This window comes from Chitinophaga oryziterrae (assembly GCF_009758125.1).
Lineage (GTDB): Bacteria > Bacteroidota > Bacteroidia > Chitinophagales > Chitinophagaceae > Chitinophaga > Chitinophaga oryziterrae.
The window spans coordinates 634,387-692,057 of the sequence record NZ_WRXO01000003.1; the positions used below are offsets into that span (position 1 = coordinate 634,387).

Annotated in this window: 51 protein-coding genes (2 of these 51 only partly in view); 30 read left to right on the top strand and 21 right to left on the bottom strand. The window is 43.1% G+C overall.

Going from position 1 to position 57,671, the window contains the following annotated elements; all coding sequences use genetic code 11:
* Together GO495_RS14385 and msrB are read left to right on the top strand one after the other, a co-directional pair.
* On the top strand, positions 1-8,207 hold the 3' portion of the coding sequence (locus GO495_RS14385) for a glycoside hydrolase family 94 protein (protein ID WP_157300393.1). The gene continues 385 nt to the left of window position 1, outside the view; only the last 8,207 of its 8,592 coding nucleotides appear in the window; the start codon falls outside the window, past its left edge; it ends in the stop codon at positions 8,205-8,207.
* A gap of 52 nt (positions 8,208-8,259) precedes the next feature.
* Positions 8,260-8,784: a peptide-methionine (R)-S-oxide reductase MsrB gene (gene msrB, locus GO495_RS14390; protein ID WP_157300394.1), complete on the top strand. Its 525-nt coding sequence runs from the start codon at positions 8,260-8,262 to the stop codon at positions 8,782-8,784.
* Positions 8,785-8,821: 37 nt separating this feature from the next.
* Here the strand turns inward: msrB and GO495_RS14395 are convergent, their stop codons facing one another.
* Positions 8,822-9,859 (bottom strand): alpha/beta hydrolase, encoded by a 1,038-nt coding sequence (locus GO495_RS14395; protein ID WP_240915223.1) that lies wholly within the window; start codon positions 9,857-9,859, stop codon positions 8,822-8,824.
* 103 nt (positions 9,860-9,962) lie between these two features.
* On the opposite strand from GO495_RS14395, the gene GO495_RS14400 reads away from it, so the two are divergent.
* The 5 genes from GO495_RS14400 to GO495_RS14420 all read left to right on the top strand — a co-directional run bounded on the left by GO495_RS14400 (position 9,963) and on the right by GO495_RS14420 (position 22,105).
* Positions 9,963-13,874: a hybrid sensor histidine kinase/response regulator transcription factor gene (locus GO495_RS14400; protein ID WP_157300395.1), complete on the top strand. Its 3,912-nt coding sequence runs from the start codon at positions 9,963-9,965 to the stop codon at positions 13,872-13,874.
* A 132-nt stretch (positions 13,875-14,006) separates the two neighbouring features.
* Positions 14,007-17,108 (top strand): SusC/RagA family TonB-linked outer membrane protein, encoded by a 3,102-nt coding sequence (locus GO495_RS14405; protein WP_157300396.1) that lies wholly within the window; start codon positions 14,007-14,009, stop codon positions 17,106-17,108.
* Between the two features lie 19 nt (positions 17,109-17,127).
* Positions 17,128-18,807: a RagB/SusD family nutrient uptake outer membrane protein gene (locus GO495_RS14410; protein ID WP_157300397.1), complete on the top strand. Its 1,680-nt coding sequence runs from the start codon at positions 17,128-17,130 to the stop codon at positions 18,805-18,807.
* Between the two features lie 24 nt (positions 18,808-18,831).
* On the top strand, positions 18,832-20,259 hold the full coding sequence (locus tag GO495_RS14415; protein WP_157300398.1) for a glycoside hydrolase family 30 protein: 1,428 nt from the start codon (positions 18,832-18,834) through the stop codon (positions 20,257-20,259).
* Between the two features lie 10 nt (positions 20,260-20,269).
* On the top strand, positions 20,270-22,105 hold the full coding sequence (locus GO495_RS14420; RefSeq protein WP_157300399.1) for a glycoside hydrolase family 35 protein: 1,836 nt from the start codon (positions 20,270-20,272) through the stop codon (positions 22,103-22,105).
* A gap of 88 nt (positions 22,106-22,193) precedes the next feature.
* On the opposite strand, the gene GO495_RS14425 is transcribed toward GO495_RS14420, so the two are convergent.
* Positions 22,194-23,189, bottom strand: coding sequence for a S1C family serine protease (locus GO495_RS14425; RefSeq protein ID WP_157300400.1), 996 nt, complete (start codon positions 23,187-23,189; stop codon positions 22,194-22,196).
* A gap of 349 nt (positions 23,190-23,538) precedes the next feature.
* On the opposite strand from GO495_RS14425, the gene GO495_RS14430 reads away from it, so the two are divergent.
* From GO495_RS14430 to GO495_RS14465, 8 genes are all read left to right on the top strand, one after another.
* The gene (locus GO495_RS14430; protein WP_157300401.1) at positions 23,539-23,916 is read left to right on the top strand and encodes a hypothetical protein; all 378 of its coding nucleotides are present in this window, start codon (positions 23,539-23,541) and stop codon (positions 23,914-23,916) included.
* A gap of 41 nt (positions 23,917-23,957) precedes the next feature.
* Positions 23,958-24,401 carry a thioredoxin family protein gene (locus tag GO495_RS14435; protein ID WP_240915224.1) on the top strand — a complete coding sequence of 148 codons (444 nt, stop codon included), beginning with the start codon at positions 23,958-23,960 and terminating at the stop codon, positions 24,399-24,401.
* A complete protein-coding gene (locus GO495_RS14440; RefSeq protein WP_240915225.1) occupies positions 24,367-25,326 on the top strand; it encodes an FAD:protein FMN transferase in 960 nt (319 codons plus the stop codon). The genes GO495_RS14435 and GO495_RS14440 overlap by 35 nt, the downstream gene beginning before the upstream one ends.
* The gene (locus GO495_RS14445; RefSeq protein ID WP_157300402.1) at positions 25,323-25,532 is read left to right on the top strand and encodes a DUF4266 domain-containing protein; all 210 of its coding nucleotides are present in this window, start codon (positions 25,323-25,325) and stop codon (positions 25,530-25,532) included. The genes GO495_RS14440 and GO495_RS14445 overlap by 4 nt, the downstream gene beginning before the upstream one ends.
* A gap of 18 nt (positions 25,533-25,550) precedes the next feature.
* Complete coding sequence (locus GO495_RS14450; RefSeq protein WP_157300403.1) at positions 25,551-26,738, top strand: DUF3570 domain-containing protein; 1,188 nt, start codon at positions 25,551-25,553, stop codon at positions 26,736-26,738.
* Between the two features lie 307 nt (positions 26,739-27,045).
* Positions 27,046-27,591, top strand: coding sequence for an RNA polymerase sigma factor (locus tag GO495_RS14455; RefSeq protein ID WP_157300404.1), 546 nt, complete (start codon positions 27,046-27,048; stop codon positions 27,589-27,591).
* Positions 27,592-27,679: 88 nt separating this feature from the next.
* The gene (locus GO495_RS14460; protein WP_170302682.1) at positions 27,680-28,771 is read left to right on the top strand and encodes a FecR family protein; all 1,092 of its coding nucleotides are present in this window, start codon (positions 27,680-27,682) and stop codon (positions 28,769-28,771) included.
* A gap of 182 nt (positions 28,772-28,953) precedes the next feature.
* Positions 28,954-29,931 carry a helix-turn-helix transcriptional regulator gene (locus GO495_RS14465; RefSeq protein ID WP_157300406.1) on the top strand — a complete coding sequence of 326 codons (978 nt, stop codon included), beginning with the start codon at positions 28,954-28,956 and terminating at the stop codon, positions 29,929-29,931.
* A gap of 78 nt (positions 29,932-30,009) precedes the next feature.
* Here the strand turns inward: GO495_RS14465 and GO495_RS14470 are convergent, their stop codons facing one another.
* Entirely contained in the window at positions 30,010-30,585 is a 576-nt protein-coding gene (locus tag GO495_RS14470; protein WP_157300407.1) for an FMN-dependent NADH-azoreductase, read from the bottom strand.
* Between the two features lie 79 nt (positions 30,586-30,664).
* On the opposite strand from GO495_RS14470, the gene GO495_RS14475 reads away from it, so the two are divergent.
* Entirely contained in the window at positions 30,665-31,054 is a 390-nt protein-coding gene (locus GO495_RS14475) for a winged helix-turn-helix transcriptional regulator (RefSeq protein WP_157300408.1), read from the top strand.
* Here GO495_RS14475 and GO495_RS14480 read toward each other — a convergent pair.
* Both GO495_RS14480 and GO495_RS14485 read right to left on the bottom strand, forming a co-directional pair.
* Positions 31,032-31,406, bottom strand: a complete 375-nt coding sequence (locus GO495_RS14480; RefSeq protein WP_157300409.1) for a hypothetical protein — start codon at positions 31,404-31,406, stop codon at positions 31,032-31,034. The genes GO495_RS14475 and GO495_RS14480 overlap by 23 nt on opposite strands.
* 47 nt (positions 31,407-31,453) lie before the next feature.
* Entirely contained in the window at positions 31,454-31,831 is a 378-nt protein-coding gene (locus tag GO495_RS14485) for a hypothetical protein (RefSeq protein ID WP_157300410.1), read from the bottom strand.
* 251 nt (positions 31,832-32,082) lie between these two features.
* Here GO495_RS14485 and GO495_RS14490 point away from each other — a divergent pair, with 251 nt between their 5' ends.
* The 4 genes from GO495_RS14490 to GO495_RS14505 are packed head-to-tail and all read left to right on the top strand — an operon-like array spanning position 32,083 to position 35,190.
* Positions 32,083-32,892, top strand: coding sequence for an MlaE family ABC transporter permease (locus GO495_RS14490; protein ID WP_157300411.1), 810 nt, complete (start codon positions 32,083-32,085; stop codon positions 32,890-32,892).
* Positions 32,892-33,650, top strand: a complete 759-nt coding sequence (locus tag GO495_RS14495) for an ABC transporter ATP-binding protein (protein ID WP_157300412.1) — start codon at positions 32,892-32,894, stop codon at positions 33,648-33,650. The genes GO495_RS14490 and GO495_RS14495 overlap by 1 nt, the downstream gene beginning before the upstream one ends.
* The gene (locus tag GO495_RS14500; RefSeq protein ID WP_157300413.1) at positions 33,647-34,651 is read left to right on the top strand and encodes an MlaD family protein; all 1,005 of its coding nucleotides are present in this window, start codon (positions 33,647-33,649) and stop codon (positions 34,649-34,651) included. Before GO495_RS14495 ends, GO495_RS14500 begins: the two co-directional genes overlap by 4 nt.
* A 32-nt stretch (positions 34,652-34,683) precedes the next feature.
* Positions 34,684-35,190, top strand: coding sequence for a hypothetical protein (locus GO495_RS14505; RefSeq protein ID WP_157300414.1), 507 nt, complete (start codon positions 34,684-34,686; stop codon positions 35,188-35,190).
* Positions 35,191-35,455: 265 nt separating this feature from the next.
* On the opposite strand, the gene pstB is transcribed toward GO495_RS14505, so the two are convergent.
* The 4 genes from pstB to GO495_RS14525 are packed head-to-tail and all read right to left on the bottom strand — an operon-like array spanning position 35,456 to position 38,807.
* Positions 35,456-36,217: a phosphate ABC transporter ATP-binding protein PstB gene (gene pstB, locus GO495_RS14510; RefSeq protein WP_157300415.1), complete on the bottom strand. Its 762-nt coding sequence runs from the start codon at positions 36,215-36,217 to the stop codon at positions 35,456-35,458.
* Positions 36,210-37,055, bottom strand: a complete 846-nt coding sequence (pstA, locus tag GO495_RS14515; protein ID WP_157300416.1) for a phosphate ABC transporter permease PstA — start codon at positions 37,053-37,055, stop codon at positions 36,210-36,212. The genes pstB and pstA overlap by 8 nt, the downstream gene beginning before the upstream one ends.
* The gene (gene pstC / locus GO495_RS14520; protein ID WP_157300417.1) at positions 37,052-37,942 is read right to left on the bottom strand and encodes a phosphate ABC transporter permease subunit PstC; all 891 of its coding nucleotides are present in this window, start codon (positions 37,940-37,942) and stop codon (positions 37,052-37,054) included. The genes pstA and pstC overlap by 4 nt, the downstream gene beginning before the upstream one ends.
* A gap of 4 nt (positions 37,943-37,946) precedes the next feature.
* A complete protein-coding gene (locus tag GO495_RS14525) occupies positions 37,947-38,807 on the bottom strand; it encodes a PstS family phosphate ABC transporter substrate-binding protein (protein WP_338075420.1) in 861 nt (286 codons plus the stop codon).
* A 249-nt stretch (positions 38,808-39,056) separates the two neighbouring features.
* On the opposite strand from GO495_RS14525, the gene GO495_RS14530 reads away from it, so the two are divergent.
* From GO495_RS14530 to GO495_RS14545, 4 genes are read left to right on the top strand one after another with little or no spacing between them, the layout of a single operon-like run.
* Positions 39,057-39,857: a helix-turn-helix domain-containing protein gene (locus GO495_RS14530; protein WP_157300419.1), complete on the top strand. Its 801-nt coding sequence runs from the start codon at positions 39,057-39,059 to the stop codon at positions 39,855-39,857.
* 54 nt (positions 39,858-39,911) lie between these two features.
* The gene (locus GO495_RS14535; protein WP_157300420.1) at positions 39,912-40,424 is read left to right on the top strand and encodes a hypothetical protein; all 513 of its coding nucleotides are present in this window, start codon (positions 39,912-39,914) and stop codon (positions 40,422-40,424) included.
* Between the two features lie 30 nt (positions 40,425-40,454).
* Complete coding sequence (locus tag GO495_RS14540) at positions 40,455-41,036, top strand: PhnA domain-containing protein (protein ID WP_157300421.1); 582 nt, start codon at positions 40,455-40,457, stop codon at positions 41,034-41,036.
* Between the two features lie 53 nt (positions 41,037-41,089).
* Complete coding sequence (locus tag GO495_RS14545; RefSeq protein WP_157300422.1) at positions 41,090-41,623, top strand: hypothetical protein; 534 nt, start codon at positions 41,090-41,092, stop codon at positions 41,621-41,623.
* Positions 41,624-41,728: 105 nt separating this feature from the next.
* Here the strand turns inward: GO495_RS14545 and GO495_RS14550 are convergent, their stop codons facing one another.
* Complete coding sequence (locus tag GO495_RS14550) at positions 41,729-42,367, bottom strand: MarR family winged helix-turn-helix transcriptional regulator (protein WP_157300423.1); 639 nt, start codon at positions 42,365-42,367, stop codon at positions 41,729-41,731.
* A 123-nt stretch (positions 42,368-42,490) separates the two neighbouring features.
* Between GO495_RS14550 and GO495_RS14555 the strand changes: the two genes are divergently transcribed.
* Both GO495_RS14555 and GO495_RS14560 read left to right on the top strand, forming a co-directional pair.
* A complete protein-coding gene (locus GO495_RS14555) occupies positions 42,491-42,928 on the top strand; it encodes a DUF2214 family protein (RefSeq protein WP_157300424.1) in 438 nt (145 codons plus the stop codon).
* A 2-nt stretch (positions 42,929-42,930) separates the two neighbouring features.
* Positions 42,931-43,305 carry a DoxX family protein gene (locus GO495_RS14560; protein ID WP_157300425.1) on the top strand — a complete coding sequence of 125 codons (375 nt, stop codon included), beginning with the start codon at positions 42,931-42,933 and terminating at the stop codon, positions 43,303-43,305.
* 8 nt (positions 43,306-43,313) lie between these two features.
* Here GO495_RS14560 and GO495_RS14565 read toward each other — a convergent pair whose 3' ends face one another.
* The 4 genes from GO495_RS14565 to GO495_RS14580 form a co-directional block, all read right to left on the bottom strand.
* Positions 43,314-44,099: an RMD1 family protein gene (locus GO495_RS14565; protein ID WP_157300426.1), complete on the bottom strand. Its 786-nt coding sequence runs from the start codon at positions 44,097-44,099 to the stop codon at positions 43,314-43,316.
* Between the two features lie 230 nt (positions 44,100-44,329).
* Positions 44,330-44,602, bottom strand: a complete 273-nt coding sequence (locus GO495_RS14570; RefSeq protein WP_157300427.1) for a DUF4242 domain-containing protein — start codon at positions 44,600-44,602, stop codon at positions 44,330-44,332.
* Positions 44,603-44,649: 47 nt separating this feature from the next.
* On the bottom strand, positions 44,650-45,681 hold the full coding sequence (locus tag GO495_RS14575; protein WP_157300428.1) for a hypothetical protein: 1,032 nt from the start codon (positions 45,679-45,681) through the stop codon (positions 44,650-44,652).
* 112 nt (positions 45,682-45,793) lie between these two features.
* Positions 45,794-46,624: an oxidoreductase gene (locus tag GO495_RS14580; protein ID WP_157300429.1), complete on the bottom strand. Its 831-nt coding sequence runs from the start codon at positions 46,622-46,624 to the stop codon at positions 45,794-45,796.
* A 239-nt stretch (positions 46,625-46,863) separates the two neighbouring features.
* On the opposite strand from GO495_RS14580, the gene GO495_RS14585 reads away from it, so the two are divergent.
* Positions 46,864-47,856, top strand: coding sequence for a hypothetical protein (locus tag GO495_RS14585; protein ID WP_157300430.1), 993 nt, complete (start codon positions 46,864-46,866; stop codon positions 47,854-47,856).
* A gap of 46 nt (positions 47,857-47,902) precedes the next feature.
* Here GO495_RS14585 and GO495_RS14590 read toward each other — a convergent pair whose 3' ends face one another.
* Together GO495_RS14590 and GO495_RS14595 are read right to left on the bottom strand one after the other, a co-directional pair.
* Positions 47,903-49,009, bottom strand: coding sequence for a hypothetical protein (locus GO495_RS14590; RefSeq protein ID WP_157300431.1), 1,107 nt, complete (start codon positions 49,007-49,009; stop codon positions 47,903-47,905).
* 57 nt (positions 49,010-49,066) lie between these two features.
* Positions 49,067-51,127 (bottom strand): S9 family peptidase, encoded by a 2,061-nt coding sequence (locus GO495_RS14595; RefSeq protein ID WP_157300432.1) that lies wholly within the window; start codon positions 51,125-51,127, stop codon positions 49,067-49,069.
* Between the two features lie 75 nt (positions 51,128-51,202).
* Between GO495_RS14595 and GO495_RS14600 the strand changes: the two genes are divergently transcribed.
* Positions 51,203-52,342, top strand: a complete 1,140-nt coding sequence (locus GO495_RS14600; RefSeq protein WP_240915227.1) for an FAD-dependent oxidoreductase — start codon at positions 51,203-51,205, stop codon at positions 52,340-52,342.
* Here GO495_RS14600 and GO495_RS14605 read toward each other — a convergent pair.
* Together GO495_RS14605 and GO495_RS14610 are read right to left on the bottom strand one after the other, a co-directional pair.
* Entirely contained in the window at positions 52,339-53,301 is a 963-nt protein-coding gene (locus GO495_RS14605; RefSeq protein ID WP_157300434.1) for a hypothetical protein, read from the bottom strand. The two genes, GO495_RS14600 and GO495_RS14605, sit on opposite strands and share 4 nt — an antisense overlap.
* A gap of 90 nt (positions 53,302-53,391) precedes the next feature.
* Complete coding sequence (locus GO495_RS14610) at positions 53,392-54,819, bottom strand: AAA family ATPase (protein WP_157300435.1); 1,428 nt, start codon at positions 54,817-54,819, stop codon at positions 53,392-53,394.
* 153 nt (positions 54,820-54,972) lie between these two features.
* On the opposite strand from GO495_RS14610, the gene GO495_RS14615 reads away from it, so the two are divergent.
* The gene (locus GO495_RS14615) at positions 54,973-55,449 is read left to right on the top strand and encodes a DinB family protein (RefSeq protein ID WP_157300436.1); all 477 of its coding nucleotides are present in this window, start codon (positions 54,973-54,975) and stop codon (positions 55,447-55,449) included.
* Here the strand turns inward: GO495_RS14615 and GO495_RS14620 are convergent.
* Positions 55,441-56,100: a GNAT family N-acetyltransferase gene (locus GO495_RS14620; RefSeq protein ID WP_157300437.1), complete on the bottom strand. Its 660-nt coding sequence runs from the start codon at positions 56,098-56,100 to the stop codon at positions 55,441-55,443. The genes GO495_RS14615 and GO495_RS14620 overlap by 9 nt on opposite strands.
* A complete protein-coding gene (locus tag GO495_RS14625; protein WP_157300438.1) occupies positions 56,097-56,468 on the bottom strand; it encodes a winged helix-turn-helix transcriptional regulator in 372 nt (123 codons plus the stop codon). The genes GO495_RS14620 and GO495_RS14625 overlap by 4 nt, the downstream gene beginning before the upstream one ends.
* Positions 56,469-56,546: 78 nt before the next feature.
* Here GO495_RS14625 and GO495_RS14630 point away from each other — a divergent pair, with 78 nt between their 5' ends.
* A complete protein-coding gene (locus GO495_RS14630) occupies positions 56,547-57,404 on the top strand; it encodes an NmrA family NAD(P)-binding protein (RefSeq protein WP_157300439.1) in 858 nt (285 codons plus the stop codon).
* A 112-nt stretch (positions 57,405-57,516) separates the two neighbouring features.
* Here GO495_RS14630 and GO495_RS14635 read toward each other — a convergent pair whose 3' ends face one another.
* Positions 57,517-57,671: the 3' portion of an ABC transporter permease gene (locus tag GO495_RS14635; protein WP_157300440.1), read on the bottom strand. 838 nt of this gene lie beyond the right edge of the window; the window shows 155 of its 993 coding nt (coding positions 839-993); the start codon falls outside the window, past its right edge; its stop codon occupies positions 57,517-57,519.

The following is a 57,671-nucleotide window of genomic DNA, read 5'->3' on the forward strand; positions in this document are numbered from 1 at the left end:
ACCTCGCAGATGGTGTTTCTGCGGGTATGCCCCGCGTGTATGATATCGTGCTGGAAATTATAGCACACAGCGATGGGAGAGTGGACGCAAAAAGCCTCAGCGGATTCATCTTTTCTTACCAGACTTATACCATACTTGAACTTGGTGAACTATGGGCGATTCCTATCATGCTTCGCCTTGCGGTCATTGAAAATTTGAGAAGAGTATCCGAGAAGATCGCCCTGGACATGATAGACAGGAACCTCGCTGATTACTGGGCGGATAGAATGATGACCACCGTCACTGACGAACCCGGTAACCTCATTCTGACTATCGCCGATATGGTGAGGGCAAAGCCTGTGTTGACAGGCCCTTTTGTAGCTGCGTTTACCCGCAACTTACAGGGGAAAGGTCCGGCACTGGCACTGCCCCTTAACTGGATGGAACAACAGTTGGCCGGTATGGGGATCAACAGCAATGACATGGTTCGGCAGGAGAACCAGAAACAGGCTGCTGACCAGGTATCCGTGAGTAACAGCATAGGTACGTTACGCTTCCTTGGCGCTACCGACTGGCGGGAGTTCGTAGAAGATCTTAGCAGTGTGGAGCATATTCTTCGTAAGGATGCGACGTATCCGCTGATGGATTTTGCTACGAGGGACAGATACCGGCACGTAGTAGAAGCGATTTCCAAAGCATCTCCGCTGTCGGAAACAGAAGTGGCGCGGAAAGTCCTGGCGCTTGCTATGGAAAAACTACTAACGGACGTTCCTCACACGGATACATCAGCAGGACAAACAGAAGTACCTGCCTCAGCAAAATCAGAAAGACAAAATCACGTTGGATATTATTTAATTGATAAAGGATTAAAAATAACAGAGCAGGCAGCAGGCATGCGTCATAGCTTAAAACAGAACATTTTCCGGTTCACCCGGCAGATGCCTGTGTTCCTTTATCTGTTTTCCATAGCCGCTATTACATTTATACTTGCCGGTGGTATGTGGTGGCTGGCCTATCAGCATGGTACCAGCAATCCCTGGATATTATCCCTGTTAGGGATCATTGCAACGTTCAGCGCTTCGCAACTGGCCGTGTCCCTGGTGAACTGGTTCTGCACGATTTGGGTAAGACCGACCCTGCTGCCAAGAATGGACTTCTCCAAAGGCATTCCGGAAACATGCAGGTCGCTGGTCATCATTCCTACCATGTTATCTGGCAAAGGGGATATTGATGATCTGGTAGAGGCCCTGGAAATACGTTTTCTGGCTAACAGGGAGGCCAATCTGCACTTTGGCCTGCTTACCGATTTCATGGACGCCTATGATGCTGTAATGCCCGGAGACGAGGCGTTACTGGAACATGTCAGCAGCAGGATCAACGCACTGAATCAGAAATATAAGCAACCCGATATCTTCTTTCTCTTTCACCGTCCCAGGATCTGGAATAAGTGCGAACGTAAATGGATGGGCTATGAAAGGAAAAGAGGAAAACTATCTGCACTGAATGCATTCCTGCGCGGAAAAGGACAAGATGCCTTTTCTTTAATCATAGGAGATACTACGTTACTCCACCAGGTAAAGTATGTTATCACCCTGGATTCCGATACACAGTTACCACGTGAAGCCGCCTGGAAGTTCATCGCTACCATGGCACATCCGCTGAATCGGGCTATTTATGATAAGCGGGAGAAGCGTGTTACGGAAGGATATGGTATATTACAGCCCCGTGTAGACTCCGGTATTCCCAAACACGCTACCTCACTGTATCTGCGTATGCAGGGCAATGTATCCGGTATCGATCCTTATACCAAAGTATCTTCCGATGTATACCAGGATATTTTCCATGAAGGCTCTTTCATAGGTAAAGGGATTTATGATGTAGATATCTTCGAACAGGCACTCCGCAACGTATTCCCGGAAAACCGCATCCTGAGCCATGACTTGCTGGAAGGCTGCTATACACGCTCAGGCCTACTCAGCGACGTATTGTTATACGAGGAAAACCCGGCACAATACGCAGCAGATGTAAAACGTCATCACCGCTGGATAAGAGGCGACTGGCAAATAGGTGCGTGGATGATGCCTTTCGTTACCAATGCGAAAAGACGACTGGTTAAAAACAAACTCTCCGGTTTATCGCGCTGGAAGATCTTTGATAATCTTCGCCGTAGCCTGATACCCGTCTCTTTATTGTTGTTATTGCTAACAGGATGGACAGTACTGCCTTTCCCCTGGTTCTGGATATCAGTGGTAACCTTTATTATCTTATTGCCGGTAATAATAGCTGCGGGATGGCAACTGATCCATAAACCACTTGATCTGGCCCTTAAAGCACATTTACTGGAAGTAGCCATCTCCGTTAGAGATGTACTGCTCCGTTTTCTATTTGGCCTTGCTGTACTGCCTTACGAGGCTTTGAAAAATATGGATGCTATCATCCGCACCAACTGGCGGATGATCATCTCTCACAGGAAACTGCTGCAATGGACGCCTTCTGCTACTGCCACCAGAAGTACGCGCTATGATGTATGGTCTGTGTACCGGTCCATGTGGATAACACCATTCCTGTCATTAGGCTGCGGAAGTTTATTCCTGTGTATCAATCATGAAGCATTTTTTGTAGCATACCCTATACTGACGTTATGGTTATTCGCTCCTGCATTTGCCTGGAGATTAAGCAAAGCAGAGGCGGAAGAAACGAACGGACTGAATGAAGTGCAAACTTTATTCCTGCATAGAACGGCGCGTAAAACATGGGCTTTCTTTGAAGATTTCGTGAATGAGGACGAGAACTGGCTGCCGCCGGATAATTTCCAGGAACGGCCTGTACCGGTAATCGCACACCGCACTTCCCCTACCAACATGGGAATGGCTTTACTGGCTAATCTGACTGCTTATGACTTTGGATATATAGGCGGAGAAGAACTCACCACAAGGACGGCCAATGCCCTGGAAACAATGGGTAAACTGGAACGTTACCGTGGGCATTTTTATAACTGGTACGATACATTATCCCTGTTGCCGATGTATCCGAGATATGTATCTACAGTAGATAGCGGTAACCTTGCAGGACATTTGTTTACATTAAGACAAGGTCTGCTGGCCCTGCCGGAACAGCCGGTGCTTAATGCCAACACCTGGGAGGGATTGATAACCACCTGTTTAATTATCCGCGATATACATCACAGCGAAATAATTAAAAATATCCTTACTTTATTACTGGCAGGAAATGCAGATCTGGACCAATTATTAAGGCTCACGGACGCATTGGCCAGACAACATGAAAAAAGCGGAGGGGAAATTAATAAATGGATCTTTAAATTATCTTCCCGGATAAAGAAGATAAAAGAGGAATTGCACCAGTTATTACCTTCACCCGTTCCTGAAAAGTATGCAAGGTTTGTAATGACATCCTTACAGGATATCAAAGATTTTAATCCGATCACCTACCTGCAGCAGGAAAATACAGCAGAAGAAATTGTATGGTTAACGGCCATGCAAAACGCCAATAACATCGCTACGGAAAGAATAACATTGTTAGAGACTTTAGCAGAGCAATGCGAACAGCTCTGTGATGTGGAATATGAATTCCTGTTCAATAAATCTACCAGTTTATTAAGAATAGGTTATAACGTAGAAGAGCAGAGGAAAGATGATAGTTATTACGATCTGCTGGCCTCCGAAGCAAGATTAGGGATCTTTGTAGCGATCGCGCAGGGCAAACTGCCCCAGGAAAGCTGGTTCGCATTAGGCCGGTTGTTAACCAACTCCGGTGGCGATCCAATATTACTCTCCTGGAGCGGCTCCATGTTCGAATACCTGATGCCACAACTGGTAATGCCTACCTACGACAACACCCTGCTCTACCAGACAAATAAGGCTACCGTAAAACGGCAGATAGAATATGCCGGTCAGCGTGGTATTCCCTGGGGGATCTCAGAATCAGGATACAACATGGTAGACGCCGCTATGAATTACCAGTACCGTGCATTCGGTGTTCCGGGACTTGGTCTGAAACGTGGGCTGGAAGAAGACCTGGTTATTGCGCCTTATGCTACTATGCTGGCGCTGATGGTGCTACCTGCCAGGGCCTGCACCAACCTGCAATTATTATCTGATGAAAAATTTGAAGGAGATTATGGCTTTTACGAAGCCGTAGATTATACCAGCAGTCGCTTACCAAGGGGTAAAACAAACAGTATCGTTTACTCTTTTATGATACATCACCAGGGCATGGGACTTTTATCACTGGCATATGTGCTGCTGAACAAACCCATGCAGCAGCGTTTTGCCGCAGAACTCAGGTTCCAGGCTACACTGTTGTTACTGCAGGAACGTATCCCGAGAGCGACACTCTTCTACTCACATACTGCTGATATTATAGAAACGCATACCGCTATCCTGGATATCCCTGTACGGAAAAGCACTGCCAATACTGTACTGCCGGAAATACAGTTGTTAAGCAATGGCCGCTACCAGGTGATGATCTCCAATTCCGGAGGAGGGTACAGTCGCTGGAAAGATATGGCTGTTACCCGCTGGCGGGAAGATGCGACCAAAGACGATCGTGGGGCTTTCTGTTATATAAAGGACGTACAAAGCGGGCGGTTCTGGTCAAATACCTATCAGCCTACCTTACATCCGCCTAAAGGGTACGAAGCAGTATTCTCTCAGGGCCATGTGGAATTCCGCCGGCAGGATTTTAATATTGATACCCGCACAGAGATAGTGATCTCTCCGGAAGATGATGTGGAAATGAGACGCATCAGGATCACTAACAGGGGCCTTGCCGTGAAGGTATTGGAGATCACCAGTTATGCAGAAGTAGTGATGGCCGGTCAGGCTTCCGATGAGGCGCATCCTGCCTTCAGCAACCTTTTTGTACAAACAGAGATCATCCCGGAAAATAAAGCTATTTTCTGTACCCGCCGTCCCCGGTCTGAAGGAGAAATACCACCCTGGATGTTCCATCTGATGAGCGTGCATGGCGTCACCACGGAAACGGTTTCTTATGAAACAGACCGTTTACAGTTTATAGGCAGAGGCAGAACGTTGGTACATCCACAGTCTATGGACAATGAACTACTCTCCGGTAACCAGGGGGCTGTGCTCGATCCGATCATGTCTATCCGTTACCGTATTGTCTTAAGGCCTAATCAAACGGCTACTATAGATCTTATTTACGGTATCAGCGAAACAAGAGAGGCCTGTGAAGGACTCATGCACAAATACAAGGACCAATACCTGAAGAAACGTGCATTTGATCTCTCCTGGACGCATAGCCAGGTATTACTAAGACAAATAAACGCAACAGAAGCAGATGCACAGCTATATGACCGGCTTGCTTCTGCTATTATCTACAGTAATCCGGACCTGCGTGCAGACCCTGCCGTTATACTCAATAACTTCCGCGGACAATCAGGTTTATGGAGCCATTCTGTTTCCGGCGATCTGCCTATCGTATTGTTACATATTTACGAGCAGGAAAGTATAGAACTGGTCAGACAAATGGTACAGGCGCATGCTTACTGGCGACTGAAAGGACTGGAAGTAGATCTCATCATATGGAATGAAGACCATGGTACTTACCGGCAGTTATTGCAGGACCTGATACAGGGACTGGTAGCTGCGGAAACAGGTGGTAATCCCGTGTATAATAAACCAGGGACCATCTTTGTAAAATCTACAGATCAATTATCTACGGAGGACAGGATACTGTTTGAAAGTGTGGCCCGCGTGATCATCTATGATGATAGAGGCACTTTATCAGAACAGGTGAACAGGCATTACGGGGAGAAAATACTGCCACCGCTGCTTGAGACTAAACCGGTAGTAGCAAAGGACCTGCTGCCTTCCTCTATTTTAACTTTACCAAACGATCTTTTATTCTTTAACGGTACGGGTGGATTCACTCCGGATGGTAAAGAATACAAAATCATTACAGATCAAAAACAAACCACACCGGCGCCCTGGGTAAACGTCATCGCCAATCCCAACTTCGGTACTGTTATCTCCGAAAGTGGTTCTGCCTATACATGGGCAGTGAATGCACATGAATACCGTATTACTCCCTGGAGTAATGATCCGGTAAGTGATGTAGGGGGAGAAGCCTTTTACCTGCGTGATGAGGATACAGGCGCTTTCTGGTCGCCCGCACCTTTCCCTACCAGGTGGAACACGCCTTACATTATTACACACGGCTTTGGCTATACTACTTTTGAACACCAGGAACAGGGTATCTCCTCAGAGATGACTGTGTTTGTAGATAAAGCGTTACCGGTAAAGTTCATCGTAATAAAAGTAAAGAACAACTCGGGCAGGGAGCGTAAATTTTCTGCTACCGGCTTCATGGAAATGATACTGGGAGATGTACGTGCAAAAACGAACATGCACATTACTTCGGAACTGGATGAAGAAACAGGCGCTTTATTAATGAGGAATAAGTATAACACCGCTTTTGCAGAACGTGTTACTTTCTTCAAAATAAACGATGCTAACCAACTGAGTTTCTCCGCCGACCGTTCCGCCTTCATAGGCAGGAACAGGAACCTGTTAGATCCGCAGGCATTACATCGTAAAAAGCTGTCGGGCCGTAGTGGGGCAGGTATGGACCCATGCGCTGCATTACAGACGAAATTCGACCTGCTGGATGGTGAAGAAAAGGACATTGTCTTCCAGCTGGGCTGCGAAGAAAATGTGCATGCAGCAAAAACACTGATAAAAAGATTTACGGACAAGGACATCGTGATGGCTGCTTTGCATGAAGTAAAGGCATACTGGAAAGATGTGATAGAGACCGTGCAGGTAAACACGCCTGATGTTTCGCTGAATATACTGGCCAATGGCTGGCTTACTTATCAGACGATGGCCTGCCGTGTGTTTGCACGCAGCGGATTTTATCAGTCGGGCGGTGCCTTCGGCTTCCGCGATCAGTTACAGGACGTACTGGCTTTATTACCTGCCCGTCCGGAGCTGGCGAAACAGCAGATACTATTAAGTGCGTCCCGTCAGTTTGTGGAAGGGGATGTGCAGCATTGGTGGCATCCGCCTGAAGGTCGTGGTGTGCGTACACACTGCTCTGATGACCTGTTATGGTTACCTTTCGTGGTATCAGGATACCTGTCTGCTACCGGTGACAAGGATATCCTGGATATCTCCGTAGGTTTCCTGGAATGCCGTGTGCTGCATCCTGAAGAGGATTCATTATACGACCTGCCCATCAGTGGCAACCATAGCGCTTCATTGTATGAACACTGTGTGCGTACCATTAAGCATAGCCTGCATTACGGAGTGCATGGGTTACCGCTGATCGGTTCGGGCGACTGGAACGATGGTATGGACCAGGTAGGCCACAAAGGCAAGGGAGAGAGCGTATGGCTGGCATTTTTCCTGTACAATGTATTGCAGCGTTTTATAATAGTGGCAGAGAATTATGGAGACATGGGGTTTGCCGCTTCCTGTAAAAGAGAAGCGGAGAAATTGCAATTGAATATAGAAATTTCCGGATGGGATGGTGAATGGTACCTGCGTGCATTTTTTGATGATGGTTCTCCATTAGGATCCAAGGTGAATAGTGAATGCAGTATAGATGCCATTGCACAAAGCTGGTCTGTATTATCAGGGGCAGGTGATCCTAAACGGACAGGCATCGCGATGGCTTCTTTAAATAAACACCTGGTAAGAAGAGATCTGAAGCTGATACAGTTGCTGGACCCACCGTTCAATAACAATGGACCTAATCCCGGTTATATCAAAGGGTATGTACCGGGTGTAAGGGAAAATGGCGGACAGTATTCCCATGCGGCCATCTGGACGCTGATGGCCTTTGCTGCCTTGGGCGACCGTGAAAAGGTATGGGAACTGTTTGATATGATCCGTCCTTCCAGCCATTCCAATACGCAGATCTACAAAGTAGAACCTTATGTGATGGCAGCGGATATTTACGCCAATGAATCGCATAAAGGTCGTGGTGGCTGGACATGGTACACCGGTTCTTCCGGATGGATGTACCAGTTCATCTTAGGCTCTTTGTTAGGCATGGAATTAAAGGGCGATCATCTGCACTTCAAACCTTGTTTCCCGCTGGAATGGCCATCTGTATCTATTACGTACAAGTATGGAACTTCCACGTATAAAATCACCGTATTTCAAAAGGAAGGCGGAAAAGATATTGTAGCATTGACAGATGACGGACAGGAGCATGTTGTTGAGGTCTATGTACCGGTATAGGACTTTTTATTTTTGCATCTTTTCTTTAATATTGATCGTATATATTAGTAAGATGAAAAGACTGATTTGTTATATGATATTGCTGATGCCTGTGCTGGCCGTTCAGGCACAGCAGATCAAGTCGGCAAAGGGACATGAGAACAATCCGTATTATTCCAACACGGATACTACGCCTTTAAAAGTAACAGATGCGGAATGGAAGAAGATCCTTTCCCCTGAGTTATATGCTACAGCAAGAGAACAGGCAACAGAAAGGCCATTTACCGGTCAGTACTGGGATTCAGAGGCCAGGGGAACGTATTACTGTGCGGTATGCGGGAATTTGTTATTCAGATCAGATGCTAAGTTCTCCAGCACTTGTGGATGGCCCAGCTTTTTCGAACCTTCCAGGGAGAACAGTGTTATCTACCGTTCAGATACCTCTTATGGTATGGACCGTACGGAAGTACTGTGTGCGAGGTGTAATTCTCATCTGGGGCATATATTTGATGATGGTCCGCCACCCACCCATAAGCGGTTTTGCATGAACTCAATTTCTCTTGATTTTCAACCGGATAGACCAAAGGGAAAGAAATAGGATAAGTCGCCCGTTTAAAGGGCGACTTATCCTATTTCTATTTTAAATATTTCCTCAGCTCTGCAGCTGCGTGTATGAACATTGATTTGGTCGTAGGTAATTCTGCTAATCCGTTCAGCAATCCAAAATCATGGATTACACCGTTATAACGCACGGTAGTCACTGTTACCCCTGCTTCATCTAATTTACGTCCAAATGCTTCACCACCATCACGCAGGATATCATTCTCTGCTACCTGGATCAATACGGGCGGTAATCCTTTCAGTTCTTCCAGACTTGCCTGTAACGGAGACGCATAAATTTCTTTGCGTTGATTCGGATCTGTGGTATACTGATCGTACATCCATTTCATTAATGGCGTAGTTAAGAAACGCTGTGCACCATACAGTCTGTAAGATTCTGTATCAAAGTCTGCATCAACGATGGGCCACATCATAATTAACAATTTGATATGTGGTCCTTTTTTATCTTTTGCCATCAGACCTGTAACGGCCGTCATATTACCACCTACGCTGTTACCTACTACTGCCAGGTTTTTACCATCTACATTAATCTCGTTGCCATGTTCAGCAACCCATTTGGTGGCCGCATATATTTCATTAATGGCCTGTGGGTAATGTGCTTCAGGAGAAGGTGTATAGTTAACAAATACGGCCGCATAACCGGACAGTACCACCAGGTCGCGTACCATACGTTTATGTGTAGGATAATCACCGAGTATCCAGCCACCACCATGGATGAAAATAAATACGGGCAGTTTTCCCTTAGCGCCTGCAGGGCGAACGATATTTAATTTAACAGTGTATCCATCGCTGGTGATTGTTTTTTCAGACTCTTCGATACCGGAAAGATCTACTTTAAAAGCATTCTGTGCATCTACAAGTACTTTACGGGCCTGGTCTTTTGGCAAACTTTCAACAGGCGCGCCACCTGCGTTCAATGGTTTTAAAAACTCTTTTACCGCTTTCAGCAGATGCGGGTCAGTTGCATAATCGGGTGCTTGCTGGGCCATAGAGGATGGGTTTTTAAATGTGAATAATACCAGAAGTAACAGTGCAATTTTTGAAATGTTCATATACCTGTGTTTATTTGACAGGTACAAAGCTATTCCTGATCCGGACGATAGTCAATGTATAAATTACAATAACTGTTGTATATTATACGTCTTAAATGGAGGTATGGGGACAAAGATCAGAATATTGCTATTGGCATTTATTGCCGGCAATCTGTGTGCCATTGGGGATCCTGTCAGGAATCTCGGAATAGAGAACGGATTGTCAAACAATGCAGTGGTAAACGTTTACCAGGATTATAAAGGCTTTATGTGGTTTGGTACGTACGATGGACTAAACCGTTATGACGGATATAAATTCAAAATCTACAGAAATAAGGTAGGGGATAGCACCTCTCTTATTGATAATGGAATATATACGATTGAAGGTGATGCCAGTCACCAGTTATGGGTAGGTGGACGCAAAGGGCTCTGCATCCTCAGCAATGAGCATTTTTATAAGGCCAGATATGCCGGCAGTGGTAAAATAGTGGAGGGGAATATCCATGTCATTAAAGCAGGAAAGAATGGCATTATGCTGGTGGGATCAGAAAACAGCGGGCTGATCGTATTTGACGGGAATTATATCAGTGGCAGGCGGATACCACTGGAGAAAAGCACAGACTATGAGGTGACGGCTATTGATTATGACCCCGCAGGTAATGCCTGGATCTTTGTACAGGGCATAGGCTTATGCAAATATGATCATAATAAGATCTCCGTCATCAACCAGCAGATCAGAATGGCCAACTATCTCAGATTCGATAAAAACGGGGTTTTGTGGCTGGGAACTGATCAGGGGCTTTTCAAATATGCGGCTACTTACTCCGGTAATTATCTACCGGAAAACACTAAAGTAGTGAACCTCTGTGTAGATAAACAGGGGATGCTATGGGTCGCTTCTGATGGTCATGGTATCTTCTTACTAAAGGATAGCACAGCAATCCCTTATAATAAACAACTCAGTAGTAATTCAGTTTATTCTATATATGAAGACCGGGAAGGCCGGAAATGGATAGGTACTTTAAGAGGGGGCGTTAATATTATAGAACCCCGCCAGGATCTATTTGAAAAACATGCCTTTAATAATGCCGGGGCTGTCAATAATTTTATTCTTTCCTTTTGTGAAGGCAGCGGAAAGAATATCTGGATAGGAACGGACGGGGGCGGATTAAAATACTGGAACAGGGAAACGAATACCACCAAAGACTATCATACTACCAGCAGCAACTTTATCACCGGGATCATGAAAGATTCCCGGGATGATATCTGGGTAGCTACCTGGTTCGGGGGCATTAACCGGTATAATAAATCTACCGATGCCTTTGATCATTTTGCCTGTTTTAATCCTTTTACCAGAACAGAAGAGAACAATGTCTGGGCGATATATGAGGATGCGCAAAAGCGTATCTGGGCCAGTACGACCAATAACGGTACACTATATCTCTTTAATCGTGCCACCAATGATTTTGAGCTGTTTGATAAAAGCCTCATTAATATCCAATCCCTGGCGGAGGATAGCAAGGGCAATATGTGGGGAGGGAACTATTCTTCTTTAATCAGGATAGACAGGGAGCATAAACAGCATAAGACCTATTCTGTTGGTTATACTGTGCGCTGTATTCATGAAGATACGCATGGGCGTTTCTGGGTAGGTACGGAAGGGGGCGGACTCCTGCTTTTTAATCCGGCCAACGGTAAATTCACCCGCTTTACAGATGCTGACGGATTGCCGAACAACTCCATTCTCCGCATGCTGGAAGATAACCAGGGCTACCTGTGGCTGAGTACCTTCAACGGGCTGGCACGGTTTGACCCTGAATTACGTACCTGCAGGAACTTTTCCCAGTCGGACGGACTGCAAAGCAACCAGTTTGCCTATAATGCTGCTATTAAATTAAGGTCGGGGGAGTTTATGTTCGGCGGGATCAAAGGCTTTAATATTTTCAATCCTGATAGTATTTATGAACGGAATAGTATGGCCCCGGTATTCCTTACCGGTATCCGTATTAATAATGTTCCTGTCGAAAAGAATGATGCCTATGTATCTAAAAAGTTGATGGAGAATGTGCTGGAACTGACGATCCCCTACGACAAGGCGGCTGTGTCCTTAGACTTTGTAGCCCTGGAATATTCCTCGCCCGACAAGATCAGCTATGCTTACCTGCTGGATGGCTGGGATAAAATGTGGAACTACGTAGGAGAATCCCGTACCGCTAACTATACCCGTTTGCAGGAAGGGAATTATGTGTTCAGGATCAAAACCACCAATGCAGATGGCAAATGGGGACGTGAGACAGAAACCCTGCGGATCATCATTCTGCCCCCCTGGTACAGGACCTGGTGGGCATATGGCCTGTATATCGCCTTTGTAGTTATTGGTATTTACCTGTTTATACAGTATCAATCCAGGCAGGAAAGACTGAAATACGAAATTAAACTGGCGCACCTGGAAAATGAAAAGGAGAAGGAGATCAATGAAAGGAAATTATCCTTCTTTACTAATATCTCCCATGAATTCAGGACCCCTCTCACTTTAATCATTAATCCCCTGAAAGAATTAATGGAGAAAAGAGGGACGGAATTAAATGTAGTATACAGGAATGCCCGGCGTTTATTAAGCCTGGTAGACCAGCTCCTGCTTTTCCGTAAGGCAGACAGTGAGGGCGACCGGCTTAAAATTACCCGGTTGGATGTTGTGACATTATCTAATGAAGTATTCCTCTGCTTTACCCAACAGGCTAAAACCAGGAATATTAAATACGATTTTATTACCGGGGAGGAGAAGCTGGAGATATATGCCGATTATGAAAAGATAGAGATCGCGCTTTTTAACCTGGTGTCTAATGCGTTTAAATTTACGCCTGATGGAGGGAGTATAGGATTTGAGATCCATAAGAAAGAAGGAGCCGTGGAGATTATGGTGAGGGATAGCGGTTGTGGTATTGCCCCGGCCATAGGGGATAAGATCTTTGAAAAGTTCCGGCAGGCAGATAGTAACCGCTCCGGTTTCGGAATAGGCCTTTATTTAGTGAAGCATTTTGTGGAGAAACATGAAGGGACTATTCATTACATAAGTAAGCTGAATGAGGGCACCACTTTTGTAATCACATTAAAACAAGGTACGGCGGAGCTTTTAACCGAAGAAAGCGGGGGAAGGTCTGGTTTACTGGAAGAACTGATAGATGAGGCCCCGGTAAATACTTATAAACGTCCGCAGACAGCGGAACTGATCACGGAAAAACGCTCTATCCTTGTGATAGACGATAATGCTGAAATAAGGCAATATTTGCAACAACTATTTGATGGTCAGTTTATTGTGTATGAAGCAGATAACGGAGACGAAGGTTTTACGGCTGTGCAGAAATATATGCCGGACCTGGTGATCAGCGATATTCATATGCAGGGTATGGACGGGGTGGAACTCTGTTCGCGTATCAAACAAACGGATAATATCAGCCATATCCCGGTTATTCTGCTTACTTCTACTTCTTCGGCCGATATCCGTCTGAAAGGGATTGAAGGAGGGGCGGATGATTATATCACCAAACCTTTCGACCATGATCTGCTGCTGGTAAAGGTGCAGACCATTATAAAGAACCGGAATTTATTGAGACAATACTTCCTGGAGAACATCACGCTTAAAAAGAGTATGGTGAAAGTGCCGGCGGAATACCAGGATTTCCTCAAAAAATGTATTGATATCGTGGAAGCTAACCTTTCCAATGAGGATTTCTCTATTAAAACGTTCACACAGGCGATAGGAATGAGTCATTCCAGCTTATATAAAAAGGTAAAGTCTATTTCCGGACAAACAGTAAATGCCTTTATCCGCTCTATCCGTTTGAGGAGGGCCGCCGTATTAATGCTGAAGGAAAATTATACGATCAACCAGGCAGCTTTCCAGGTAGGTATCGGAGATGTTAAATATTTCAGAGAGCAATTTTTCAAACTATTCGGGATGAATCCTTCAGAATATCTGAAGAAGTACAAACATTCCTTCAACCAGGACCTGAACGTGATAAAAACAGACGATTAAATACGATTTTACCCCCTCTTTTAAATGATTTACCCCCTCTGCGGGGTTGTTTTATCCCCCTATTTTGCGTTCATAATACCACGTATAATATAGTCAACCAACTATTTATCAATTAAAAAAGGAATGCGCGTTATGAAAAGAAGCTTATCCACGCTCGTGTGTCTGATGTCACGGCGGCAGTCAATTCTTATTACCTTATTTTTCCTTGTACCGCTATTCGGATTACAGGCTCAAAAGCTGAATATCAGTGGTAGAGTGATGGAAGGAAAGGAAGCCGTACCAGGAGTAAGTGTACGTGTAAAAGGTACCAGCCAGGGAACATTAAGCGGTACAGACGGGAAATTTACCCTGTCGGCAGCTGTTGGCGATACCTTAATATTTAATCATATTTCCTATACCACCCAGGAAGTAGCCGTGAAAAGTGCTTCACCTGTAACTATTCAGCTTACCCAGGTGAGCCAGAATGTAAATGAAGTGGTAGTAGTGGGGTATGGTACACAAAAGAAGGCCACCCTTACGGGGTCTATTTCAGTGGTAAAAGGGGCTGATTTAGTGAAAAGTCCTACGGCGAATGTTTCCAATGCATTGTCAGGAAGATTCTCCGGTGTGATTGCCAATAACAGGTCCGGCGAACCGGGATATGATGGTTCTTCCATCACCATCCGCGGATTGGCTACCACCGGTAGCAATGATGTACTGGTAGTGGTAGATGGGGTACCTGGACAGATCGGCGGTCTGGAAAGACTGGATCCCAACGATATTGAGAGCATCAGTGTACTGAAAGACGCCTCTGCCGCAGTATATGGTAGTCGTGCGGCAAATGGGGTGATCCTCGTAACCACCAAACGTGGTAAAACGGGCAAGCCATCCATCAACTACAGCTTTAACCAGGGATTTTCTTCCCCAACGAGGTTACCTAAGATGGCTGATGCAGCTACCTACGCCACCATCATGAACGAAATCCAGTATTATGATAAGCCTGCTGGTGGCTTGAACCAGTACTATACCGCTGCACAGATTCAGAAGTATGCAGATGGTTCTGACCCTTTGAATTATCCTAATACAGACTGGCAGAAAGCAACGCTGAAGAAAACAGCGATCCAAAATCAGCATAGTCTTTCTGTAACTGGTGGTAGTGACAATGTAAAGTATTATGTGTCTTTGGGGATGATCGCACAGGATGGTATATATAAACATGGAGTGACGGACTATCATCAATATAATTTCAGATCGAATATTGATGCGGATGTGACCAAACGTTTAAAAGTGGGTATCTATTTATCGGGCAGGCAAGAGGACCGTCTGTATCCTCAAACCGGTGCAGGAGATATCTTCCGGTCTATCTACCGTGCTTATCCTACAGTAGCGGCAAGGTATCCTAATGGATTGCCTACTTCCGGTATTGAGAATAACAACCCTGTCATGCAGGTAACAGACATCGGTGGTACCAACAGGAATCCTACACAGGTATTCAATGGTATTCTGAAAGGACGTTATGAGATCCCCGGTGTTGAAGGATTGTCCCTCGATGGATTTTTCTCTATAGATAAATCCTGGAGTTTTGCTAAATCATTCAGCAAACCTTATTCAGTATATAACTATAGTTCGTCCACGAACACTTATAATAAAGTAGTGATAGGTGGTTCTAATGGTATGGCAACTTTGTCTGAAGGTCAGTTGAACAAGGCATTACTGACTTCCAATATCAAATTAAATTATGACCGTAAGTTTGGTAAACATAATGTAAATGCCTTTATCGCTTACGAACAGAGTAAGACTTCCCTGGATAGTATGGGTGCTTACCGCATGAATTTCCCTTCTACTCAGACACCAGAATTATCGCAAGGTGGTGCTGCTTCTACGGATAAAGATAATTCCGGTAAAAGCTACAACTTTACCAGGAAAAGTTATTTCGGTCGTCTGGCATATAACTACCAGGAAAAGTATTTGTTAGAAGCGCAGGCCCGTATTGATGGATCATCTACTTTCCCTGCCGGAAAGCAATATGGATTTTTTCCATCAGTATCTGTAGGCTGGCGTATTTCCCAGGAAGACTGGTTCAAATCGGTTAGTTTTATTAATGACCTGAAACTGCGTGGTTCTTATGGTACACTGGGGAATGATAATGTGGGTCTGTTCCAGTACTTTGATAACTATTCTTTCACCAATCAGTACATTATTGGTTCAGCTATCCACCCTGGTATTGATCTCACCAAACTGGGCAATCCGAATATTACCTGGGAAAGAGCCAAGAAGCTGGATCTGGGTTTGAATATGCAGTTCCTGCAGCACTTCAATATGGAGTTTATCTACTTCCAGCAGAAACGTACAGATATCCTCACTCAACGTAATGCATCCATACCACAGCTATCAGGTATTGTAAATCCTAATGGCAGCGATCCGCTGGTACCTTCTGAAAATATCGGAAAAGTAAATAGCAATGGTATAGAGGCAACATTGGGATATAACAATTCAACCAGCAATGGTATCCACTATAATATCAATGCGAATATTACCTACGCTAAAAGCAAGATCGTGTTCCTTGATGAAGCAGCAGGTACTTTATCTTACCAGAAAATAACCGGCCGGCCGTTGAATACAGATCTGTTGTATAATGCGGTAGGCATTTTCAGAACAGCAGACGACCTGGCTAAATATCCTCACGTGACTGGTGCACAGCTGGGAGACCTGATCTATCAGGATTATAACAAAGATGGTAAAATTACCGCAGACGATGCTACCAGAACAAAATATGGTAACATTCCTGAGATCACTTATGGTGTTGTGATGGGCGCAGATTATAAAGGTATAGACCTTGCGCTTGTATTCGCCGGACAAACACGTGTTAGTCAGTATGTACTCCCTGAATCCGGTACTATCGGTAACTTCTACAGCAGCTGGGCAGATAACCGCTGGAGTCCTACCAATACAAATGGTAGTTATCCAAGGGCAGACGACAGGGCTTCTTCCTCTATCAATGGTGGTTTATATAAAAACTCTTTCTGGCTTAATAATGCTTCTTTCCTGCGCCTGAAAAACGTAGAACTGGGGTACACGATCAATGCCAATATCTTATCGAGGGCTAAAATAGCCGGACTACGGGTATACGCCAACGCGTTTAACCTGTTCACTGTTACAAAGGTGAAAGATTATGATCCGGAAGGTTACAGCACCAGTGGTCAGTTTTATCCGCAGCAGCGTATTGTAAATGTGGGCGTGAATGTTAAGTTTTAATACCGTAAAAATTCCAGCAATGAAAACTAAAAATATTGTATACTTACTGGCACTTGCTATTGCAGGAACCTTTACCGCGTGTAAAAAGAATTATCTTGATATAGTCCCTACAGACAGGGTACCTTCTGTAGCCCTGCTGGCAGATTCTGCTTTATTCGAAGATTATGTGATTAACCGTTACATGAGTATTAAGTTACAGGATAAAGAAGGAGAAGGAACGAATCCCGGCTTTGGAAGAGGTTTTGAATATGCCATGTGGAGTTCTGTGACCGACGAAGCTATTTACAATAATGATGATAACACCTGGCTCATACAAAGGGGCCTGCTGGCACCTGAAAACACAGGTATCGCCGGTACTATCTGGGGGAGAAGTTATCGTAGTATCCGCGAATGTAACTACGGCCTTGCTAATATAGGAAAGGTAGCGATGAGCGATCAGCACAGGAAAATATTAAGGAGTGAACTGCATTTTATCCGTGCTTTCCGCTATCAGGACCTGATCCGTAACTATGGAGCAGTGGTATTGGTGAATGATACGGTATATGCGCTGGAAAATAATCTGACAGATGCGTCCTTATTTGTTAAATCATCACTGGCAGATTGTATTAAATATGCAGCGGCTGAACTGGATTCTGCAGCTTTATATCTGCCACAGGTAAATGATGGAAACTGGCAGCAGGGTAGGGCAACGAAAGGCGCTGCACTGGCTTTAAAAGCCCGTCTGTTATTATATGCTGCAAGTCCTTTGTATAATGTGGGCACCTGGGCAGATGCAGCAGCTGCGGCAAAAGTAGTGATGGATATGGGCCAGTATACTATCTCTGATAACTATAGTCAGTTGTTTATATCAGCCGCCGCCAGTAGTAAGGAGATTATCTTCAGCCGTCAGTATGCGATTGGTGCGCGTCACGTATGTTTGGAAATTTCGAACGGATCCAATGGTTATAACGGTTGGGGAGGCAATACACCATTACAGAATCTTGTAGACGCCTATGAAATGAATAACGGTAAAGTGATCACAGACGCATCTTCCGGTTATGATGAAACAAAACCTTATGCAAACAGGGATGCCCGTTTTTACGCTACCGTGCTATTCAATGGCGCCAGCTACAGAGGAAGCACCCTACAGATTTATACGCCTGGTGGAAAGGATAGTAAAGATGGTCCTTCCAACTGGAATACAACAAAAACAGGTTATTATCTGCGTAAATTTATGGATGATAATAACCCGATAGATAATCCCTGGAATATTGCAGGATTACAACCCTGGATTTATCTTCGTTATGCAGAAGTATTGTTAAACTATGCAGAAGCGCAGAACGAAGCGGTGGGTCCGGATGCTACTGTTTATGCTGCTATCAACCAGATCAGACAAAGATCAAGTGTGAATCAGCCTGCATTAGTAGCGGGATTATCACAAACAGAAATGCGCGATGCAATCAGAAGAGAGCGTCAGGTGGAACTGGCTTTTGAGGAACATCGTTTTTATGATGTGCGCAGATGGAAGATTGCAGCCGTAACAGAGAACGTACCTGCTTATGGTATAGATGTACAGATTAGTGGCACAGATACCGTGTATACAAGGAAAGTAGCGTTGACCGGCCGCTTATTTGATGCTGGTAAAAATTACTTTTTGCCTATTCCAAGAACAGAAATTCAGGCATCTAATAATCAGCTTGCGCAAACTGCAGGTTATTAATACGATACTACAGGTCATTTTATTATGAGAAGAATAACATGCATTTTATTTCTTTCTTATGGTATCAATACCGCGGCGGCTCAAACCGCCGCGGTACATTTAAACCCGGATACCACTTATCAGACGATCAGCAACTTCGGAGCATCTGATGCATGGTCTTGTCAGTTTGTAGGCCAATGGCCCGACGTAAAAAAGAATGTTATTGCAGACTGGTTATTCAGCACAGATACTACTGCCAGCGGGCAGCCTGCCGGTATTGGTTTATCTATGTGGCGCTTTAATATAGGAGCGGGAACAGCTAAGCAGACAGACATTAAAGATGAGTGGCATCGTGCCGGTACCTGGGAGGACCAGGAGGGGCAGTTATGGTTTTTGCAGGCAGCGAAGAAGCATCATGTGCCTCAGTTCCTGGCATTTGTAAATAGTCCGCCGGTAAACCTTACGCTGAATGGGAAAGGATTTGCTACGAAAGGAATGAGTAATATCAGTCCGGATAAATATGATGCATTTGCAGTAAGTATCACCGATGCGATTAGCGGGATTTATAAGAAAACGGGGATCCTGTTTGATTATATCAGTCCGGTTAACGAACCTCAGTGGGATTGGAGCGATGACAAACAGGAAGGATGTCCTTATAACAATGAACAGATCAGCGGTGTAACGAAAAGTTTGAGTAAGGCATTGATCAATAAAAAAATACCGACAAAGATAGTAATAGGAGAGGCTGGGCAGATAGACTATCTCTATGCTAAATTGAATAAGCCAGATAAGGGAGAACAGATCCATGCGTTCTTTGACAAAAATTCTCCTTATTATGTAGGGGATTTAGCGAATGTAAAACATATCATTTCTGCACATAGTTATTTTACCACATCTCCGGCGGCTAAAGCTATCGGGATAAGATCAAACCTGGCAAAGGCGGCTAAAAATATAACCTTCTGGCAGTCTGAATATTGTATTTTAGGGGGAAATGACGGAGAGATTAACGGAGACAAAAGAGATTATGGGATGGATGCTGCGCTTTACCTGGCGCGGGTGATCCATTACGATCTGACAGTAGCGAATGCCGCCGCCTGGCAATACTGGTTAGCTGTTTCTCCCTATGATTATAAAGACGGGTTGATCTATATTGATAAAAATAAAACGGATGGGGAATACAGAGACAGTAAGATGTTGTGGGTACTGGGCAATTACAGCCGTTTTATAAGACCGGGAGCAAAGAGAATTAAAGTTACTATTGATAATAATGACCTATTGGTTTCAGCTTATAAAAATACAGATAAAACCATTGATATTGTGATCGTCAACAGTAGCAAAGAAGCCGTGAAAATTGCTATGGATAAAGCATTCCGCGCTTATGTTACTTCTGATACAGGCAATCTTCAACCTACTGGCATCGGTAAGACGATCGATATTCCTGCACGTTCTGTAGTAACATTAACTAACCATTAAAACTCTGAGGATGAAACGACTCATGGCAGTACTTGCCGTACTGGTAGCTTTTTGCATGCCTGTGGCCGCACAGCACACCTTTTCATTAGGTGACAGTGCCTTTTTACTGGATGGCAAACCATTCCAGATGATCTCCGGAGAAATGCACTATCCCCGTGTACCACGGGAATGCTGGAGGGCCAGAATGAAAATGGCCAAAGCGATGGGGCTTAATACCATTGGTACTTATGTATTCTGGAACTTACATGAACCTGAAAAAGGGCATTATGATTTTTCGGGGAATAATGATATTGCGGCCTTCGTGAAAATAGCGCAGGAAGAAGGATTGTGGGTGGTATTGAGACCCAGCCCGTACGTTTGCGCAGAATGGGAATTCGGCGGGTATCCGTATTGGTTAGAGGAAGAAAAAGGATTGATCGTACGTAGTAAAGACCCCAAATACTTACAGGCATACCGTAATTATATACAGGCAGTGGGTAAGCAGCTGGCGCCTTTACAGGTAGCTCATGGCGGTAATATACTGATGGTACAGATAGAGAATGAATACGGTTCTTATTCCAATGATAAGGACTACCTGGAAATCAACCGTAAGATGTTTGTTGACGCAGGGTTTGACGGAGTGCTGTATACCTGTGATCCTGCGGAAGCTATTGATAACGGGCATTTACCGGGTTTGTTACCTGCTATCAACGGGGTGAGCGATACCGTGAAGGTAAAAAGTCTGATCAATAAAAATCATAATGGCAAAGGCCCTTATTATATAGCCGAATGGTATCCTGCATGGTTCGACTGGTGGGGGACTGCGCATCATACGGTCCCTTATGAGAAGTATCTGGGGCAGTTGGATAATGTGTTGTCTGCCGGGATCTCTATCAACATGTATATGTTTCATGGAGGTACTACCAGGGGTTTTATGAATGGAGCGAATGCGAATGATCATAGTCCTTATGAACCACAGATCAGCAGTTATGATTATGATGCACCGCTGGACGAAGCGGGTAATGCAACTGAGAAGTTCAGGCAGTTCCGTAATGTGATCGCTAAACATTTGCCTGCTGGTCAGTCTTTACCGGAAATACCTGCAGACAGGCCGGTGATAGATATTCCTGCTATTCATTTTACGGAGTCTACCCCTGTGTTTAATCTGCTTTCAACACCTGTGCGGAGTGTTAAACCGCTGACGTTTGAAGATCTTGGTCAGGCTTATGGATGGGTATTATACAGCACTACCCTGGAAGGTGGTAAAACGGCTGTTTTACAATTGAAAGAACTGCGTGATTATTGTGTAGTATTAGTAAATGGGAAGAGGGCAGGAGTGCTGGACAGAAGATTGAAGATGGATAGCCTGCAACTGACATTGCCTGCCGGTAAAGTAAAGCTGGATTTACTGGTGGAGAATCTGGGCCGTATTAATTTTGGCCCTTATTTACTGGAGAATAAAAAGGGTATTACGGAGCAGGTATTTTTTGATCATAAAGAAGTGAAGAACTGGCAACTGTATAAATTACCGTTTGATAAATTACCAGTGAGCAAGGTGAAGACGAAAACGGGTGGTGCACAAGTATTAAAAGGCGTTAATGCACCTGTATTAAAAAGAGGCACATTCGTTTTATCTGCAACAGGAGATACTTACCTGGATATGAGTAACTGGGGTAAAGGGGCTGTCTGGATTAACGGGCATAACCTGGGCAGGTACTGGGAAGTAGGTCCACAGCAGACAATTTATGTACCTGCGGAATGGCTTAAAAAAGGAACTAATAATATCGCAGTATTTGAATTACTGAAACCTGAGCAGAAGGAGTTATCAGGTGTTAGTAAACCGATATTGGATGTAGTTAAAAAGTAATTGTTAAAATCTACGTGTTTCTAACGAAACATAATAGGCTCCGTTAGGAGCCTATTATGTTTCGTTGAAAGTACGGAATCTGACGGAGCTACTCTCTGCCTTCTCCCGGTATTACTTTTATCGTCTCTTTTCTACCTCCTCTCAGCACATCTAAAGAGATCCTTCTTCCAATCTGTTTTTCTGTCAATAAGCGGTGAAGATCATCCACGGTAGAAATAGGGGTATCATCAAATGCGATGATAATATCTCCGATAAGTAATTCGCTGTTATAATAATTACCATCGGGAACAATTTCAAAAACATATACCCCCGTTTTAGTGGAGACCTTATTCACTGCAATCATACGATTACTGAGATTTACCGGTTGTGCTGCTATCCCTAACTGCGCTCTCCTGATCTTGCCATGCAGAATTAATTGTCCTGCGATCTGTGCTGCCAGGTTAGAAGAGATGGCAAAACATAAACCTTGTGCAGATGGGATCATAGCTGTATTAACGCCAATCACCTGTCCGCGGGAATTCACCAGCGGGCCGCCACTGTTCCCCGGATTCAACGCAGCATCTGTTTGAATGACATTGTCTATCAGCCGGCCATTACTGGCACGCAGCGTTCTGCCCAATGCACTCACCACACCTGCGGTAACCGTATACTGTAATCCCATCGGGTTGCCGATCGCAATGGCGATCTGTCCAACCTGTAACGCAGCCGAATCGGCCAGAGGCATCGCCTTCAATCCCGTTTCATCGATCTTTAAAACCGCTATATCTGTAGAGGCATCAGCGCCTTTGATCTCGGCACTTACCTTTCTTCCATCTACAAAGGAAACCTTTATATTTTCTGCATCTTCCACCACATGGTTATTGGTGATGATATAGCCATCTGAAGATATTATGAAACCGGAACCTGTACCTGCCTGCACCTTTCTCTCCGGGTTACGTCTGTCTTTTACTTTTTTCTGTACTTCTATATGTACCACTGATTCTGCGACAGACCCAACCACACCCGTAACGGTTTGAGAATAGGCATCCAGTAAACTGGTATCGTTTACCGGAGTATCCGTAATAAAAAGAATTGAGTTATCCATGCCATTGTATACTCAAATACTTTTCCATTCTCAGGGAACTGACCTTTTGGCATTTAATGGACTGTTATTACGCCTCAAAGGCATGATTTTAACAAAAAATTGGCTATCGGAACTATCGGATTACATCATCTTCGCGCCAGATGTTGTTGATCGATAAATACACCTTATCTGACTTGAATATCAGGTGAAGTTAAAATTGAAAAACAAATGCTGCACCCATATTCCAAAGCCAAATCAGAGAACTAAACAGTCAGATGCAGTGTATTTATGATCAACAACATCTGGTATAGTATTCAAACGGAGGTACTGTCCTTGTTTATCCCGGTTCTTTTTTTTAGCTTTATGATAGATGAAGAAGTGGACAGCTATATTACTTTTCTCCATATATGCTATAGGATCGACAGAACTGGACCAATTGCTGCGTCTTCCATTGCTGGTAAAGCACTTTATCAGGCATAAAGAAGAGAATTCGGGTATTACGATTGCAGCCTTCATCAAAATTCATTACATAGACGAGCAGCCATACGATGTTGATTATGAGCAGGATATGCAGTTGCCTTTCAAAAAGGCCGATTGCCACTGTATCATTTTACCGTCTCTTTTACCTCCTCCCATCGCGACTGTTTATCATACAATAACACCTGCCCGGCAGGAATACGTTGTTTTTAATGACAGTTATATTCCCCTTCCCAAAAAGGATACATTATTTAAACCTCCCAGAGCCTGAGCAGCCGTATTTTCTTTTTTAACCATTAATGTAATTACAACATGAGAATGTATTTCGCTTTTATAGCAATAGCATTGCTATGCTCTTTTACGCCTGCCTGGGAAACAGATTTTGCAGTAGCAAAGGTCAGGGCACAGCAGGAAAAGAAGTATATCCTGCTTAATTTTTCAGGTTCTGACTGGTGTGGTCCCTGTATACGGATGCATAGTGAAATATTCGGGTCAGACCAGTTTAAACAGTTTGCAGATGCTAACCTGGTACTTGTGAATGCGGATTTTCCCCGGCAAAAGAAGAACAGGTTGCCGAAGGAACAGGAACAACAGAACGATCGTCTGGCGGATACTTATAATGCCGCAGGCAGTTTTCCTTTCACTGTTTTACTGGATGCCAGTGGAAAAGTGTTAAAGTCGTGGGACGGGTTTCCGAAAGAGAAAACAGATGTCTTCATAGATGAGATCAACCAGGTTATTCATGGAAAGCAGTGAGCTGGTATTGCATAAGCGGGCATTGAAGCTGATGGGGAACCGTTTTGAAATAACGGTTGTAAATGATAATAAGGAACTGGCAGAAGCCCGTATAGATGATGCAGTAGCAGAAATCAGGCGTATAGAAAAATTGCTGACCACTTTCAGTGAGGACAGTGACACGGCCCGTGTGAACAGAAATGCAGGTATTATGCCTGTTGCGGTCGCACCTGAAGTAGTACAGTTGATAAAGCGTTCTATCCGTCTGTCGGGGCTTACGCAGGGAGCTTTTGATATTACTTACGGTTCTGTAGACAAGCGTCTGTGGAACTTTGACCCCAATATGACTGCTTTGCCCGACAAGCAAACGGCCAGGCAGATGGTGCGACTGATCAACTACCGCAATATTATCCTGGATGAAGCTGAGAACACGGTGTTCCTCAGAGAGAAAGGTATGCGCATAGGTTTCGGGGGCATTGGAAAAGGGTATGCCGCAGAGATGGCGAAAAAGGTATTGCAGGAGCAGGGGATAAGCAGCGGTATCGTAAATGCCTCCGGAGATCTTACAACCTGGGGACTTCAGCCCGACGGAAAGCCGTGGACGGTAGGGATTGCCAATCCGGATGCCACACATCAACTGTTTTCTTCCCTGGATATTTCTGATATGGCCGTTGCCACTTCCGGCAATTATGAAAAGTATGTGATGATTGATGGTAAAAAATATTCGCATACCATTGACCCGGCCACCGGTCTGCCGGTGACGGGGATCAAAAGTGTAACCATCATTTGCGGGAATGCCGAAATAGCAGACGCTATGGCAACGCCTGTAATGATAATGGGTATTCGTGTAGGGCTTGATCTGATTAACCAGATTTCAGGAATGGCCTGTGTTATCATCGATGATCAAAATAAAATCTTCACTTCAAAAAACATCCGTCTAAAATGAAATACATTATAGCAGGCATTATTATCATTGTTACGGCAGGCTCTTGTACAACCGTGAAAGAATATCAGAAGAACCGTTTGAATGACGGAGAGATGTCATTAGGAAACCGTAAAGTAGAAAAAACGGAACTCAGTTTTCAATCGTACCGCGAAGGCGCCTCCGGCGCCAATGCCGGTAAGAGTGGAGGAGGTTGTGGCTGTAACTAATTACATTAAATCGGAACAATGAAAAAAATCTGTTTATCAGTACTAGGTTTATATATAGGGATGCTGGCCGCTTTTTCACAGGATACTTCCCAGTATAAAAGCCGTAAGCTCACATTTGAAGAAGCCAATTTTATTTCAAGTTATTATAATCAGAACGGGAATAATTCAGCCGTTACAGGAGGTATCGGAACAGAGAAACTAACAGATCTTTCCAACTCATTTGAGATAAAGCTGAATATGTGGGATAAGAAAGAGCGCAAGCATACATTTGATTTTGAGCTGGGCATTGATCATTATACATCTGCATCTTCAGATAAGATCGATCCCAAGACCATCTCTTCCGCATCTCATGCCGATACACGTCTGTATCCATCTCTGAACTGGTCTGTGGAAAACGGGAAAAAGGGCACTACGTTCGGGGCCGGATTATCAGTTTCCCATGAATTTGATTATACGTCTTTTGGGATGAATGTACTATTTGCAAAAAAGACGAATAACAAGAGCGGAGAGTTTTCTGTTAAGTTACAGGCTTATCTTGATAAGCTGAAGCTGATACAGCCTGTTGAACTGCGATCATATAATAACACGTACGGGGAAAATGATTATCCGACTGCCAGTCGTAATTCTTTCAGTACTTCGCTTTCGTATTCACAAATCATTAACCAGCGTTTACAAGTGATATTTCTGGCGGATGTTATTTATCAGCATGGTTATCTTGGTTTGCCTTTTCACCGCATCTACTTTAAGGACGGAACAGAAAGTGTGGAAACGTTACCTGCGGACCGGTTAAAAGTTCCACTTGGGGTGCGTGCAAATTATTTCCTGGGAGACAATATTATCCTGCGAGGATATTATCGTTATTACCGCGATTCCTGGGGATTAGAGGCGCATACGGCCAATATTGAAACATCTGTGAAGGTGACGCCGTTTTTATCTGTCACGCCCTTTTACAGGTATTATATACAATCTGCTGTGAAGTATTTTGCACCGTATGAAATGCATACTTCGGCGGAGGAATATTATACGAGTAACTACGATCTGTCCAAATTTACAAGTGGGTTCTTTGGAGCAGGTTTCAGGCTTATTCCACCGAAGGGGGTGTTTGGCATTCAGCATTTTAACATGTTGGAATTGCGTTACGGACATTACCAGAAAAATAATGGCATGCAATCCAATATTGTGTCATTAAATATCAGGATAAAATAAAGCATTGCCCGCAGACAATTTAGTTTGCGGGCTTATTTTGCATACTTATTAAATTAATTGATATTACAAAGTTGAATTGACTATCAGTTGTTTAGAAAAATTATATTGGCTGCATTTGGAAAATGTATTATCTTATAATTAAATTGGACAAGAATTAATGTGAATTCGCGGGAAGCAGAATTGCAAAATTAAGTTCGGGAATTTAAAATAAGCGGCTACTAGTCGGCCGTACTGTACGTGCTTTTACACCAATTTATAACCAACCAATTAAAATACAACAGCACCCGCTGTTGCCAGGGATGGAAACATGAAAGACAGGCTACATAATGAGGAACTAATGCTGTTGCGCCTTAGAGAAGGAGATGAGGTGGCGCTTCGGGAATTGGTAGACCTATACCGTCCTCAGATGTTGATGGAAGCATATTATATTCTGAGGAACATGCATGAGGCAGAAGACCTTGTGCAGGATGTTTTCATCCGGTTCTGGAGCCTGAGGGATAAGGTAGAATTAAAGCCTTCCTTTTCGGCTTACCTGTCAAGAGCAGTACGTTATGAATGTATCATCAAGATCAAAAAAGAGAAGGTAAGAGAGAGAAGACAGCACCAGTATAGTTATTTCATGGAATCCAGCGTTAATATAAAACCCTTTGAGAACGCTGAACTGGCCAGCAAGTTAAATGATGCCATGCAGGAAATTCCTCCCGCAGCCCGTAAATCCTTTATGATGGCGTACATGGAAGACAAGAGCCAGAAGGCGATTGCAGCAGAACAAAACATCAGTTTGCAGGTAGTGAAGAATAATATCAGCAAAGCGTTAAAGATTTTACGGCAGAAATTGCATACTGTAAAATAATCCCTGTTACCGGACGTTACCTTTCAACCGATTTTTACTTATAAGTTCGTAGATGAATACCAAGCTGGAAAATATTAGGCTTTTAGTGATGAATGAGATTCTTGGCACGCTCACGGATGCTGAGCGGGAGGAACTATCCAGAGACCTGGATAGATATCCTGATGCCAGGGCCATGAGAGAGGATATGCACAGGGTATTAGCCAATGATGAGGTGCTGAATTATGTGAAGCAGCAGGCTGTCATTCATCCTGCAGATGTTATTATCAACCGTGTGAACAGTCAGAAGCGCAGAAGAAAGGTCATGAGCCTGGCAATTGTAAGCGCTGCTGCAGCCCTGATACTCTTCTTTGCTGTTAAGGAATTATACAGGCCGGACCAAACCGGCAAACCTGTTTTAGCCGGATCTGTTGTTAAAAAACAGCATATACAGTTACAACTTTCCAATGGACAGACGATCGATCTGAATACTGATACCAGCCAGGTATTGGCCGGTAATGTGGTGCTGAAGAATGCTAATAAGACACTGACCTATAAATCAGGGGAAGCTGCGGGATTTGCAACACTGACCGTTCCTCCGGGAAAAGATTACACTATTCATTTATCCGACGGTTCTGAGGTACAGTTGAATGCTGCTACTTCTATCCGTTTTCCTTTGTCTTTTACAGGTAATACCAGGGAAGTATTTATCAATGGGGAAGCCTATCTTAAAATAGCAAAAGACGCTGACAAGCCTTTTATCGTTAATCTGCCTAATTCCTCTGTTCATGTGTTAGGTACAGCATTCAATGTCAATACTTATGATAGCGGAATTGTAAAAGTAGCGCTTGTAGAAGGGGCTGTTAAGTTCGTGAATAAAGAAAACAGTCTTCAGTTATTACCAGGACAGGAAGGTGTTTCTTCTGCAGGCAACATCAGTACGCATCCTTTTGATGAAACAGAGGTGTTAAGCTGGAGAAGTGGCCGTTTCCTTTTCAGTAATGCCAGTTTAGAGGATGTATGCCGGGTTATTCCCAGATTATATGGTCTTTCCCTGGAACTGGATAACAAGCAGGTTGCCAGCAGGCGCTTTTCGGGTGTAATAGACAGGAATCAACCTTTAGAAAATGTGCTGAAAGCACTAAAAGCTACAAACGCGATCGACTACTATGCGGACAAAGAGGGAGTCTTTCATATTAAATAATCAAATCTAACTGCCTCCTTAGGTCCAGAATGTGAATGTAATATCAGCCCCGCTCTTCTGTAACAATGTGTACGGATGCAGCGGCATAATCGATTCCACTTACCTGTTTCTTGCCGGTTAAAGAAACATAGTATCCTCTAACCAAAATCAATTTTTAAACATTGAAAGGGAAACCCGCGATTATGAAATTTAAAGTGGCCCCTGAGAAAGAGGCGCTTCTAGAGATCAGCTCTGTTTTTCCGCCCAAATATCCGGTCCACAGCATTCCACAGGCAGAAATTGAATTCGTAAAGGGGGACTTTGGTTCCTATAGTACACAAATAATAAGAACAGACTCCTGGGCAATTGGCTGGCTTCATTTTTCTATTAAAAAGGAAGTGATATTATACCCCACTACGGACACGGGCATGGTTGCATTGTATTGCACGTTGAACGGACGTATTCCCTGTGTCCTGCAGGGATTTGGAGAGCTGGTATTAGAGAACAGGAAGTACAGTTTTTATTATATACCGCCCTTAATCCATAATGAAGCCAGGTTTGTACCCGGCGAATATGAAGCAGTGTACATCTCTTTTGGCGATGATTTTTTAGCAGAGTGTGCGGAAGAAGATTTAATAAAACTGAAAGACCTGTACCAAAGGAAGGTGGAGCAGGTGCAGAATGGAGAAGTGTTCCCGCCATTTAACATTACGGACAGAGAGCTGGAAAATTTTGATATGATCCGCTATCATAAATTAAGTGGCACTAAAATGAAGCTGCATCTTGCGTCAAGGATCAATGATCTGCTGGTAAATTATTTCTCAATACTGGAGACGGGGAAAGATCCTGCGCAGGAAGAAAAGAATGCGGCTGTTCAGACAGTATCCCGGTATATTACATTGCATCTGGGAGATAGTTTAATTAATCCGGTACTGGAGAAAATAGCGGGAATGAATGTGAACAGTTTAGAAAAGGAATTTAAGAAAGTTTTTTTGGTACCACTGCAGCAATATGTGGAAGATTCACGCATGGAAGAAGCGAAGAGACAATTGATGCAGACAGGTTTGCCTATAGCTGATATTGCCACCAGTGTGGGATACAGCGACCCTAATTATTTTGCTACTGTGTTCAGAAAGAAATGCAGGATGTCTCCGACGCAATACCGTAATACGCATAAATAATTACGCTGGATAAAAGCTATATACTTATATGGAAATATAAAAACCGGAGGCCGTCTGATAAAAGACGGCCTCCGGTTTTTATAATATCTCTACACTTGCCAATCCGTTTTCTACCGCATTTTCTACCAGACCATCGCCTTCTATCCGGTAAGTGGTTACATCCGTTAAGCCAATGAAGCCCAGGATAAACCTCAGGTAAGGCTCTGAAAAATCAAAGCCTTTCATAGGGCCATCAGAATAGACCCCTTTAGAAGCTATTGCCAGATACACTTTTTTATCTTTCAGCAATCCTTGCGGTTTACCGGTAGCATAGCTGAAGGTCTTGCCTGCACGTACAATATGATCTATCCAGGCTTTCAGCGCAGAAGGCATATTGAAATTGTACAGGGGGACACTGATAACAATGATATCAGCCGCTTCTAACTGCTCAACCGCTGCATCTGAATGACGGCCGGCGGAGGCTTCACCCATGCCCATAAAAGCGCCCAGGAGTTCGGCTTCTATATGCGCATATTTGGTTTCCACTACATCGTTCACGGTAACAGTACTGCCCGGATAACGGCTTTGTAGCTTCTCTACGATCTTATTTCCCAGCTTGTTGCTGTTGGACGCCTCGCCCCTTGGGCTGGAGGTCACGTGCAATATTCTTTTCATGCCATAAAATTATGTATCTTTACTAAGCTTTTATTAGTAGTAAGTAAAAGCTTAGTACTAACCTTTTTATTAGTTACTTATGGCATTTGGAAGATCAAGCCACTCGGAGTGCAACGGGGCATTGGCTGCAGTAGGGGATGCGTTATATGCAATCGGAGGGAAATGGAAGCTGAGGATCATTATTGCCTTATCAGATGGCAGTAAACGGTTCAATGAGCTGCAACGCTCTATACCAGGAATTTCAGCGACCGTATTGTCCAATGAGTTGAAAGACCTGGAAATGAATGGCTTTATAAGCCGTAAAGTAAATGCAGAGGCTACACCCGTGGTAGTTGATTATGAAATAACGGAATACAGCGATACACTGAAAGATGTGGTAAGCGCACTACACCAGTGGGGAGCAATGCACCGGAACAGGATAAAAGAAAAGATGAGGGAAGAACGGGTCACTCATCCTCCAGCTTCCTGATAGCTGTCCTTTCTTTTTTCATGTCCAGCCGGACGAGTCCAAACAGACTCATATACACATTTGCTATCCACACTAATGAAAACCCCGCAATGAGATAACCCCGCCAATCGTCCAGCAACAACCTGTACCCGGTGAAGATCAATGCCAGTATGGTTATATAATGGCTAAAGCAATATTCGCAGGTAAAAAGGTAGAAGAACTTTCTACCCAGAAGGGTTTTCCTCGACAGGCTTTGCCTGGTACAATAATCCCTGGGTTCCCGGAAAACCTCTTCATGGGTAACTGTCCATGCCACACAGGCAATGGGTATTGCCAGTATAAATAGCCAGTGTAATTGCATTCCGATCGTCATAGTTTCATCTTTTGTGCTCCTGCATCTTATAATGATCCTGCCGGTATTTATTTTGAAAAATGTGCCCGCACAAAAGCATGCAGCTGATTATCCGTTAGCTTGTCAGCGGGTTCAACATCGATCTTTATATTTTTAAAAAGATGATCTTCTCTTAAGAGATTGTATAGTTCCTGTTTAGCATCAGTAGGGCCACATAGCAATACTTCCTCATAATTTTTGATCGCATCTCCCAGTTGTTTGTAAAAAGCGGCCTGTTCATGCTGCTCCTTATTATGCATAAGGTGTTCACTTTTACTCAGACTTTGTTCTTTTTCTTCATGCGTGAATTTTGAGGTGACGATTTCTTCTATAGGGCCGATTGGGTATTCTATTAAATAAGCTGATGAATGATCCATCCAGATACCCAGCTTTTTTGTGGTAGTCATATGATTCGTTTTATATAAGTGAAGAATTCTGTTACTAAATTAAGCTTAAAATAATTCTTATGACAGATGAAATGTACGGTGGGTAGGCATGACAGCCGTCATTTTTTATAAACGTTTGCTGTTTTATACATTAGAATAATTTAATTCCCCACAAAAATCCTGCAAATAAGCAATAAATGCCAAACTTCATTGGCATAAGAGTTGTTAACCATAACAATAATGCCAGATCTCTAAACGATCTGCAGTAATACATGAAGACCGAGCCAGATCAATCCACACCCCCGCCTCGTATTAAATATCTGATCTCAGAGAAGATTGATGGTCTTTTTCTGAGTTTGTACGATGTACATAAGTTTATAATACGCTTTTTCAAAGAGGCCTTTGCGCCGCCCTATGAGTTTAAAGAGATCATTAATCAATGTTACCAGGTAGGGTACAGGTCATTACCACTGGTGTCATTAACCGGTTTCATTGTGGGCATTGTATTTACAAAACAATCCCGTCCTTCATTATCTACATTCGGCGCTGCTTCCTGGTTACCTTCTCTTATATCCATTGCTATTATCAGGGCATTGGCCCCGTTGGTAACGGCGTTGATCGCAGCCGGTAAGGTTGGCTCTAATATGGGGGCAGAATTAGGTTCCATGAAAGTAACAGAACAGATAGATGCGATGGAAGTCTCCGCTACCAATCCTTTTAAGTTCCTGGTCACAACACGTATACTGGCCATCACCTTTATGTTGCCGATACTGGTTTTGTATATGGGATTTGTGGGCATGATGGGATCTTATCTGAATGTACATCTAACCGAACAAACAAGTTACACTGCCTTTTTCAAGAGCGCTTTCAGTACAATATCATTCCTGGATATCTTCTCCTCTGTATTTAAGTCCGCTGTTTATGGCTTTACAATAGGAGTAGCAGGATGTTACCAGGGATATCATGCAGAGAACGGCACACAGGGAGTGGGCAAATCCGCCAATTCAGCTGTGGTAGTATCTATGTTTTTGATTTTTATTGAAGAAATGCTGATTGTACAGGTGATAAACGCAATAAGATAATGGATAATAAAGAGGTGATTATATCCATAAAGGACCTGACAAAATCTTTTGGCAGCCTGTCTGTTCTGAAAGGGATCGATCTGGAAGTATACAAAGGAGAAAATGTGGCTGTACTGGGGCGCTCAGGTACAGGTAAATCTGTACTGATAAAGATCATTTCAGGATTATTAAAACCAGATAGCGGCACTGTTAAAGTATTGGGAGAAGAGGTAGATAAGATCAGCAACACCGCTCTGCAAAAGCTACGCCTGAAAATAGGGTTCTCTTTTCAGAGCAGTGCTTTATATGATAGTATGACGGTAAGGCAAAACCTTGAATTCCCCCTGGTAAGGAACAGAAGGAATTTAAGTAAACAGGATGTGAGTAAAGCGATTGAAGAAGTGTTGAATGATGTAGGATTATCACAGACCATTAATCAGATGCCTTCGGAATTATCCGGCGGACAAAGAAAACGTATAGGCATTGCCCGTACGCTGATCTTAAAACCGGAAATTATGCTGTATGATGAACCTACATCCGGATTGGACCCCATCACCAGTATAGAGATCAATAACCTGATTTTACAGGTACAGAAAGAATATAATACCACTTCCATTATCATCACCCACGATCTTACCTGTGCCAAACATACGGCCGATAAAGTAGCCATGCTCATGGACGGCAAATTTTTATCACAGGGGAGCTTCAAAGAGGTGTTTAGCACAGATAATGAAAGCGTGAAAACTTTTTACGATTACAATTTTATTAACGACAAATGAGCAGCTTTAAAAATAACCGGCCGGTAGTAGTAGGAATCTTTTTATTCCTCGGCCTCGTCATCTTAGTGATCACCATAATGACCCTGGGCGGACAAAAAAAGACTTTCGTAAAATCGATCACCATCAATGCTGTATTTGATGATGTAGGTGGTTTACTGAAAGGCGGTAATGTATGGTTCTCCGGGGTGAAAGTAGGAACTGTAAAGAGTATAAGTTTTTATGGCGATAAACAGGTGCTGGTATCCATGAGCATAGAACAACATGCGCAACCACATATCCATAACGATGCGAAAGCCAAAATAGGCTCTGATGGACTGATCGGAAACAGGATCGTGATCATCTATGGGGGTGGCCCCAGTATGCCACAGGTGAGTAAAGACGGATTCCTTACAGTGGAAAAAGCGTTGAGTACAGATGATATGCTGGCTACTTTACAGGCAAATAATAAGAACCTGCAGGATATTACCACCAGCTTCAAAAGTATTGCCAGAAAGATAGATAGCGGAAACGGGACATTAGGCGTATTATTGAACGACCAGGCCATGGGGGGTAAATTAACTACCACCGTAAATAATCTGCAGGATATCTCTGCTAACTTTAAAGCTGCTTCTGCTGCCAGTAAAAATGTAATCGCAAACTTACAGACCTTCTCCGGCAAACTGAATAAACCGGGAAATTCTGTCAATGAACTGGTAAGCGATACCGTGATGTATGGTAATATCCGTGGTACTTTATCCGGACTACAGGAAGCTGCCGGCTCCGTATCCCGTTTTACAGCTAACCTGAAAACGATGAGCGACAGGCTGAATGAAAAGGGTAATGCAGTGGGTGTATTGTTGAATGATTCTACGTCAGGTAACGCTATGAAGATAATTATAGATAACCTGGAATCCAGTAGTAAGAAACTGAATGACGACCTGGAAGCTGCACAGCATAACTTCTTACTGAGAGGGTTCTTCAAGAAAAAAGCCAAAGCGGAAAAAGCTGCTAAAAATCAATAACATGCTTATGCTGCATAATACGGGTATCCTTTATGGCGCCAACACCGTTAAACCTTACAGATAATGATCCCCGTTACCTGCGGAAGTGGTTGGTAACCATGCCGGTTAATACGGATGGTACTGATTTCAGTTCCAGGTTCAGACCAGATTCGGCAACCACCTGGGATGTGGTATTAGCTGAACGTCAGGGACTTATCAACCTTACCAGGAATTTTGGAGAAAGTAAGGTACGCCGTATTGCCTGGCTGAAAACCACCATTCATTCTGATACTGTGCAGGTTAGAAGGATAGATTTTGGCTTTAGTGATGAGGTATGGGTGTTTATCAATGGTAAATATTTGTACGTGGATAAGAATCTGTATGGTACTCCTGTCGCTAAAGAACCGGATGGGCGTTGTTCTATTGAGAATACTTCTTTCAATATCCCTTTAAAAAAGGGTGATAATGAATTACTTATAGGATTGTCCTATGATTTCTATGGATGGGGATTAATAGCCCGGTTAGATAAATGGATGGGCTGGAGACAGAGTAGGGGCTAAGACACCTTTAAGCTACTCATCAGGTAGTATAAGCCCCCTATAAGCCCTCTCATAGTCCCCTATAAGCCCTATACAAGCCCACCTTATTTAGAGGGGGCTTAGAGGGGACTTATATAGTAGTCTGTTAACAGTTATAAAAAGTTTATAAGAGAGTTTATGTTCTTCCTGTGTTGTTTAAGACGTATCTTGATTTTACTACAAATATGGAGCATCGGGCTTTGGGGTTAGTCCGGCCTGTTAAATAAGGTGGGACCTTTTGATAGTTTTATCCGAAGTGTCCGCTTACATAATTTTTCGTCAGGTCTTTCTGAGGATGATTAAAAATATCATCCGTTCTTCCTTCTTCCACCACTTCTCCCAGGTACATGAATATTGTCTGATCGGCTATTCTTTGTGCCTGCTGCATGTTATGTGTAACGATTACGATCGTATACTGCTTCTTTAGCTGCACAATCAGTTCTTCTACCTTTCTGGTACTGATCGGGTCTAAGGCAGAGCAGGGCTCATCCATCAGTATCACTTCCGGCCTTAATGCTACCGTACGGGCAATACAGAGTCTTTGCTGCTGACCGCCGGACATGCGTGTAGCGGGTTTCTTCAGCTCATCCTTTACCTCTTCCCATAAATAACTTTCTTTTAAGGCACGTTCAATGATGGCGGGTCTTTCTTTGGAAGGAATATCATTGATCTTTAATCCGTAGTTAATATTTTCATAGATACTCTTGGGAAAAGGATTGGCTTTTTGGAATACCATTCCCACACGTTTGCGTACTTCCGTTACAGAGATCTTTTTATCATACAGGTCCTCGTTCTCCAGCATGATCTTTCCTTCTATCCTTGCATCCGGGGATAAGTCGTGCATACGGTTGAAACAACGCAGCAGGGTACTCTTCCCGCATCCTGATGGACCGATTAATGCGGTTACCTGTTTCTCCGGAAATGTAACGGATACATTTTTTAATACATGCTTATTTCCAAACCAGAGATTCAGCCCCTGTGCAGATAATTTTATAATTGCCTCATTCATTATTTCTATACTTGTAACGGATATAAAATGCAGTTAAATTCAGAAAGAATACTACCATTACCAATACCAATGCCGTACCGTATGCCAGTGGTCTCACCTGTTCGATCGCCTGGTGCTGGGTAGATAACATATACAGATGATAAGGCAGCGCCATAAATTCCTGGTTCAGGTAACCGGAAGAACCGTTGATGTAAAAGGCCACACCGGTAAACAGGATAGGGGCTGTTTCGCCTGCTGCTCTTGATAATGTCAGCACCACACCTGTAAGGATGCCCGGTAAGGCCGAAGGGAGTACTACATCGCGGATGGATTCAAACTGTGTAGCGCCTACAGCCAGCGCAGCTTCTCTTGTGCTGGCGGGGATGCGGCGTAAGGCCTCTTCTGTGGTGGAAATGATATAGGGAAGAGATAATAAGCCCAGCGTAAATCCTGCGGCCAGCATGGAAGTACCCATGTGCATACCCTGTACAAATAGTGCCAGTCCGAACAGACCGTATATAATAGAAGGTACGCCCGAAAGGTTACGGATGGAGGCCCTTATTAACCTTGTCAGCCAGTTATCCTTTGCATATTCATTCAGGTAGATGGCGCAACTGATGCCTAACGGCACGGCCAGTACGGCCGTCAGCAGTGTTAACATGACCGTACCTGTAATAGCTGGTAATATACCGCCTTTGGTCATGCCTTCTGAAGGCAGTTCTGTAATGAATTGCCAGGATAAAGAAGGCCATCCTTTTGCCGTTAAATCCCATAATATGGCGATCAGGAATGACAATACGGTGCCTGTGCAAAACAGTAAGGTGAACCATTCTATCACCGGCGAAAGTCTTTTCATCATGTTGCCTGGTATTTTCTGTAACGGTTTACAAAGTATTCCCCTGCAAGATTGACCAGCAGGGTAATGAGGAACAATACGGCCGCGATGGCGAATAATGCATAGTAATGGGTGGTCTGATAAGGGACTTCTCCCATTTCAATAGCGATCGTTGCCGTAATTGTTCTTACGGAATGGAAAAATCCTTTGGGGAAAGCAGAGGCATTCCCTGTAGCCATGAGTACGGTCATTGTTTCTCCTATGGCCCGGCCTACGCCCAGCATTACTGCTGCTATAATACCCGGCGCTGCTGCCGGAATGATCACTTTGCGCAGTGTCTGCCACCTGTTGGCGCCTACACTGTAACTTGCTTCCCTGTAGCTGACAGGTAGCGCCTGTAATGCATCTTCAGTGACGGTAATGATAGTGGGCAATGCCATAATAGCCAGCAGGACAGCCCCGTTTAAGGCATTCAGGCCATTGGCCTGATGAGCGAGTTTAGCGATTTCGGGGCCTACTATCACAATGCCCAGGAAGCCGATGGCCACAGAGGGCACGGCTGCCAGCATCTCGATCATAGGCTTCAGTATATTTCTCAGTCTGCTGTTTGCATACTCCGACATAAAAGCGGCTGTTCCTATCCCTAAAGGGATGGCGATCATCATAGCGCCCAGGGTAACAATACCCGTACTGACCATCAAAGGGAGAATGCCATAGCTGGCACGATTGCCACCCGGGTTCCACTGGGTAGCGGTGATGAAATCCAGTGGTTTGATATGCGCAAAGAAGGCAATGGTATTCCACAACAGCATAACGAAGATGCCGCCAAGGATCACGATCACCAGCAGCCCGGTGGTACGGAACGCTGCTTTTACAAATGAATCAATTGTTTCTCTTGCTGCTAATTTCATGTAGTTACTGTTGAGTAATATAATACCCGGATGCCCGGATGATTTTTTGCCCTTCGGCGCTTTTTTCAAAGTCTACGAATGGCGCTACTTTATTCCATGAAGTGCTGAGTACGAACTGATATAAAGGGCGCTGAAAGAAATAGCGCTGTTCATTAATGGCTTTTTTATCGAGGGGGGATATGGCTGGTTTACCGCTGCTATCGCTGATCTTCAGTACTTTCACTTTACTGTCGTGTGTGATGTAACCGGCGCCTACATAACCGATACCTGACCCATCAGCTTTAATACCTTCCATGATCTGTGCGTTACCGTTCATTTCTTTGGCTTCGCGGCTAAACTGTATCCCCAGTTTATTACGTACAAAAGAGTGTGTACCGGAATTACTTTGTCTGCCATAAATGTTCACAGGCACGGGGTTGCCTGTTACCGGCTGCCAGGTTTTGCTGCTGCCGCTTAATATTGCAGCAAGGGTGGGTACATCTATCGAGTCTGCCGGGAAATCACTACGTACGATGAATGCGGTGGCATCTTCTGCGAACACGATCGTTTTCAGTTCAATATGCCTTTGTTTAAAAAGTTTGATCTCTTCTGCCGTAAGTGGTCTGCTGGAGTTGGCAATGTCTGCCTGTCCGTTCAGCAGAGAGGCGATGCCCAGTCCTGATCCGCCACCTGAGATCGCCAGGCTGTGATCTTTATTCACCTTATAGAAATGTTCAGCTAAGACTACTGCAAGATTCACTTCCGTGTCTGAACCTTTCATTTTGATTGCTTTTTGTCTGTTACTGCAGGCAAGCAGCATCATCAGGACAAAACAAACGGAATATCTCATGGGACTCTCAAAGTGGTAGGCACACAATATAAGCATCGAATGTTAACTTAATGTGAATACCAATCAGTTCTTTTATTGACGGTCATCATGTATTGGCGGTAAGTGCAGTCGTACTTTTACATCATCGATAGACAGTTAACCCTGGAAATACATAATAGTTTCGAATATCACAGCTCAAAAAGATGTACGGTTCTCCGTATATCTTTTTTTATATGAGCTTTTTGACAAACTAACTTTGAACGTTTAAACAAAGCAGTCCGTTTTAATATCCCTTACCTTTGTGATATGATCCACCAGAATAAACCTTTTCCGCAGATACTCTATTCCTGTTATGTTTCCAGGAGCCGGGAAGGAGAGCAGTTTGTAAAGGAACATGTGTTCAGCTATCAGCTGGCAGGTTCTCTTGTGATGAACGATGGGGAAAAGGAGTATACGATAAAGGAGGGCGATTTCAGGTTCTGTAAGAGGAATAACCTGGTAAAGTTTGTCAAGTACCCACCGGAAAACGGGGAGTACAAATCTATCTCTGTCTATCTTGATCAGGATACCCTGCGCAATTTCAGCATGGAATACGGCTATAAATCAGAGAAAAGGGTAGCAGGGGACGCTATTATCAACCTGGCCTCAGACCCGTTATATAAAGGCTACCTGGATTCCCTGAAGCCTTATGATCAGATAAAGCAGTCGGGCAATGAAAACCTGTTGTCTTTAAAATTAAAAGAAGCGATACTGATATTGCTGCACACAAGACCTGAATTGAAAGATGTGTTATTCGATTTCTCGGAGCCGGACAAAATCGATCTGGAAAGTTTTATGTTGCAGAATTATCACTTCAATGTAGAGTTGAAAAGGTTCGCTTATTTAACTGGTCGTAGTCTGGCCACTTTTAAGCGCGATTTCGACAAGATCTTTCACACGACCCCCAGTCGCTGGTTACAACAGAGAAGATTGCAGGAAGCGCATTATCTCATCAAAGAAAAGGGGAAGGCTCCTTCAGATGTATACCTTGATTTAGGGTTTGAAGATCTGTCTCATTTTTCCTTTGCTTTTAAAAAGACTTATGGCGTAGCGCCTTCAAGAATCTGATTTTTAGCGTCTTTGTGTCCTCGTTATATTGTCGCATCTGTTACCTTTGCATACATGACGTCCCAGCAATTTAAACGTGCCTGGCGAATTACAGACCAGCCGCTTTCTGTTATATCATCAGATATACTCACCCGGTTTAACTTAGTGGGAGATACTGCTGCATTTCTGACTGAAACAGGGTTGCCCATATATGCGTCCCCGTTTCTGTCTTTCGAATTTGCAGCGCATGAAAAATATCCGGCAATAGGTTTATGCAGGGACGGCGATCTGATCATAATTGATAACAATGAATTAAAACAGCTGACTGCGAATGGCCTTTTGTTTTTCAATTCATCCATTAATGCGCTGGCAGATTTTCTGATCATCTACCGGGACTTTGAAGATGCTGTAATGCTGACAGAAGGAGAAGAAGGTATACGTAACAGTTGTTTCACAGATACCCAGTTCAACACGATGAAAGAACGCATGATAGAAGCAGATGAAAGGGCAATAACAGAAAAAGGGTTCTGGAAAGATGAGCTGGAATTGATGCTGGCAGACAGGCAGGATTATTTAAACACCCGATAAAAGTATTATCTTTGCGAAAATTTTCAATCAATGAAACTGGAAGAACAACTACAGCAAAGGAGCGGTAATAAATGCGAATTATGTCAATCGGGGGATACTTTAAAGGTCTATGAAGTATTGCCACAGTCTTATGCCACAGAAGAAAACAGCATTTTCATCTGTGATACTTGCCGGAACCAGATAGACAGAAAAGCAGAATTAGACAGCAACCACTGGCGTTGTTTAGCAGATACGATCTGGAGCGAAGTACCGGGTATACAGGTGGTTTCCTGGCGTATGCTGAACCGTTTGAAGAACGAAAGCTGGGCAATGGATAGCCTGGACATGATGTACCTGAGTGATGAGAATCTCGCCTGGGCCAAAGCTACCGGCGACCACGATAACGATGATGCCGTACAACTCCATAAAGATTGTAACGGTAACTTATTACAAAGCGGAGACTCCGTTTCACTGATAAAATCCCTGGACGTAAAGGGTTCTACGCTCAATGCAAAGATGGGTACAGTCGTGAAGAATATCAGGCTGGTGCCGGATAATACGGAACAGATAGAGGGGAAAATAGAAGGACAGACGATCGTGATCCTTACCAAATATGTCAGAAAGATTTCTTAAAATACAGGACCCGCCGCTCAGGCGGGTTTTTTAATGCTTACTTTTATAGAAAAATGAGCAAACTGACTAAATACTATGGTGAAATCACCAACCTCACAAACGGAGATATGACCATCGATAGTTTGTTTGCTGAAAACTGGGTAGAGAAAACAAAGAAGAATAACTTCAAAACAGGCTTAAGATCTACTATCATCACCATTTTTGATGAACTCTCCTTCTGGATCGATAATATCATTGACAGGGAATACAGCCTCACTGTAACATTCGAATTTGAGAAACAGGGATACCTTGTTAATAAATTGATTCCCAAAGGATTATTATACGGACTGAAGTTTAGGGATAAAACGATAGTAGGTTTACAAATGACGAATAGCACACAGTCTAAAGACATGGCCACCCTTTTATTTGCGGCTCATCCCGGTATTCCCTTTTATACTTTCGATGACCTCATCTTAACAGATATAGATTCCTTTGATGAACTGGGCCTGTTTGTGCAGAAACTTAAAAAGAAGTTTAAAATTGATAAAGTCTCTTTTGACCTTCCGGAAAACATCATTGAAAACGGTTCCCCTAAGTTTTACAATTAATCCAATAATGAACAATATTTGTCCGGTCCCGGATATTTATAATGACTTAATTGGTTGATTAATAATTGATTAGTATATATATTGAAAACTTACTTTAAGATCAGATTATTCCCCGGGAGCTTTAACCACTTCGGCATAAATCTCTTCAAAACTCTTTCCTTTGTGAGATTGCCAGAGCCCTGTAAACTTGGTATCTACGCTTTTTAATAGCTGGAAACATAAGCGTTTGTCGTCTTCACTGACGTGATGGAACAGCATCGTTGCCAACAGGCTGACCCGTTTCCTGCAGGTGATCAGTACTTTATCTCCTTTGGGAGTTACTTTAATGCGTTTAGACCGTTTATCTTCCTTGTCATCCGTTTCACTGATATAGCCCAGTTTCTTTAAACGGTTCATCATATCTGTTCCGGTGGAAAGTTCCAGCAGGGCAGCATAAATGGCCTCTGTTTTTCTTGGCTCATTCAACTGCTGAACGGTATTAAGCAGGGAATATTCGTCTATTGTATTAATGCCGGTTCCCTCCATTATTGTTGCGGTGTATAATGTATGCAGCTTGAAAATCCTTCCGATCAGGCGCATCAGCATGCCATCGGGACTGGTTGGCATAAACTTGCCAGGCGGTGTATTTTCAACGTTCTCTCTTTTATGGCTCAGATAATATCTGCAAAATTCTTCAAGATCCCCATTGGGGTGCTTTTCATCAAAAGCCCCCCATTCTGTAATTAGTTCTACTGCTTTATTCATCTGAAATACATTGTTTTCGAAGTAAATCTATAAAAAATACTTCGAAAACTTGTTTATTGATATGTTTTCGTAGTATATTTGAATTAATTACATCGGATACGTTTAATATTAAATCACTGTACTATGCTTTTTTCAAGCCTTATATTATTTCACATTATAGGTCTGTTGCTGTTTGCAGGTCTGACGCTGGTGGAGTTTATCATCTTTAGCCAGTTTGATCAGGACAAGATAAAAACCCAGATGCTGTTAAATGCCACCGCAAAATTTCATGTATTTATGAGGATAGGGATAGGATTGATCGTGCTTACCGGAATAGGTATGATGGCGATGACAGGGGGCGTATTCGGGGAACAGTTATGGTTCAGGATAAAGTTTGCGCTGGTACTGATCATTGTATTAAGCAGTTTGCTGATAGGTCGTCGCCAGCGGTTAAAAATCAAGACTGCACTGGAGAACAGTACTGCTTCAGGGAGGTTAAAAGACAATTGGGGCTGGTATCATGCTATCCAGCTTGTCTTATTTTTTGCCATCATATTGTTGAGCGTTTTTAAATTTAACTGAACATGAAAAAAGACAAAATCATTTATTGGGCAACAACCGTAATTGTTGCTGCTGTAATGTTGATAAGCGCTTGTTATTTTGCTTTTAATGATAATGTGAAAGGTGCTTTTACACATTTAGGACTGCCCGGTTATTTCAGGATAGAACTATCCATTGCAAAAGTATTAGGGGCACTGGCCATATTAATACCGGGGATTCCAGCCAGAATAAAGGAGTTTGCATATGCCGGGCTCACCATCGTACTGGTTTCTGCCATCATCGCTCATCTCAGCAGCGGAGATGGTATCGCATCGCTGGACCCCTTGTTCTTTCTGGGCATGCTGGTCGTTTCCTATCTGTATTATTATAAAAGATATGTTGCCGTAAAGCATAGCTGAACCGTAGATCATGTTTTTCCGAAGATCCTTTCTACGAACAGGTTGACCACTTCTACCAGGATGAGTATGATAATGACCCATTCCAGGCGGGTACTGTTACGGTACTGAAGTATATCCTTAAACAGCTCTAAGTTCTCCTTTACGATGGCCAGTCCTTCCAGGATGGTACGGAAACGGGCCTGTAAATCGAAGGTCTTTTTAAGCCCTACATCCAGTTTATTCAGATTTTCATCTTCCCAGGTTTCATCGGGAGAATCGAAGATGTACAGATTGGCGGTGATACGGTTTTTGATATTCAGTGTACGGCCAATATATTTCTTCAGGCTTACTCCGGAAAGATCTAATCTACCTTTGTTTTCCAGGATCTGGGTATGATAATTCGTTTCTTCCAGCAGGATGTTGGTAGTCTGTGAATAGTAATCCAGGGCCACCGACTGGGAAACATTCAGCATGACCAGCCTCAATACATTAGAATCGATGCTGGTCAGCTCAATTTTATTAAAGCCCAGTTTCATCCTGGGAGCATTGGTCTCAATTTCAAACTCTTCACTGAGCCTGTTATCCAGTTTGTTTTTGCAATAAGGATTGATGACTTCTATAAAGCCGGCGATCTGTAGTTCATTGTAGTTGAAAAAACCTACGATACCGAATTTGAATACGTAAATGAACGCATCTGAATCTGTGCGGTAAAACAGTTCATCTGAATCTGAATATAACAGTTCGGCAGTAAAAACAGACTTAAATGTTTTAATGTCGATACTATCTGCAATTTGAAACGATGATACTTTTAACATAAAAATTGGCCTCTGGCTACAAAGCTACTGATAAAGTCCCATAGCTCATATACTCTCTATATGTTATTGGTTTAGCAACAATTTATCTTCTACGTAACAGACTCCGCCAGAGGTCCCCTGATATCAGGGGACTTCTGGCGGAGTCTGGGTTTGTTGTTTAATGTGCTACAAACACGGGGCTCCTGACGGAGCCTTTTTAATGTCTACAAATACTTTTGGGTTCAACCTGTTCATTCTGCCGTTGTCGGGTCTATCACTGCAAACACTTTCTTGACCGAATTTGCAGGAAAGCCTCCCTGTTTTGCATGTTCCCGCACCATTTCTTCATTAGGTGCGATGTAAATGCAATAAATTTTATCGCCGGTGACATAACTCTGTACCCATTGGATCTCCGGCCCCAGATTACGTAGTACACCACAGGAGGTTTGTGAGATACCTTTTAATTGTTCGGGAGATAATTTACCTGCATCAGGAATTTCCCGTTCGATTACATACTTAGGCATAAATGTATATTTACTGAGGTAACAAATGAATATGACCTTTAGTTTAGTTATGCTGAAATAAGGATCCGAATGATCGTGTTAATTAAAGCAGGTTGCGCGGTATTTATTTCTGCAAGCGCATTTCCGACCGTGGAAGCATCAAGTTTTTTCCCTTCTTCACGTGAGGCATTCATTAATGCCAATACTTTTTCTGTAACATCCTGTTTGGAAACATCCGTTACCTGGTTATAATCAAACGTAATCGATACCAGTACAACGGATTTCTCATAGACATATAATAAATCCTCTACTTTGTGAACAAGAATTTCACCTTCTCCTGTTTCCTCTTCTTTCTCTTTCTCTTTCTCTGTACCTTCTTCTTCTTTTATTTTCTCTGTTTGCACTTCACGGACATTTGTGCCCATTCGTCTTCCGCCGGTAACATACTCTTCTACCTTAATCCCCTTAGCATGCGCCTTATCATATTCCAGGTCCTTGTTTTGTTTAGCGTATTGTTCGTAAAGTTCATGGGCAAGGACGGCTGCTGCTTCAGGGCCTCTACCTGCAGGTAAATTGATACCAAAGGCTTTTACGTCTTCCAGGTCAACGGCGCTGTAACCGAATTCGCCGATACTAAAACCCGGATGGCTTTCAACGAATCCGATGATGGTCTTACCATCATTGATCAGTTTATTTAGTGTTGTTACCAGGCGTGTTGCCGGTGTATTACTAAGTGCTATTTCTGCATTCAGTACATCCAGTTGCAGTTCTTTTTCTCGATTCAGAACGGCCTCATATGCCGGCGCTAAAATTGCATTCAATAACTCAATAAACTTATCACGCATACCTTCCACCTTAAAAACACCCTGTACAGGCGGGACCGCATTTTTATCAGGATGGGCGCCATGATCAGCCAGTTCCTGAATAGCTTTGAGTTGTCTTATCTGCAAACTTTTATCTGCCATATCCTGCACCATTCTTTGGGTAATGGCTTCCGGCCTGTTATCTGCATACCGGACCGCAGTATCTTGCTTTTGTGTGGGATTGTTAACAATTGTTTTATCCGGATTTCCCTTTGATTTGCCAGCATATATATTCATATGGGTTACTTTATAATATGAATATAGCCAGATTGAACATCATTTACAAATATTCCTGTACTCACCATTTGATGGTAAGTACAGGAAATCTGATAGCTGAATAGTGATCGTATTATTTATCTTCGTCTGTAGATACCGTTACAGGTAACCATTTTTCAAATTCTTCCTGCCTGGCCGTAGCAGCCTGTTTCATAATGGCTGCTGCATCACTGCCCAGGATAAGATGTACGGGAGGCTCAGGGTGGTCCACCAGATCAACAAGGACCCGGGCTGCTTTCTCAGGATTACCTTTTGGTACGAATTTTCCGCTTTTGAAGAAATCGACCCTTGTATCTACGCTGGGTTCATACCCTTCCACATGTTTTGCATAGGTCATGGAATCTCCTGCCCAATCGGTGCTAAACCCGCCAGGTTCTACAGCGGTCACTTTAATGCCCAGATGTGCCACTTCTTTAGCCAGTGCTTCACTAAAGCCGGAAAGGCCAAATTTGGCGCTCTGATACATCGTTAAGCCGATGCTTGCTACCCGTCCGCCGATGGAGCTTACCTGCAGAATACTACCGCTACGTTGTTTGCGCATATAAGGTAATACTACGCGGGTGATCTCAATAGGAGCGTAGAGGTTTGTTTCCAGCTGATTGCGTACTTCTTCATCTGTAAATGCTTCCGCAGCGCCGGTGATGCCAAACCCTGCGTTATTCACCAGTACATCTATCCGGCCGAAGCGGGCTATGGTATCTTCCACTGCCTGTTTTACCTGTTGATAATTGGTTACATCGAGGGTAACCGGGAAGATATGATCTGCGTATTTATCCGCTAAATCTTTCAATTGTGCAGGATTTCTTGCCGTGGCTGCTACAAAATCACCTTTTGCCAGCGCGGCTTCTGTCAGACTTCTCCCTAATCCTCTTGAACTGCCGGTTATAAACCAAATCTTTGCCATAACATTTATTTTTTAATGATGGACCAAAGGTAGATACTGCATTTCATCGCTACTTTGTCTACACGTTCAAAGTTACTTTGCTGGAAGGTGCATGATAAATTTGTGAAAATTCTTACGGGAGAAACAGGATAAAAGGAGTGAAAAGATGATGAGGGGAAGGCGTACAATTTGCCTGTAGATGATGGTATTGATTTATAAAATTAGTTCATTACTTTCGGCGCATTAATAAATACTATACTATGAAAATGCTGCTTTTATCTTTCTTCTTATTTGCGTCCGGCATAGGTGTCTTTGCACAGCCAGCACCGGTTGCAGATACTAACTTAACCTTGTTTGGGAGAGGTATGTATCCAGGTAATGATACTACTTATGCAAAATTACGGGAATCCGGTTTCACGACTATCATTTTATCAAGCTTTTATATAAAAGCCAACGGGGATGTATTTTCAGGCGATGATAATATAAATCCTATCATTCATGATGGCCGGTATGTTGGTGATAAAGAGTGGTTGAAACGTGTGGCTTCTTTGAAACAACGTCCAACCTCGGTTACACGTATTGAAATTTTACTGGAAGGCAGATGGATCAATCAGCCACCTAATACATTTGATTTTATACAGGATTTTTCAGATGCTAAAAAGGTTATTCCTGGTATCACTACGGGAACCGGCACCAATAGTACGCTGTATAAATTAACTAAGGTAATGAAAGATGAGATGGGGATAGATGCTGTTTGTATAGATGATGAATCTGTATATAATAGTGTGTCTATGATAAAGTACGGAGAAATGATAGGCCGGCTGAATATGCACATGTCCCTTTGTCCGTTCAGGAATTATAAATACTGGAGAGATGTGATCAGGGGCTCTAAGAAAGGTCTTATTGATGCTATTTACCTGCAATGTTATGATGGTGGCATGAGAAATGTTCCCGGCCGCTGGAAAGACAGTCTGGGCACTAAATTGCCTATTTATCCGATATTCCTTTGTCGCGGTGCATTTAGTACCTGCGGTACTTCTCATGGCAGTAAAACGGCAAATGAGATCAAGGGGGAGATGGTGAGATTTAAAAAGGATTATCCTGCTATGACTGGCGGTGCTATCTGGCAGATGGCGGACGTAAATAGTTATGTAATTAAAGGTTGTGCTGTTCAGACACCGGAGTCGGGGACTGCTACTACAGTAAGCGAGTTTCTTGATCAGTTAAAAACGAGTCTGAAGGAAGGATTATAAATGAACAGCGGCTTCAGATATAGAAAGATCTGAAGCCGCTGTTTTATCAATAGTAATAATACTTTTTAATATCCATTTCTTCTTTTTGCCCATCGTCTGTTATCCTGTAACTGATAACGAACTCCAACAATGATTTATCATTGTATTCATTTCGATAAACTACTTTCCCCATTACTTCATCTTTATTAAAGGGATGCATGAATGTCATCTCAATAATATTTCCCTGTGTATCATATTTTTCAATGGTGCAGTTCATTTCCTGAAGGGGATGCGTCTGAAAATATTTATTATCGAATATTGGAATCGCCCATTCCATGCTATTGTTTTTAAACTCATTGTAAAGCGTGGTCAGATCATAGCGCCCTATTGTCATCTCTGCATTTTCAACTTCAGCACTTTTCTTTGTGATGCTATTTCCTTTTCTGATGATCTCTTCTGTTTTATAAATGTTCATACTGCCATTATACCTGCCATAATACACTGTTTTCTCCAACTCCTGTTTAGTGTTATAGAAATATTGCCTTTGTAAGGATGGATACTGGACCTCTTCGTGTTTGCAGAGTTTTTGTTCTTCCGACAGTAAGTTATGCTTATAGGTATATATGAACATATCCGCAAATTGACCGTTCACAGTGGTGAGTTTTGATTTCAGCAAACCACCTTCATAAGTGTAAGCAATTTTCGTAGTAGTACCGTCTGCGGCTACTTTGGTTTCTGAACTTTTTACACCATTGCTATAGGTATAAGTGGTGGAATATTTTGTGCCTTCTTCACGGTCTTCATGATGTTCAGATAACAGTAATCCGTTTTCAGATTTAGTATCTCTTACATAATATGCTTCATTTTCTTTCCCTGACTTAATGGGATTGGAAGAGAGATGATCAGCGAAAGTGGTTGTGCCGTGTTTATATACAAGCATGCGATAATTGTCACCAGTGTATGCATAGAGCGTTAACTGTCCATCCTGCAAATGCCCGGCATCTTTGCTTGTTTCAAAGATGCTGCTGATTTGCTTTTTATCATTGTAAACTATCTTTTTTGATCTTATTTGTGTCCCGGTTTTATATTCTTCTGAAATAAGGTCCCCGTTAGTATTATATTCTTTTGTAAACGTAAAATGCCCGTCGCGATGAATTTCTTTAGAAAGAGTCATAGTGATATATTATAGGAATAGCTATAAATGTAGGTAAATTTCCATATGGAGTATGTTTTATTTCATCATTCTGTCAAAAAAGTCAGCCGCCCTGTAATAGCCTTTTACCCAGCTTTTGTATAAGAGGAAATCGTGTATTTCGTCGGGGATGATCAGTTCTTCCCAGTATACTTTCTGTTCCCGCAGTTTTTCCGCCATGTGTACTGTTTCGCTGAAAGGTACGTTACGGTCATCATCCCCATGAATGAACAACACCGGGGATTTCCATCCTTTTACAAAACTCACGGGAGAGGAAGCGAGGGCTGTAGCCGCGAAGGCTGTCCTGGTAGCAGGATCATAATCAGATAACCAGTTTTTCATTTCATCGTTCCAGTTATGAACGCCATGTATATCTACCCCGCAGGCGAAGATATCAGAGTTGCGGGACAGGCCCATGGCAGTCAGGAACCCGCCATAAGATCCTCCCCATAAGCCTATACGTTTTGTATTTACGTCCGTTCTGCCGCGCAGGTATAGTCCGGCCCCTATAATATCATTGTATTCGCTTGCTCCGTTGGCGCCGTAGTGTAATGCTTCCCGGAACTCCATGCCATAGCCTATACCACTGCGGTAGTTAACTGCCAGCACGATGTATCCTTTAGACGCATAGTATTGGTTCATTGCATAGTCGTTGTTGTAATAGGCCATGTAGTGGAACCCAAGGATCATCTGCCTTCTTGATCCGCCATGAATAAACACCAGGGCAGGGTATTTGGTGTCCTTCTGATATCCCGGAGGCAAAAACAGTTGTCCATGTATCAGCATTCCGTCTTTAGCAGGGAAGGAGATTACAGTTGGCGTAACAAGAGATGCTGCCGGGAATGAGGAGGGGAATAATGCCGGCGCTATCTTTTCCATACCGTCCAGTTTTATGGGCCAGCCCGGAGTGATAGCGGTAGATTGTATAGCAACAATACCTGCCTGTGTGTTTACGGGCGACCATTCAATACCTGTGCCTTTGGATAGTTGTACGGGGTTACCACCGGCTACTGCTACCTGCCAGATATGGCGGCGATGACTATCGTTAATATTAGTATTATACACAACGGATTTGCCGTCCGCGCTCAGTAACATGTTTTCTACCTCACCTTCGCCTGGTGTTAGTAAACGGGGAGCAGCAACGGAAAAGATATCCAGTGCATACAGGTGTTGCCACCCGTCTTTTTCCCATGGGAATACCAGTTGATTATCAGCCGTCCACAGCAACAGGTTATATGTATCAGGAATATGAGTATACAATACACTGCCTCTGCCTTCAGCTGCCTTCCACAGTGTTTTTGCCTGCTCTTTCCCTGCTTCCAGCAGACGTATGCTCCATGGCGAGCCTTTGCGCAATTCTGTAAAGGGTAATACGTCTTTCCTGTTGGGTACACGTATATAGGCCAGCCATTTACTATCGGGGCTCCAGACAGGCTGCATATCGATATCTACGGATGGATCGGGGTATGCTACAGTGCTATCTTTTATATCAAAGATGCCCAGGAAAGCATGGTCCCCGCGGTTGCTGATAAACGCAAGGTTTTTCCCATCGGGCGACCAGCGCAGATCTGATATATTCCCTCTTGCTTCAAATAATTGTGCGGGGGCTTTTGCTGTATCTGTCAGAGATGCCCGCCATACTTTGCCTTTTGAAATAAAGACAACTATATCATTACCCGGAGCTGAATTATCACCGGATACAATTTTTCGTAGTCCTGATCCGTCTACATTAACAACCCAGATAAACTGCCCCGTCTTTTCCTGTAATAAAGCGGGGTTGGCAGCTTCACCTGCGCCATTTGTAGTATTACCTTCTGTAAACAGCAGGCGGTTGCCATCCGGGGTAAAAGCAAGGCTGGTAATATCCAGACCATCATCCTTGCGGTGGTTAGTCACCTTGCGCGGGATAAAGTCCGGCGCATCCGCGATAAATACATTTCTGGCGCCTTTATCATTAAAGACCCAGGCAATGTGTTTTCCGTCGGGCGAGCTTTTTAACTCTGTGGGAAAGGGAACAGACAGCAGGTTTTCAATAGTTACCTGTCCATATGCAATATGGAAAGTGATGAGGGTGGCCAGGACGGCAATCGTCTTTTTCATGTAGTTAATTTAAGCTAAAAAACTTTTGTTAAGTAAATGAAAATTTCATTAAAGAAATCCTTAAATAACAATAGTATGAAAAACAAAAGAATAGCTATCGTGGGCGGAGGCCCCGGAGGCCTTACTCTGGCCAGACTCCTGCAAATAAAAGGTGCAGATGTAAAAGTCTATGAAAGAGATGTAAATAAAGATGTAAGGGTACAGGGTGCCACATTAGATCTCCATGATGAATCAGGATTGAGGGCTTTGCGTGAAGCCGGACTGATAGATGCATTCAAAGCGAATTACCGTCCGGGTGCGGATAAGATGCGTATTGTTGACAGAGACGCTACCATCCTGATGGATGAGGATATCAATGCATCTGATGAAATGTCCCGCCCGGAAATAGACCGCGGCCCGTTAAGAAAGATATTATTGGATTCATTAGCACCGGATACTGTTGTATGGGACAGCCAGTTTGTATCTATGTCCGAAACCGGCAACACCTGGACGTTGACATTTAAAAATGGGACATCTGCGCAGGCAGACATCGTTATTGCAGCAGATGGGGCCAACTCTAAAATACGCCCGCTCATCACACCTATCCGGCCTTTCTTTGCCGGTGTGACAGCTATTGAAGGTGTAGTATATAATTCTGCAACGGCCTCTCCCAAAATACATGAGCTGTTAAGTGGCGGGAAAATATTCGCTTTGGGAGATGGGAAAACATTAATTGTAAGCGCTAAAGGAGATGGCAGCCTGGCATACTATTGTGGCTTTAAATCAGACGAGTGCTGGTATCACAATAGCGGAATAGATTTTACGGATAAGACGCAGGTAATAAACTGGTTTAAAGAGGAGTTCAAAGGATGGGCGCCTGTATGGCTGGAGATATTCGAGAACGCCAGTACGAACTTTATTCCCCGTCCACAGTATTGTATGCCTTTAGACCAGCATTGGGAGGCGCTGCCCAATCTTACCATGTTAGGTGATGCTGCACACTTAATGCCACCCTATGCCGGAGAAGGTGTAAATATGGCGATGCTGGATGCATTGGAATTGAGTATCTGCCTTACCAGTACCGCATTTCCTGATACGCAGACAGCCATCGCGCATTATGAAAAGGAGATGCGTGCAAGAGCTTCTGAGACTGCAATGATGACCTTAGAGCAGACAGATGCCTTACATTGTGAAGAAGGATTGGAGAATATGATGGCGATGTTCAGCGAACATTAAAAATCAAACACATGCTCTACCTGTACTTTCTCTTTATCCAGTTGTAATAATACTTTATTTAAGTTTGGAACGGGGGTGGCTATTGCCACCCGTTTCATAGATGGATAAGAGGATATAGGTTGTATAAACACCGTTTGTGCCTGGTCGAAAGTTGTGGAATGATCCGCAGATACCCACACGGTTAATAATATCGCTGAATTATTTCCCGCAATCTCCTTAAAATGATGTCCGCTTTTAGCCAGTTCCAGGGCAGCAGTTGCGAATTTGTCGTAACGGGGCAGGTAATGCAGACTGTCATCGTCCAATATTACTGCGGTTGTTGGTAGTGCCTGTCCGTATACCTGCTTTGTTCCCAGGCCAATCAGTTTACCGTAAATGAATTTTACAAGCAGTTCTGCTGTGAGTACATATTTGCGGTCCCATTTCCGGAAGAAATGTGGTCCGGAGGAGGCCGTGTTTTTCCAGAGGTCTTTTAAGCGGCTTTTGAAATTGAATTCATACCAGGGGCGGTCTTTAATGAAATCGACATAGTCCCGGGTGAATGTTGCTGCGAATTGATCTTCGGGTGTAACTGGTTGTTTCGTATTGGTCAATCTGCCCACAATGGCTTCGTACAATGCTTTCATTGTATACTCCACGGTGGTGCTTACACCAATGACCCATATCATAAAATGATAGCCGTAATTGACAGGGAAATTCCCTTTGATCTGTTTTTTCATGATACCATAACTTCTCCAGATCTGCGCGGTATGCGTCATATAAGGGAAGCTGGTGGCCGTATGCTGTTTAAAGTAGTTCGCCTGTTCTTCCGGACTGAATACCAGGAACCACTCGGGGAAAGTCAGGAATGTCTGGTCCGCCGGTCTGATATCTTTGGCAGGTGTGATGGGGTGTTGATTGATCACCAGCCACTCTTTCGGTATCACCAGGCCTTTGCCGGCGGGGATTGTATTTTTCATTTATAAAATGTTGGCAGGCAAATATATAGTATTAATAATATATCTATGTCTTTTTAGAGCAAAGGATGTATAATTCCTGATTTTTTACGGCTACGAAGACTTGAATAGATCATCCATTGTTAAACTATTCTGCACAATGCTATTGGAGTATATGTTTCTGGTAACCCCAAAAGTAGTGATCATTGTTAAAAAAATAGATTTAGTTGTTTGAGTAGCGGTCTTGAAAGTTTCAATTTTATCCAGAAGTTCTTCATGATACTTTTTATCAATTATAAAAGATGTAATGGAGAATTTCATTTCACAGATATTTATTACATCATCTCTTCTATCTATTACAAGATCTATTTGCTTTTTTTTGCCTTCTCCTGTATTTATCCACGAAGAACTATTTGTCTGAACTCCACTTATACCTAATGCCTGTTTAATCTGGGATAAATGTGCCATACATACCTGTTCGAAGGCATAGCCACTCCAGGCCCTCTGTTGGGGTGTATCAAGTCCATTAATCCAGGCGTCCTCATTTGTCTTATGATTTCCCCGTATGAATTTGATATAGAATAAAGAATAAAAATCACTTAATTGATAAAGGCTGTTCTTTTCTTTTTTGCCAAATGACAGGTATTTACGAATAAAGCCACTTTCTTCCAATTCTTTGAGTATTCTTGTTGTACTTCCTCCATTAGGCAGGTTGGTGGTGTTAATAATTTCTATACGTGTAAGGCCTCTTGTTTTTTTACTTAAGGCTTCAATAATGGTAAGATGCTTTTCTGCTTTATTGAACAGGGATGTATAAAGATCAGTGAATTCTTCTACCAGCATTCCATCCCGTTGAAAACATAGTTTGTTTATGTTTTGTGACGCGCTCATTCCCACATCTATATAATCAAGATAGAAAGGTACTCCTCCCATAACCATATAGAGTTGAATAAGCTGATACCTGTTAAATACGCCTCTTCTGTTTTGGAAAAATTCCTCACATTCGTTTAAAGTAAATGGTTCGAGTCGTATGCGATAAGTAATTCTGTTATGTAGACCTCCCTTATTATGAATGAGGGTATTGATCATCCAGGATGCAGCAGAGCCACATACAATCAGTACGATATCTTTTCTTGCACTGGCATAAGAATTCCAGAAATAATCAAGGGCCTGAATAAATCCTGATTGTGCAGTATCGAGCCATGGAAGCTCATCCAGGAAAATTATTTTCTTTTCTTTTTTGCTTTTCGATAATGCTTCTTCCAACTGGCCAAAAGCTATAAACCAATTTTCCGGGACATTGGTTGCTTCTTCAGGGTAATGCTTTTGCAATGCTCTATGAAAGTTATAGAGATTCTGATTCAGGGTTGTATGTGCTACACCTGTAAGATAGAATGCAAAATCCTGTTGAAATGCCTCTCTGATTAAAAAGGTTTTACCAACCCTCCTTCTTCCATATATTGCTACAAACTCGGATTTTTCAGAAGATTTCACCTTCTCCAGTATTTCCAGTTCCTTTTTTCTTCCAGTAATTGTTGCCATATTATGAGCAATTTGGCTCTAAAGGTATAAAATTACCCACTTAGAGCCAAATTGACGGGCAAATTGGCTCTAAGTGGGTAATTTTATATAGTTAGAGCCAAATTGAAGGTTATCCAATGAAAATAATTTAATATAAATTTGAGAAAAGATAAGATGACCCAATCCTACAGAAAAGGTGCAATAGGAGCATTACTTGATGAATATGAACGTGCTGTTTCAGATTTGAAAAGAGTGATATCAGCGATCCCTGATGATGCTTTAACCATCATCACAGATCCTCATACAACCGACGATAACTGCAGATCTGTTCAGACGATCTTATCTCATATCGTCCATTCCGGATATGGTTATGCTACCAGCATCCATAATCTGAAAGGACATAACAAAGCAAGACCAGACAGGGTATTTCATCTCACAATGAAGGAATACATGGATGATCTGACGGGTGTTATCTCATTCACAGAGGATGTTTTGAAAGAGTTTAAAGATGAGGAACTGGAGCAGTTGGATAATGCACTAAAGATAAATACAGGCTGGGGACAGCAGTATGATGTAGAACAGTTGATGGAACATGCTATCGTGCATATCCTCAGGCATAGAAGGCAAATAGAGAGGATAAAGTTAAGATAGCTTTTTCAACAACCAGAAACTGATGTCCCTGCGTTTTTCAAATCCCATGAATTCGTATAAACGAACAGCGCGGTCGTTCGATAATGCTACATGCAGATAAGAAACGATCCCTGCTGCTACATGTGTACGGCAGAGATGTTTAATCAGTTGCTGCGCATATCCGCGGCCGGTATAAGCAGGATTGGTACAGATAGCGCTTAGTTCTGTATACCCGGGTATTTTTATGCGTTCTCCTGCCATGGCTATCAGCTGACCATCCAGTTTAACCCCATAATAATTCCCCATCAGCCGGGTATCGGGTTTGTATAGACCTGGCTGCACACTGTTGATCAGGTTAAACATATCGGTCTTATCAGTTTCATCTAATAATAAGGCCGGCGCATCTTCCGGTATCTTACCGGTAAGCAGCATTTGTCCGCAGGGAATCTCATGAACGATCTCATAATTGGCAGGTAAAACGGGAAGATCGCCAATCATAAAGAACGTTTCGCCGGCATTGATGAATGGATCGATCTCCGCCATCTTATCATCAATACATGCTACGAAAGGTGCAATATCTGCTCTGTAACGTTTAGCATGTTCCGTACCTTCTGAAAATTTACTGTGTATGCTGGTGAGTGCCGACCAGGCAGGGTTATCCAATCCGTTCATATAGGAAAATTATCCAGGCTTTTAGAGATATCCCTGGCATTGTTTTTACTGTCTTCAATTACCCATTCTGCCATTGCATGCAGTACTGGTCTTAAACTTTCTCCGGAAGCCGTTAAACTATACATCACATCTTTCATGATCAGCTTATCTGTTTCCAGTTCTTTCAGATGTTGTATCAGCATCTTTTCAGTTATGCCGGGAATACTATTCTTCAATTCACTGTACCGCTTACTACCTGTTAATAAATTGAATAAGATCGAGGGTTTCCATCGTCCACCGATTCTGTCCGTAACATATGTTACAGGACATTCCCTGAAAACGATTTCTTTGTTCGCCTGGATAGTAGAGCTTTCTTTAACCTTGGTCATAGATACATACTTTAGGGTAAGTACATGTATAAAAGTAAGTAAAGTTTTAGTTTTGTTTACGAAAAAATACATGACAATATGAAGATTACAATCACAGGCTCATTGGGCAACATCAGCAGAGGAATTACAGAGATATTAACTGCGAAAGGACATCAGGTAACAGTGGTTACCCAAAGCCCGGAAAGAGTAAAAGCAATTGAAGATCTGAACGCTACAGCAGCGGTAGGATCTGTGGAAGATATTGATTTTCTTGTAAATGCGTTTAAAGGGGCAGATGCAGTTTATACCATGATACCGCCGAATAATAATCCGGATTTCATGACCAGTGTAAGCCGTAACTATGCCAAAGCGATTGAACAGGCGGGTGTTCGCTACGTTGTAAACCTTAGCAGCGTAGGTTCTCCTTTAGCAGGTCAGGGCCCATTAAAAGAATATCATAATCTGGAAGAAAGCCTGAACGGCATTAATGTTTTACATCTTCGCCCGGGTATGTTTTATACGAATTTCTTCGGCGCAATAGAGATGATCAAACATCAGCACATCATCGGGAATAACTTCGATGGAACCGTTGACATGTTCATGACTCATCCTCATGATATTGCAGCTGTGGCCGCAGATGCATTGGATACTCTTTCTTTTACCGGTGTTAATATTCATTACCTGGTGAGCGACAAAAAGAATGGCAACGAAGTAGCACAGATATTAGCGGATGTTATTGGTCAGCCGATCTCCTGGGTTCCTTTTACAGATGAACAGTTACTACAGGGCCTTATGCAAAACGGCTTTTCCAAAGAGCTTGCTGAAAACTATTTTGTAGCGATGGGAGTAGCGATAAGGGAAGGGTTATTGTCTACCCATTATCAACAGAATAAATACCCTGTATCGGGTAAGATCACTTTTAAGGATTTTGCTACGGATTTTGCCAGGGCGTTTTAAATGGGGCTGGAATAACTATTGATCTATGGATAGAAATAGTTATTGCTTTGAATTATTACCTGCCCAAAGTGTATTTCAAAACACACTTTGGGCAGGTGGTGTTTTTAGCATATCATGTCCGTATTTCTCTCCGCATAAAGATATAATAAGAAACGGCAAAACATACGACTGTTGCTGCAATAAGTCCGCTTACCTGTGGCCATACTACCAGCAGGCTTTCACGCAGGGAAAGAGGTGAAGGGATAGCGCCGGCCATCTGTTCCATGG

Bases quoted from the DNA above. Each gene is read 5' to 3' on its own strand.
- GO495_RS14495 (WP_157300412.1), top strand. From the start codon at position 32,892: ATGGATAATAAAGAGGTGATTATATCCATAAAGGACCTGACAAAATCT.
- GO495_RS14600 (WP_240915227.1), top strand. From the start codon at position 51,203: ATGAAAAACAAAAGAATAGCTATCGTGGGCGGAGGCCCCGGAGGCCTT.
- GO495_RS14555 (WP_157300424.1), top strand. From the start codon at position 42,491: ATGCTTTTTTCAAGCCTTATATTATTTCACATTATAGGTCTGTTGCTG.
- GO495_RS14540 (WP_157300421.1), top strand. From the start codon at position 40,455: ATGAAACTGGAAGAACAACTACAGCAAAGGAGCGGTAATAAATGCGAA.
- GO495_RS14405 (WP_157300396.1), top strand. From the start codon at position 14,007: ATGAAAAGAAGCTTATCCACGCTCGTGTGTCTGATGTCACGGCGGCAG.
- GO495_RS14455 (WP_157300404.1), top strand. From the start codon at position 27,046: ATGAAAGACAGGCTACATAATGAGGAACTAATGCTGTTGCGCCTTAGA.
- GO495_RS14480 (WP_157300409.1), bottom strand. From the start codon at position 31,406: ATGACGATCGGAATGCAATTACACTGGCTATTTATACTGGCAATACCC.
- GO495_RS14430 (WP_157300401.1), top strand. From the start codon at position 23,539: ATGAAGAAGTGGACAGCTATATTACTTTTCTCCATATATGCTATAGGA.
- GO495_RS14465 (WP_157300406.1), top strand. From the start codon at position 28,954: ATGAAATTTAAAGTGGCCCCTGAGAAAGAGGCGCTTCTAGAGATCAGC.
- GO495_RS14585 (WP_157300430.1), top strand. From the start codon at position 46,864: ATGAAAATGCTGCTTTTATCTTTCTTCTTATTTGCGTCCGGCATAGGT.
- pstC (WP_157300417.1), bottom strand. From the start codon at position 37,942: ATGAAATTAGCAGCAAGAGAAACAATTGATTCATTTGTAAAAGCAGCG.
- GO495_RS14435 (WP_240915224.1), top strand. From the start codon at position 23,958: ATGAGAATGTATTTCGCTTTTATAGCAATAGCATTGCTATGCTCTTTT.
- GO495_RS14545 (WP_157300422.1), top strand. From the start codon at position 41,090: ATGAGCAAACTGACTAAATACTATGGTGAAATCACCAACCTCACAAAC.
- GO495_RS14505 (WP_157300414.1), top strand. From the start codon at position 34,684: ATGGCGCCAACACCGTTAAACCTTACAGATAATGATCCCCGTTACCTG.
- GO495_RS14625 (WP_157300438.1), bottom strand. From the start codon at position 56,468: ATGACCAAGGTTAAAGAAAGCTCTACTATCCAGGCGAACAAAGAAATC.
- GO495_RS14460 (WP_170302682.1), top strand. From the start codon at position 27,680: ATGAATGAGATTCTTGGCACGCTCACGGATGCTGAGCGGGAGGAACTA.
- GO495_RS14470 (WP_157300407.1), bottom strand. From the start codon at position 30,585: ATGAAAAGAATATTGCACGTGACCTCCAGCCCAAGGGGCGAGGCGTCC.
- GO495_RS14580 (WP_157300429.1), bottom strand. From the start codon at position 46,624: ATGGCAAAGATTTGGTTTATAACCGGCAGTTCAAGAGGATTAGGGAGA.
- GO495_RS14630 (WP_157300439.1), top strand. From the start codon at position 56,547: ATGAAGATTACAATCACAGGCTCATTGGGCAACATCAGCAGAGGAATT.
- pstB (WP_157300415.1), bottom strand. From the start codon at position 36,217: ATGAATGAGGCAATTATAAAATTATCTGCACAGGGGCTGAATCTCTGG.
- GO495_RS14415 (WP_157300398.1), top strand. From the start codon at position 18,832: ATGAGAAGAATAACATGCATTTTATTTCTTTCTTATGGTATCAATACC.
- GO495_RS14440 (WP_240915225.1), top strand. From the start codon at position 24,367: ATGAGATCAACCAGGTTATTCATGGAAAGCAGTGAGCTGGTATTGCAT.
- GO495_RS14590 (WP_157300431.1), bottom strand. From the start codon at position 49,009: ATGACTCTTTCTAAAGAAATTCATCGCGACGGGCATTTTACGTTTACA.
- GO495_RS14410 (WP_157300397.1), top strand. From the start codon at position 17,128: ATGAAAACTAAAAATATTGTATACTTACTGGCACTTGCTATTGCAGGA.
- GO495_RS14475 (WP_157300408.1), top strand. From the start codon at position 30,665: ATGGCATTTGGAAGATCAAGCCACTCGGAGTGCAACGGGGCATTGGCT.
- GO495_RS14445 (WP_157300402.1), top strand. From the start codon at position 25,323: ATGAAATACATTATAGCAGGCATTATTATCATTGTTACGGCAGGCTCT.
- GO495_RS14615 (WP_157300436.1), top strand. From the start codon at position 54,973: ATGACCCAATCCTACAGAAAAGGTGCAATAGGAGCATTACTTGATGAA.
- GO495_RS14425 (WP_157300400.1), bottom strand. From the start codon at position 23,189: ATGGATAACTCAATTCTTTTTATTACGGATACTCCGGTAAACGATACC.
- GO495_RS14535 (WP_157300420.1), top strand. From the start codon at position 39,912: ATGACGTCCCAGCAATTTAAACGTGCCTGGCGAATTACAGACCAGCCG.
- GO495_RS14550 (WP_157300423.1), bottom strand. From the start codon at position 42,367: ATGAATAAAGCAGTAGAACTAATTACAGAATGGGGGGCTTTTGATGAA.
- GO495_RS14565 (WP_157300426.1), bottom strand. From the start codon at position 44,099: ATGTTAAAAGTATCATCGTTTCAAATTGCAGATAGTATCGACATTAAA.
- pstA (WP_157300416.1), bottom strand. From the start codon at position 37,055: ATGATGAAAAGACTTTCGCCGGTGATAGAATGGTTCACCTTACTGTTT.
- GO495_RS14620 (WP_157300437.1), bottom strand. From the start codon at position 56,100: ATGAACGGATTGGATAACCCTGCCTGGTCGGCACTCACCAGCATACAC.
- GO495_RS14560 (WP_157300425.1), top strand. From the start codon at position 42,931: ATGAAAAAAGACAAAATCATTTATTGGGCAACAACCGTAATTGTTGCT.
- GO495_RS14485 (WP_157300410.1), bottom strand. From the start codon at position 31,831: ATGACTACCACAAAAAAGCTGGGTATCTGGATGGATCATTCATCAGCT.
- GO495_RS14605 (WP_157300434.1), bottom strand. From the start codon at position 53,301: ATGAAAAATACAATCCCCGCCGGCAAAGGCCTGGTGATACCGAAAGAG.
- msrB (WP_157300394.1), top strand. From the start codon at position 8,260: ATGAAAAGACTGATTTGTTATATGATATTGCTGATGCCTGTGCTGGCC.
- GO495_RS14570 (WP_157300427.1), bottom strand. From the start codon at position 44,602: ATGCCTAAGTATGTAATCGAACGGGAAATTCCTGATGCAGGTAAATTA.
- GO495_RS14595 (WP_157300432.1), bottom strand. From the start codon at position 51,127: ATGAAAAAGACGATTGCCGTCCTGGCCACCCTCATCACTTTCCATATT.
- GO495_RS14530 (WP_157300419.1), top strand. From the start codon at position 39,057: ATGATCCACCAGAATAAACCTTTTCCGCAGATACTCTATTCCTGTTAT.
- GO495_RS14525 (WP_338075420.1), bottom strand. From the start codon at position 38,807: ATGCTTATATTGTGTGCCTACCACTTTGAGAGTCCCATGAGATATTCC.
- GO495_RS14500 (WP_157300413.1), top strand. From the start codon at position 33,647: ATGAGCAGCTTTAAAAATAACCGGCCGGTAGTAGTAGGAATCTTTTTA.
- GO495_RS14490 (WP_157300411.1), top strand. From the start codon at position 32,083: ATGAAGACCGAGCCAGATCAATCCACACCCCCGCCTCGTATTAAATAT.
- GO495_RS14395 (WP_240915223.1), bottom strand. From the start codon at position 9,859: ATGAACATTTCAAAAATTGCACTGTTACTTCTGGTATTATTCACATTT.
- GO495_RS14610 (WP_157300435.1), bottom strand. From the start codon at position 54,819: ATGGCAACAATTACTGGAAGAAAAAAGGAACTGGAAATACTGGAGAAG.
- GO495_RS14420 (WP_157300399.1), top strand. From the start codon at position 20,270: ATGAAACGACTCATGGCAGTACTTGCCGTACTGGTAGCTTTTTGCATG.
- GO495_RS14575 (WP_157300428.1), bottom strand. From the start codon at position 45,681: ATGAATATATATGCTGGCAAATCAAAGGGAAATCCGGATAAAACAATT.
- GO495_RS14450 (WP_157300403.1), top strand. From the start codon at position 25,551: ATGAAAAAAATCTGTTTATCAGTACTAGGTTTATATATAGGGATGCTG.
- GO495_RS14400 (WP_157300395.1), top strand. From the start codon at position 9,963: ATGGGGACAAAGATCAGAATATTGCTATTGGCATTTATTGCCGGCAAT.